Genomic DNA, 57,671 nt, shown 5'->3' on the forward strand with positions numbered 1-57,671 from the left:
ACACATGCGTTTAACTACTCGAGGCAGATATGCCGTGACCGCTTTGCTGGATTTGGCATTACAAACCAGCCAACAAGACAGCGCAGTGTCTTTATCAGACATTGCCAAGCGGCAATCCATTTCTATCTCTTATCTTGAACAGTTATTCTCAAAACTTCGTAAGCGTGGTTTGGTGACCAGTATTCGCGGCGCAGCAGGCGGTTATTATCTAGCAAAGCCGCTTGATCAGATTGATGTGATGAGCATTATCTCTGCTGTCGATGAATCGGTTAATGCAATGCAGTGCGAAGGACGCGGCGACTGCCAAGGTGGTACAATGTGTCTGACTCATGATTTGTGGTGTGCATTATCAAATCATGTAGAGCAGTACTTGAAAAATATAACATTAGCGCAATTATTAAACATGGAGCATGTGCAGTCTGTATCAGACCGTCAGCACAGCGATGCTCTAAAAGATATTTCTATAAAAGACATCAATACTATTACTTTATCGACCAGCGAGGCAAACCCAGCATGAGCCAACATAACACCCTTATATATCTAGATTATGCCGCCACCACGCCAGTTGCTAAGTCAGTCGCTGCCAAGATGAGCGAATATCTGACGGTAGATGGCATCTTTGGTAACCCAGCATCACGCTCACATGGCTACGGCTGGCAAGCGGAAGAGGCAGTAGAAACGGCTCGTCAGCAAGTTGCTGAAGTGATCAATGCTGATCCACGCGAAATCGTCTTTACCTCTGGTGCGACAGAATCTGATAACTTAGCCATCAAAGGCGCCGCTCATTTTTATCAGTCTCGCGGTAAGCATATTATTACCAGTAAAATTGAACATAAAGCCGTATTAGATACTTGCCGTGAGCTTGAGCAAGAAGGTTTTGATATTACCTATCTTGAGCCACAGCCAAGTACGGGTATGATTTTACCAGAGCAAGTGAAAGCCGCTTTACGTGAAGATACGATTTTAGTATCACTCATGATGGTGAATAATGAGCTTGGTACGATTACTGATGTCGCCGCTATTGGCGAAATCACGCGTGAAGCGGGTGTTGTTTTCCACGTTGATGGGGCACAGTCTGTTGGTAAAGTACTCATCAACCTTGCAGAGATGAAAATTGACTTGATGAGCTTCTCAGGCCATAAAGCTTACGGTCCTAAAGGTATCGGTGCTCTATTCGTTAGTCGCAAGCCACGTATTCGCCTAAAAGCCGAGCAGCATGGCGGTGGTCATGAGCGCGGCATGCGTTCAGGTACTTTACCGACCCATCAAATCGTAGGTCTTGGCGCAGCATTTGAGCTAGCCAATCAGCGCTATCAAGAAGACAATGCTCATGCGGCAAAATTACGCCAAAAACTGTGGGATGGTCTACAAGATATCGAAGAGATTTATCTAAACGGTGATTTAGAGAATAGTGTACCGAATATTGTAAATATCAGCTTTAATTTTGTTGAAGGCGAGTCACTGATGATGTCGCTAAAAGACTTAGCGGTGTCATCAGGTTCAGCCTGTACGTCAGCGACTCTAGAGCCATCATACGTACTGCGCGCTATTGGTCGCCCAGACGAGTTGGCACATAGCTCAATCCGCTTTAGTTTCGGGCGCTACACCACCGAAGAAGATATTGATACGGTTATCACCCAGATGCATCAAGCCGTTGATAAATTACGTGCATTATCGCCACTTTGGGATATGTATCAAGAAGGTGTTGATTTAGACTCAGTAGAATGGTCTGAGCACTAATACTCAATTTAAGCTTTATAATTTAAAAATAATGATCAAAGCGATATTTTTATTCATAAAAAGTACTTTTAAAAATAGAAATATCGCCATAGCCAACGAATCAGACAATTATAAATCCAGTTTTTATAAATATATGTTTGACCCCAATTATCGATGAGCCAGTAACCCATTAACGACGACAGTCATTAAATGACAGCTCATCATCTAACCAGGAGAAAACCCCATGGCCTATAGTGACCAAGTTATCGATCATTACGAAAATCCACGCAACGTTGGCAATCTTGATAAAAATGCCAAAAACGTCGGCACTGGCATGGTTGGCGCACCAGCCTGTGGTGATGTCATGCGCTTACAAATCCAAGTCGATGATAACGGTATTATCGAAGATGCACGCTTCAAAACTTACGGCTGCGGTTCAGCCATTGCCTCAAGCTCGCTCGTTACTGAGTGGCTAAAAGGCAAAAGCTTGGATCAAGCTGGTGAAATTAAGAACAGTCACATTGCTGAAGAATTGGCATTACCACCAGTAAAAGTGCATTGCTCAGTCCTTGCAGAAGATGCTATTAAAGCGGCTATTAGCGACTATAAAGGCAAGCATGTTCCTGCTTAAGCCCAGTCGTCGTTAAAATGACCAGCTATATTAAGCCGTGTGTAAGCGGTTTAATATATAGTATTTAGCAACTTGTTCTCTGTATGAAAGCGCAAGCTGCCAAAAAGCGGCTAACGCCAAGGAGGTGACAATGACGCTTATGTAATTGTCACCTTTTATTTATTTCGTTATTTATTTTGAATTTTTATCCCTATTATTGATAGTCAATGGGAGTTGGCATGATTGAAATGACAGAACGCGCCGCTCAACATGTGCGTGAGTTTTTGGACAATCGCGGTAAAGGCGAAGGTATACGCGTGGGTATTCGTACGGCAGGATGTTCAGGCTTGGCTTATGTTTTAGAGTTCGTCGATATCCCTGATGAAAACGACACCCGTTATGAAAGCCTTGGAGTCAGTATTTTTATTGACCCTAAAAGCTTGGTATATCTCGATGGTTTATTGATGGATTATGAAAAAGAAGGTCTCAATGAAGGCTTTAAATTCAGCAATCCCAATCAAAAAGGCGAATGTGGCTGCGGTGAGTCCTTTACGGTATAACCGTTTTTATTATACAAAGTAGAAGCCCTTAAAATAATAAATAAAATAGAGGCAGATGATATGACAGATAGCACGTTAGAGCCACAGTTTGATAACTTTTTTGCTCTGTTTGAGCAGCCTGTTCAGTTTGATATTGTACAAGACAGCTTAGATCAGCGTTTACGTGTTTTGCAAAAACGCTATCATCCTGACAATGTTGCAAAAGATGGAGCTAATCCTGCAAAAGCACAGCAGCAATCTGAGCAAGCATCAGCGCTTATTAATCAGGGTTACCAAACCTTGAGTGCCCCTGATAGTCGAGCCAGTTACTTGCTAGATATGGCAGGTCAAGCGCAAAATTTGGAGCATTCCATCGCAGATTTGGATTTTTTAGAAGACGCTATGGAAATGCGTATGGATTTGGACGACGCTATTGGTGCTCGAGACATAGCAACGCTAAAGCAGTTACATCCACAGATTACAGAACGTCTAGCAAAGCAGTCAGCAAGCTTTAAAAACGCTTATGAGATTCAAGACTGGCAAACCGCTATTGATGCAACCCAAAAGTTAAAGTTTTTGGTGAAGTTAAATGCTGACGTCGTGACAGCCATTGATGCAATCTCGGCGGCTACACATTTAGATGACGATGATTTATACGTTTAGTTGTTGTGCTTTAATCGCCTGTTACTACCATTAGCAACACCTTGGCAGACATTTAAAATGCATTTCAGCAATTTTAAAAAGTGACGGTTAAAGTAGCACCAATTATCTCGTATAATCTTGACTGCAAAAGCCTTTAATAGCTAATTTCTAATAGCTAATTTCCATATTTGAGCATTTATAGCAAAACTATTTTATGTTGTACTGATGGTAGTCGATCTATCATCTTTGTATCATTTCACTTATTCATTTTATCTTTGAGTTATCTTATGTCCTTAATGCAAATTGCTGAACCCAATCAAAGCACCCGACCTCACCAGCATCGTTTTGGCCTAGGCATTGACCTTGGTACGACGCGTTCATTGGTCGCCGTGGTACGCTCAGGCAAGGCACAAGTTTTGCAAGCAAGCACAGCGACAGATACCTTATTGCCTTCTGTGGTGTATTATCCAAGTGAAGGTAGCCCATTGGTTGGCTCAGAAGCCCTCGCCCATGTCATAGACGACCCAAGCAACACCATTATTTCATCTAAGCGATTTATGGGTCGCAGCCAAGCTGATATTAAATTCTCTCATCCTTATGAGTTAAGCGGTGGCAAAGATGAAATGCCTACTTTTATCACTGCGCAGGGAGCCGTATCTCCTGTTGAAGTGTCAGCGCGTATCTTAGCAGCGCTTGAACAGCGTGCTGCTCACGCATTGCCTAAGGATAGCATTCAAGGTGCGGTCATTACCGTGCCTGCCTATTTTGATGAAGCACAGCGTCAAGCGACTAAAGATGCCGCTCAAGCAGCCGGTATCAAAGTACTGCGTCTATTGAACGAGCCTACTGCAGCTGCTGTCGCTTATGGTCTTGACCAAGCGACCGATGCGGGCGTTGAGAAACATTACCTTATCTATGATTTGGGCGGTGGTACGTTTGATGTGTCTATTTTAAAGCTAAACGATGGCGTTTTTGAAGTACTGGCAACAGGTGGTAACAGTGCGCTTGGCGGCGATGATATCGATCGTTTATTAACTAAATGGCTAATCGAACAGTTGAATATCGACCCAAAAGACGTTAGCCTGCATGACAAGTCGATACTCGCCCAACAAGCCAAAGCTTATAAACAAGCACTGACGGATACTGAGCAAGTCGATATTGATATCGTCGTGAATGAGCAATCTTTTAAGGGTATCTTACGCCGTGAAGATTTATTTGCCATTGTAGAACCTGTTAGTCGCCGTACTTTGAGTGTCTGCGAGCAAGTCTTACGTGATGCTAAACTCTCAACAGCCGATTTGGATGAAGTTATTTTGGTGGGTGGCTCAACCCGTATGCCGGCGATTCAACAAGTGGTTGCCGATTTTTTTGCAAAGCAGCCGCTTTGTCGCCTCAATCCAGATGAAGTGGTCGCTTTAGGTGCGGCACAAACTGCACATCAATTGATTAATGGTGATAGTTATAATAGTTTATTGTTGTTAGATATCACTCCGCTATCGCTTGGTCTTGAAACCATGGGCGGTTTGGTTGAGGTACTTATTCCGCGTAACACACCCATTCCAGTCAAAAAGCGCCAAGTGTTTACCACTTATCAAGACGGGCAAACCGGCATGGTCATTCATGTCGTGCAGGGCGAGCGTGAAACCGTCGATAACTGCCGCTCACTGGGACGTTTTGAGTTATATGGCATTCCCCCTATGAAGGCGGGATTTGCCCGTGTTGAAGTAACTTTTAGTATTGATGCTAATGGTCAGCTGACGGTTAGTGCGCAAGAAACCACCACCAAGACCGAAAGTAAAATTGAGATTGTGCCCTCTTATGGCTTGTCTGATGAACAAAAAGAGCAGTTACTCATTGCAGGCTTTAAATATGCTGAAGAAGATAAAAATGCACGTTCATTGATTGAAACCAAGGTTGAATCAGAACGTGAGATACTGGCGCTGCAATCGGCACTGAAAGATTTTGCCGCTTTACTCTCAGAAGAAGCTAAGCAGTCTTTGGCGCAAACCATGCAAGACTTGCAAGCTGCGCTTGGTACGGATGATTTAAGTCTTATTGACGCAAAAAAACTGGCGCTTAAGCCGCATAGCGACGCCTTTGCTGCTCTTATTATGAATCAAAGTGTCAAGACCAGTATGGCAGGCACCAGTGCCCAAGACTGGTAACCAAGATGCTTTACCATATTGCTGACATGTCAAATTAAGCATATTTTTTATACTTTTAGATTTTATTTTAAACGGATTAGCACTGGATAGACTACCTTATGCCAAAAATCACTGTACTACCCCATCATGAAATTTGCCCTGAAGGCATCGAAGTTGAATTAGCAGCAGGCGAAAATTTATGTAAAGCCTTACTCGAAAAAGGCATCAAGATTGAGCATGCTTGCGAGATGTCAAAAGCTTGTACGACTTGCCATGTCGTCGTACGTAAAGGTTTTAATAGCTTGGATGAGATGGATGATATCGAAGCGGACTTACTCGATCGTGCTTGGGGACTAGAGCCTGATTCACGCTTGTCTTGTCAGGTTATGCTTGAAGATGACGATTTAGTCATTGAGATTCCAAAGTACACTTTGAACCATGCTAAAGAGAATCACTAATTATTGACGACTTTACTTATTGGTTCTGCTTAAGCGCGGCGCATTGTTAATGCTATAGTCAGGGAAAAGTAATATCGATACATCAAGTACTGCTGATATTCATTTTTCTTGCTTGCTGTGCCTACGCAGACAGAGGCTGCAAAAAATTTATATCAGCAGCACTGTAGCGTTTTTGAGATATTTTAACTATATATGTAATACTCATAAAAAAGCCAACTATGTCTTATAGCTGGCTTTTTTCTATTCTAATATCTGACACTTAAAACTGTAACTTTCAATAATCACAATCTATTCATGAGCAAAGAAAATCATTTATAAACATATAATATGGCTATAAATTATTTATGATGATGCCTTTCTTTTTTGCTGGCTGCGTCAATTTCAATAGCGGCAGACTTTTCTTCTTGCTCTATACGAGCAAGAGCAAGATTAAGACGACTTCTAATATCTTGATAATCGTTATCTTGCATGTCTCTAAAATTCAAATGCAGGTTAAAACCTGGAAGCGTATGGTCTACCCATTTCGACAATTTACCTTTATTCTCATCTGGATCCAGCACTCTCCAAGCACTTACCTTATCATCGAATCCTTTTAACGGAAAAGCACCTGCATATTCGCAATCAAAATCATGAGCGATATAATCGTGAGTGCTTTCGCTAATGTATATCTCACCCTTACCAGCGACAGCTTCAAGCCTTGAAGCCAGATTTGCCTCTTTACCAATGAGCGTATAGCTCAGACGATTATTACTACCAAAGTTGCCGACATGACAGTAGCCTGTGGTAATGCCAATCCGTATATATAGCCCCTCAAAGCCCATCAGTCGCCATTTTTGTCGTAGTGTGCGCATCTCACGGCGCATATCTATTGCCATAGCTACGCAGTCTAGTGCATCTTGACGAGGACCACGGCTGTTTGGCTCACCAAAAAAACACACCATGCCATCGCCAATGAACTTATCTAGTACTGCCCCATGTTTATTGGCAATCAAAGTCATACAATGCATATAAGTGTTTAAGATATCAGCCAAATTATCTGCACTTAGGCTATCAGACAGCTCCGTAAAACCGACGATATCTGAAAACATAATCGTCAGCTTAGCACGTTTATTAACAACAGTAACCGGACTGTCCGCTTTAACAATAGGTTCCCATACTTGCGGTGGTATAAAACGGGTCAACTTATTGATCACCGACACCATCGTACTTAAACGCCCAACCACTTGCTCAGCACGTGCTTCATAATGGACATACTCACGATATATATGGCGAAAATGACAAAGTATCACGAGCATTGTTGACAGCAGAATAATAGGGGTAATCCAACTGGTATGACAATCTATCTCTACACTATTCAAAATCACACTAACATAGTAAAAAATAATGACAGTGACGACGGCTACAGAAATCAGCTTTAGATGATTCTCAGGACTACTAATAATGATACGCAATCCAATCAACGCCGCCAAACTTAATGAGATAATAGGACAAAGCTGAATAGAACCAATGACCACAGACAATAAAATAATAACAATATTAGACGTCCAAAAGCTTTTTTGACGACGAAAGTTATAAATTAAAATCATAAGGCTAGGTAAGCAGACGACGATTAAAAGCGCCATTGAAGTTGGACTGAAGTCAAAATGGATAGCGAGCAGTATCACGCTTAGTATCAGAACAAAGACTTCAGGATAATCAAATCGACAGACATCATTACCCTGTATAGATTTTTTTGGGCTAAATGTGTCTAAAAGGGCCATGATAGCTATTCGCTTAAACCAGAAAAATCATTAAAAGTACTCATAAAAATAATATAGGTTGTGCGCCCTATCTTTATAAACGATATTTACGCTTATAAATACTATAAGAGAAAGTAAACAGTAAGCTTGTATATTATACGTTTTTATTTTATTAACAGCTATGTTATTGGCGCCTCAAAGCATACCGTTCGTCACTCATTATGTTGTCATAAGCCAATTAAATTATCGTCGTCATGTCTTCATACTAAACAAAAGCGCCAAATTCGAGCTAAAAGCAAAAAAGCCAGATGCTATATCTGACCTATTTTGACTAACATTTATCGAGCTATTTTAGGTTCTAAATAAGTATTTGATTACATTTGCCAATCAAACGGCATTTGATGATGACCTCGTAGCGCCATCATCAAAGTCTGCTGCATTTGCGCCAATACCTCTTTGGTATAAGGTATCGCAGGAACGCCCCATACTGGATTTGGCCACTGCATGTCGTTTTGATAGCGGACGATATGATGAAAATGTAGCTGCGGTACTTGATTGCCGAGCGCTGCCACATTCATTTTATCGGCTTGGAAAGTCTTGGCAAGTTGGCTTGATAACCAGCTTGATTCACGCAAAAACTGTGTTTGGTCTGCCTCAGACAACTCGTACAACTCTTTGATACCTGATACGCGTGGTAATAATATCAACCATGGAAACTGGCAGTCATTGATTAAACGACAGGTCGATAAGGGGAAGTCCCCCACTAAGAAACTATCAGCAGCAAGTTTATGATGAAGTTGGAACATAATGACGGTTCTCTTGTTATGACACTTGAATAAAAGAAATTGGAATATAGAAAAGCAAAATTTAATTCACTAAAACATTTGATTCACTAAAACACAGTAGGCTAAATATAGGGTGTCGCTATTTTATCAGTTATCCAACCGATAAAATAGCGCCATGACTTGATTGACTCGACGTTCTATCTTATCAATACCCCGTTCACCTACTTAGCTGATCTAATTGGCGGAAAGCAACTGTCGAAAATTAAGCCGACTCCGCCACCCTGTGCTCGCTAAAATAGCGTAATAGCTCTTGAATGACTGTCACACGCTGCTGCGACGTTGCCAGTTTATCGCCATCTTGATAACGAATGCCAGAGGCGCCATTCATACGGTAACGCTGCCCATTCGATTGAATTAGCTTAATAATCGCTAAAGCATCAACAGGCGTATCTGGTGCAAACTCTAACGTCATACTATTACTATTGGCATCAATTTTATTAATTTTCAGCGGTTCAGCTTGTATACGCAGCCCATGAATGGCAAATAACTGCTTGGTCTGGTCTGGCAAGATACCAAAACGATCAATCATTTCAGTTCGAATATCAGTCAGTGCCTCTTTATCATCTGCATTCCCAATACGCTTATAGAATAATAAACGCTGATGTACGTCGTGTAGATATTCTTCTGGTATCAATGCCGAGCTGTGCAGATTAATCTCACTGGTCAGCGACAATGGCGTACTTAAATCAGGCTCTTTACCGGCTTTAATCGCTTTTGTCGCCCGCTCGAGCATATCCATATATAAGCTAAAGCCTATCGCTTGCATATTACCGCTTTGCTGCTTACCGAGTATCTCACCAGCACCGCGAATCTCTAAGTCTTCACTTGCCAGCATAAAGCCTGCACCCAGCGTATTAGCACGTTCAATCGCATGCAATCGGCGCTTGGCATCACCTTTAAGCCCTTTAATAGACGGTACCAGCAGATAACAATAGGCTTGGTGATGACTACGACCAACGCGACCCCGCAGCTGATGTAGCTGTGCCAAACCGAACTTATCAGCGCGCTCAATAATAATGGTATTGGCATTGGGTACATCGATACCCGTTTCGATAATGGTCGAACATATCAGCACGTTGAATTTTTTATGATAAAACTGCTGCATCACTTGTTCAAGTTGCCGCTCTTGCATTTGCCCATGAGCGACTCCCACTCGCGCCTCAGGCACGAGCTCACGGATGGTCTCTGCCATACGCTCGATACTGGCCACATCATTATGTAATAGATAGACCTGACCACCGCGTAGTAACTCACGCAAGATAGCTTCTTTCATCAATGCTTCTGTCTTTTGCATGACAAAGGTTTTAATCGCAAGGCGACGAGCTGGAGGTGTGGCAATAATAGACATATCACGCATGCCAGATAACGCCATATTAAGCGTTCTAGGGATGGGTGTCGCTGTCATCGACATACTATCGACATCGGTCTGAATCGCCTTGATACGCTCTTTATGACGTACGCCAAAGCGATGTTCCTCATCGACAATCATTAACCCTAAATTGGAAAACTTCACATCTGGTTGCAATAGCTTATGAGTACCGATAACGATATCCACTTTACCAGCCGCAAGGTCTGTTAGAACCGTTTCTTGATGCTTTTTGCCGCCAAAGCGCGACAAGGTTTCAACACGCACCGGCCAATCAGCAAATCTATCACGGAAATTATCCTCATGCTGACCTGCTAGCAAGGTTGTCGGTACCAATACCGCCACTTGGTAGCCAGCACTAACCGCGATAAACGCAGCTCGCATGGCCACTTCGGTTTTACCAAAACCCACATCGCCGCAGATAAGTCGATCCATGGGCTGATTTTGGCGCATGTCTTCCATAACTGCGTGGATAGCATTGGCTTGGTCAGGGGTTTCTTCAAAAGCAAATTGGCTCGCAAACAGCTCATATTGCGAGATGTCTATTTTGAAATGAATACCAACTTTGGCTTCACGCCGCGCTTGTATATTCAGCAGCTCAGCAGCAACATCGTGGATTTGCTCCAGCGCTTTTTGCTTGGCTTTATCCCATTTGCCGCTACCAATTTTGTGCAATGGTGCGAGTGCTGGGTCGCCACCACTATAACGGTTAATCATTTGCAGATTGGCGACCGGCACATAAATACTGGCATCATCGGCATATTTCAGATGAATAAACTCTTGCTCACCGTCGCCCACATCTAACGTAATTAGACCATTATAACGACCTATACCATGCTCGATATGAACCACTGGACTGCCTTCGGTTATTTCGGTGACGCTTTTAACCAAGAACTCTTCTGACACACCGCTTTGACGACGACGGCGTGTTTGCAGAACTTGTCGACCAAATAATTGTGTCTCGCTAATCAGCACCAAACGCTCAGGCACATAAACGCCACGTTCAATGGGCGCAACGGTTAAACCGACCTGTGGCAACTTATTATTTTTAATATCCTTTGTCTTATCGGCTGCTAAAAATGCTTCAAAGCTATCATAGGCTTTGATGTCGATTTTACCTTTAAACAGCTCAATAAGAATCTCACGGCGACCTGCTGTTTCAGCAACCACCAATACCGGCGTCGCCGTTTGCGCTTGTAGCTCTAAAAACGCTAGCAGCTCAGTTAAAGGTTCTGATTTTTGATGATTGACAGCTAATTGCGGCGGTGCTTGCGCACTTAACGTCACCAAGCCTTGTTGTTTATTCTCAAAAAAATCTAATGGTATTTGTGCAGTTGACTGTAATTGACTCTCCAATACTGACTCTTCAATTGCAGATCCCTCATTCATTGTCGCTAACTCATTACGCGCACTCAAGATAACGCGTGGATAATGATTGAGATGCTCGTTAAGGGTATTTGACAACAAATACAGCAGCTCAGGGGCGACGATAGGCTTATCAATATCGTGACGACGCTCTTCATAGCGGCGCTGGATTTGCGACCAATAATCCGCCTGTTTTTCGTTAATTAGCTCATCGGTGATAAATAGCGTATCGCTTGGCAGATAAGCAAATAAACTACTTTCCACCGTCCAGTCTTTTAAATCAAAAAACAGGGGCTGATAATATTCAAGTCCGCTACTAGCGATACCTGCCATCACATCTTTATGCAACTCGAACTTACGGCTACTGCTATTGGGGAACATGGCAGCAAAATTTATGCGGAAGGTCTCGCGCCCTTCATCAAGTGGAAACTCTTTTGCCGGTAGTATTTGGAATTGCTGAATAGGCTTTGAGATATCTGGCAATTTATGCAGTAGCGACAACGACTCTTTGCCCATACTGCTATCGTTACCACTCATCATTGACTTTAAATCATCAACGGTCAATGTCCGCTGGGTCTGCGGGTTAAAGAAGCGAATCGTTTCAATCTCGTCATCGAATAAATCCAGACGCAGCGGGAATGGCTGACCCATGGCAAAGATATCAATGATACTGCCACGTACCGCAAATTCACCCGGCTCAAAAACGTTATCTACCGCTCGATAACCTGCTTTTGCGAGCAGAGAACGCTGAGTATTGATATCAAATTGATCGCCAACACTTAAATCAAAATGCTGTCCAATTAACCAGCTTGGCGGTGCGACGCGGTGCATTAATGCCTGCACAGATATCAATAGCACGCCTGACGTTGGCATATCGGTTAATAAATTGATACGCTCGCTGACAATATCTTGATGCGGTGACAGCTCATCATAGGTCAGCGTCTCCCAATCAGGAAATACATGAGCATCCACACCGCAAAACGCCAGTTCTGTCTCTATTTGGTTCAGCTGATTTTGGTCACGTGTCACTACGACTTTTAGACGCTCGGTAACATTCCATATAGGTGCTTGCACTAAACTTGCCAGCCATAAGCTGCTGACCGCACCATGTACAGGTGCAAGCCAGCGGCGCTGGGCATTCTGGATAGGGAATAACTGCTGATTAATCGGGGCAAAGGCGTCAGTTAAAGCAGTGATAGACATAGAGGATAGGATCAAAGTTATGGGTCAGAAAGCTATTATACGAATATTTGCGCAATTACCAAAATTTATGCCGTAACGGTTTGTCACATAGCATTATTATAGAAAATGCAAAGAGCCATATATAGTTAAAATATCTCAAAAACGCCACAGTGCTGCTGGTATAAATTTTTTGCAGCCTCTGTCTGCGTAAGCACAGCAAGCAAGAAAAATGAATATCAGCAGTACTTGATGTATCGATATGACTTTTCCCTGACTATACTTTATAAAATAAAGATTTAATGCTAAAAACAGCGCTGATAAACGCAAAAACCTCGGCTAATAAGCTGAGGTTTTTGCGTTTTTATTCATTGAACGGGTTTTAAATTAACGGTTTATCACTAGCGATAATACCGTTATTATCTGCGTAAACAAACATACCAGAATTTAGCGTTAAATCACCAAAGCTGATTTCGATATCCGTTTGACCTTCATCACGGCGATTTGATTTGCGCGGAATACAACCAAGCGCCATGACGCCAAGCGCCATCTGTGCCATATCATCGACATCACGCACGCAGCCATAAACTATAACCCCTGCCCAGCCATTATCAATCGCTGACTGTGCAATCATGTCGCCTAATAGCGCACAACGCATAGAGCCACCACCGTCAACGACCAACACCTTGCCATGACCGTTTTTGTCTTTACCATCACTGTTTAGCAGTGATTTGACCCGGCTATTATCTTCAAAACATTTAACGGTCACAATCTCACCGCAAAATCTGTCTTTGCCGCCAAAACTATAAAACGACTTACCTTCGATATTAGGCAAACACACCTGTGATTCAGGACGGGCATCCAATAAATCGCAGGTTACAAAATTTTCTGTAGTCATCATTGCTGATTCTGGCATGGTAAGACTCCTTGTCTGTTATGGTCAAATTATTTTTATTTCTTACATTCAATTATTACTCAGGCTATTTGGCGTACTTATAAATAACGTGAAATTTTATTTGATTGATAGCTTAATTTTTTACGCGAGTCATCGCAAGCATCTGTTTATTGTCGATAATCTCAGTGCTGTTAATGACTGATTCAGTGCGATATTTGCTGCGGTGGTAGATATCATGGGCGCTCATCGCCATGGCACTAGCGACACGCTTGGCTGAAATAGGATGTAAGGATAGCGACTCAGACACCAATGGCGAGATAAGCTGAAAGGCTTTTTGTCCCAAACTTTCAAGCGGGCGACCCTTATGTTTACCAAGTAGTAATGACGGACGGAAAATAACCAATTGGGCAAATCCCAATGCCATTATCGACTCTTCAGTTTCAGCCTTTACCCGATTATATAAAAAGCGACTGTTGATATCCGCATTCATTGAGGACAATAAAAAGAAGTTTTCAACCCCTTTATCTTGGCACAGTTTGGCAAAACCGACATTATAATCATGGTCAATCTTACGAAAAGCTTCATCACTACCCGCTTGTTTTTTGGTGGTACCAAGGCAACTAAAGGCATCCGTTTTTCGATCAGCGCCAATGCTTGCAAAGATTTCGGCTAAGTTGTCAAAATCATTCACCTGATAAAAACGCATGCTGGCATTAATGTAGCGAGGAGGACGCCGTGCGATCACAATCAATGTGTCATAAATCTCACTAAGCTGCTTTACAAGATGTTGCCCGACCAACCCTGTGGCACCTATTACCATTGCTTTTCGCTGCATATCCTATCCATTTATAGAGTGTTGAAATACTTATGATCGTCAAAAATGTGACTTTTAAAAGCCCTTCGGTGACGCTTACCACTGTAGTATCATACCTAAATTAATCAATCATCGAGGCTATTATGCATGATTTATTGTAAGAGATTTTATCAGCAAGCGGTTTTATTCAGCTCATACGCTCGTTTAGACTCAAATACTGACTCAATATTATGATAAATAGCTGTATAAACCTCTATTAAAGGCATAAAATCCCGCTCATCCATGTAATGCCATAACTTCTTTAAGCAATAATCATCAAACTTATTGTTCTAAGGGCGATAATTTGCTAAGATAACCGGCTTTACACGTCAACACTGTTTAATTATTCCAAACAGTTCTGGCGCTTGCGATGATTTATTACTATTAGATACTCTAATTGTAGACATCGACATCATGTTTGGCGAGACGGCTGCTCGTTACCGATGATGGTTAAACCCTTTGTTGTTATTCACATTCATATTTTCATCTGTCTTTATCAAGGAGATTCGCGTGGCTAATACTGCACAAGCTCGTAAACGCGCCCGTCAAAACACCAAACGTCGTCAGAACTCTGCGTCACAACGCTCTATGGTTCGTACTTATTTGAAACGTGTTGACGCGGCTATCGCTGCTAAAGATTATGACGCGGCTACCGAAGCTTACAAAAAAGCGGTACCGGTTCTTGATCGTATGGCTGACAAAGGTATTCTTCATAAGAATAAAGCTGCTCGTCGTAAGAGCCGCCTAAACAAAACCATCAAAGGCTTACTAGCTTAAGATTGGTTACGTTTAGACCGTATGATGCTTTGATAGCATCATAACTAAAACCTTGCCACTGGTTCTAATACTGAGGCAAGGTTTTTTTATGCCTACTCAAAAAGTTAGCAACTGAATAAATATAGTCAGGGAAAAGTAATATCGATACATCAAGTACTGCTGATATTCATTTTTCTTGCTTGCTGTGCCTATGCAGACAGAGGCTGCAAAAAACTTATACCAGCAGCACTGTAGCGTTTTTGAGATATTTTAACTATAGCGCTTACGTCCATTTTACTTCTGGTGGCAATAGCAGTTTGTTAGGATGAAAGCCAGCAGCAAGGTAACCTTCAAGCAAATTCTGAATCGGACGCACATAGACTTTACCGCGCCAGACAAAATACGCACTTGCTTGCTCGAATGGCTTGTCATCAAACCACAAAAATACCCCTTCCATCATCTTTGGCCAGTCGTTCCAATCAATCTCAACAACATCAAACATCACCGCTAAAAATGCAGATAACAAAGTATCATGGCTGACAGCGAGCATCAGATGCCCGTGCTGTGGCTGATTTTGATAAAAGAGCGATAGAATATCGAGACCACCCTGATAAGCATTTTTGGTACCTTCAAGATTGCCTTGCAAGAATCGATTGATAAAATTAAGAACACCAATCTCTTTAAAGATGGGATTTGCAATATCAGGTTCAGTAACCAAGCTACCAGGTTCAACCAGTAATGACTGATGTACGATATCACGCCGTAGTCCCGCACCTTCTTGCATCAGCTGCGCCGTATCAAGACAGCGGCCAATCGGGCTCGAGATACTATCGACATCGAGCGAATACGGCAGATGACCTGCCAACCAACGACCCCAAGATTTTGCCAATATGCGCCCTTTGGGTGTCAATGGCAGCTGATAACTGGCAAAGCCATTACCATCAGAGCGCTCACGCAGGGAATGTCTGGTAAATAAAATCAACCGCTTACCTTCAGGTAACAAGCTGACCGAAGAAATCATGCTATCAGGGAGGTGTGAGGGCGCGGGTGCACTTGGATTATGACTCGCAAGCTTCTCAGCGGCTAGGCTCGATGTGGTGTTATTAGGAAGTTTACTCATCACACAAGCCTAGCAGATTTTTTGACAGGAATGAACCAAATATAAGTCCGATTGCAATATAATCTCAAACAAATATACTGAGAGCAGACCCATTGATTTCAACATCACTAAAATACTATGACACGCTGACCTTGTAAAATAAAGACTCACATTTATTACGCGAAACTAGCCGATATCAATCACTCTATCCCATGCAAACGCTAAGGCCGTACTACTGACCTCATTTGGATAGGCACGCGGATTGACGATGACACGCGTCTTATGAATGGGGTAATCAAATGCCTCGTGCGTATGTCCATGTACCCAAAGCGTTGGTGCCCAGTCCTCATACATCCATTTGGATAAATCACTCACAAATGCAGCATTGCTCGGCAAATTGGCATATTTCTCAGACACTGATAATGGGCTGATACTATGATGACTCATAACCACGGTTTTTTTGCCCAATGCTTTTGCGTTGATTAATGCTTGCTTGAGCCATTGGCGCTGCTTAGCATGGATCTGCATTGATATCTCAGGTGAAAACAGCTCGCCACCGGCATATATCTGTTTATAGTCACGCATAAAGCGCAGCGCCGCCGCCATAGTGTCTTCGTTGGCTTGATATTGATAATCTGTCCAAAGCGTACAGCCTAAGATGCGCAATCCTCCAATATCAATATGCTGGCACTGCAAGACTCGAACGCCCTGCTTTGCTTCACCATCATAATTGTCCCAAGTCGCCAGCTTTTTATCAAAATGCAGCACGTCTTCATTGAAGTACTCGTGATTGCCAGCAATCGTGATTATAGGGACTTGTAAGCGCGCTGCTTGCTCTTGTAGCCATGGCATACCACTATCACTATTTGCCGTATCTCCCGCCACTAGAACGATGTCTGCGTCGGTTTTAGGGATATGCCCTATCGGATGGGATTGACGAACATAACTGTCAATATGTAAGTCACTCAAAATCTGTAATTTCATAGCGGTCAATATCATTAAATAAACATAAATAGTTTAGCACCTTTTCAGCTATCGACAAAAAGTAAAAAGACAGCGGATCAGGCTGTCTTTTTACTTTTTGTCGTAAGTGTCTATTTAATATCTAACTTAAAAGTTAGAGGCTTTGAAGTATCAACTGCAATTTAGCGCTAGGATCTGCTGCTTGGGTAATTGAGCGCCCAATCACCAGATAATCAGAGCCATCATTTAATGCCTGTTTTGGCGTACAAATACGCTTTTGATCATCAGCATTATCATCTAGCAGACGAATACCAGGCGTAATCAGTTTAAAGTCTTGACCACATAATGCCTTTAATGTCTTTGCTTCTTGAGCTGAGCATACCACGCCATCAAGACCGGCTTGCTTGGTTAATTGTGCTAAGCGGCTCACTTGTGCGTCTAGACCGTCGGTGATACCCGTTCGCATGAGTGCTTCATTGTCCATAGACGTTAAGACAGTCACTGCAATTAGTAGCGTGTCAAAATCCCTATCTAGTAGGCGCTGTTTTGCCAATGACATAGCCTCTAGTCCTGCACTGGCATGGACGTTGACCATCCATACCCCAAGCTCAGCCGCTGCCAATACTGCTTGCGCGGTGGTATTCGGAATATCATGAAACTTAAGGTCTAAAAAAACCTCAAATTGGCGCTGGTGTAGCGCTTTGACTATCTCAGGACCACAGCGAGTATACAGCTCTTTACCTACTTTCAATCGGCATAACGCCGGATCTAATTGGTCAGCTAACGCAAGAGAGGCATCCTTTGTCATATTGTCTAATGCAACGATGACAGGAGAATTGATTGCGTTGTTCATTGTTATGCCTCTTTATATCAGGTTCATCAAATTATCATGTACAGAATAAGCAGTAAAAACGCATCCTATTCATCATCAGTAATCGCGTTTTTGCTTGATCAAACTTGCCCCTTCATGGACATTGCCATTGGGATGCGCATTGTGCATTGTTGTGTCTTGTACATTGACCGCTGTCGAACCATAGACAGCCTCTTCTACAGTAGGTGCATTCGCTTGACGATCAATCACCACATTGGCTTGGGTTATCTGCTCTTGTAAATTGGCATTTGCCTTTTGTAGACGCGATATTTCCCACTTGTTTTGCAACACACGGAAAATCAGCAATGCTAATAAGATACCGATGACGATACCAAGTATCAGGCATAGGATCAGTAGCAAACCCAAATTCATCGTAGGCGCTTGTGAAAACAGCAGATTCACGCCAACTTCAGTATTGTTTGCTAATACCAAAGCTAGCGAATAAGCGAAGCTCAAAAATAGCAGCACTAATAATAAAATACGCATCAGACGTCCCCTTAGGTTTTTAATAAAACAGATAAATGGATAAAAACTAAGCCATGCTGATTGATAATACTACGTTGTCAAAGGTTTGGTATAAATAAGAAAAATCGGCTCATGCTTTAGTATTAGATCGGTTTAATATCTTATATTACTTCAATTGGCTTACTGCCCGCCTGCTACTTTTTCATTTACGGCTTCCCGTAATGCTTTGCCTGGCTTAAAATGCGGAATTGCTTTTGCAGGTACTGGTACGCTTTCACCAGTTTTAGGATTGCGCCCCATACGAGCACGGCGATGATGAAGACAAAAACTGCCAAACCCACGAACTTCTACTCGACCATCATTGGCGAGCGTATGGGTCATCAAATTTAATATTTCGCGTACGGCGTCATCGACAATGGTATCTGTCATCGTGTCACAATTCGCACTCAGATTACTAATAAATTCAGACTTATTAATTGTTTGCTGCATTATCACACTTGCCTTGTTAATTGATAGATAAGATGATGTAAATAACTAAAATGATCACCACAGATATTATAAAATACTAGCTAATAACCACGCTATTGTTGGTTAAATATCTGTTTATTTATAATGACTTGGGTCTAAGTTTACATCTCGTTACTCGATGTTGCAAATGATAGCGGATATTGAGCTAAATTGGAAACAAGAGTTCTCCTATCAAGGAAAAAACTTCATCAAATATCGTCAATAGCAAAATTTAACCATAAAAAAAAGCGACCGGAGTCGCTTTCTTTTATGAGATCATAACATTAGCAGTAAATAGCTTACTGCATTTGTTCTTTGATCAAGTCACCAATGGTTTTTGGTTGTGCCTCAGAACCGGCAGCAGTACTAGTCGTGGTAGTGCTACTTAATTCTTTAATCGCTTGACGCTCTTCAGCTTCGTCTTTCGCTTTGATAGACAGGCTAATGTTACGTGTCTTACGATCAACACTGATGATTTTAGCTTCAACATCATCACCAACTGTTAGATGCTTAGTCGCATCTTCAACGCGGTCACGTTGAATCTCAGAGGCACGTAGATACGCTTCAACTTCGTCAGCAAGTTCAATAGTAGCACCTTTAGCGTCTACTTCTTTTACTTTACCATTAACGATAGCACCGCGGTCATTATTGACTAGGTATTCGTTAAACGGATCTGAAGTCAATTGTTTCACGCCTAGGCTGATACGGTTGGCTTCTGAATCTACGGACAATACCATTGCTTCAACGGTGTCGCCTTTGTTGTAGTTACGGATAGCATCTTCACCAGTTTCATTCCAAGAAATATCTGACAAGTGAACCAGACCATCAATACCGCCATCTAGACCGATAAAGATACCGAAGTCAGTGATTGATTTGATCGTACCAGTGATTTTATCACCGCGCTCATGTTTCTTATCAAACTCATCCCATGGATTGGCTAGAGTTTGTTTGATACCTAAGCTGATACGGCGACGTTCTTCGTCGATATCAAGAATCATTACTTCAACTTCATCACCCACTTGAACAACTTTTGATGGATGGATGTTTTTGTTGGTATGATCCATCTCTGATACGTGTACTAGACCTTCAATACCTTCAGAGATTTCAGCGAAACAACCATAATCAGTCAAGTTGGTTACGCGAGCTTTGACAACTGCACCTACTGGATAAGTACCGCCAACGTTATCCCAAGGATCAGTACCTAATTGCTTAAGACCTAGGCTAACGCGATTGCGTTCACGGTCAAACTTCAATACTTTAACTTTTAGGTCTTGACCAACTTCAACCACCTCAGATGGGTGCTTGATGCGGCGCCATGCCATATCAGTGATGTGCAATAGACCATCAATACCACCAAGATCAACGAACGCGCCGTAATCAGTAAGGTTCTTAACGATACCTTCAATCTCGATGCCTTCTTCAAGCTTGTTCAATAGCTCTTCACGCTCAGCTGAGTTTTCAGCTTCCATAACAGCACGGCGACTAACGACCACGTTGTTACGTTTTTGATCAAGTTTGATGACTTTGAATTCTAACTCTTTACCTTCTAGATGTGTCGTATCACGGATAGGACGTACATCTACCAATGAGCCTGGCAAGAACGCGCGTACTGAACCGATATCTACGGTAAAGCCGCCTTTTACTTTGCTAGAAATAATACCTTTTACAATCTCATCGTTGTCAGAGATTTTTTCAAGGAAATTCCAAGTTTCAACGCGTTTGGCTTTTTCACGTGACAGTAAGGTTTGACCCATACCGTTATCAACCGCTTCAACCACTACGTCTACTGTATCGCCAACTTCAACTTCAAGTTCGCCTTCTTCGCTTAAAAACTCTTCACGAGCGACAATACCTTCAGATTTTAGACCCGTATCAACAGTGATCCAGTCGTTATCGATGGCGACAACAGTACCGGTGATAACCGAGCCACGCTCGATATCCAGACCTGTTTCTTCAATGCTCGCTTCAAATAGTTCAGCAAATGATTCCATTATGTCTACCTTTGTATAGCCGTATCCTGTCCAGCACAGTACGGATCAAATTTATAACTGTATAAAACGAGAATACTGGTTTTATATCCTATGCAGTCATATATAAAAACGTTTGTTGCTAATAAGCGAATGCCTCAGCAAACTCACTAGCAACAACTGTCTTATATTAAAATACGTTATGCTTATTAATTTGTATCCTTTAGAGAGAATCTTATTCTCTAAAAATCATCGGCGTCTACTACTGTAATTTTATACTAAAATCAAGCCTATAGGAAACCTTTTCATACTTACTACCTTATTTTTATTAGCTAGTAAAGCAAATACCTTTATCCTGACAATATTGTTTTACTTGCTTATAAACCGCATCAGCGTCTAAGTTAGAACTATCTAATAGTAGCGCATCCGCTGCAGGCTTTGATGGTGCCGTCGACCGATTCTCATCACGATCATCACGTTCTTTGATTGTCACTAGAATCGCTTCAAAATCCGCTGTTTGACCCGCATTTAGTAACTGCGTTACACGGCGCTCAGCACGCGCTTCAGCACTGGCAGTCAAAAACACCTTGACGTCAGCGTCTGGGAATACCACTGTACCCATATCACGACCATCCGCAACCAATCCTGAACGGCTTGCCATATCTTGTTGCAGCTTTAATAGTGCTTGACGAACTTTTGGAAATACTGCTATCTGCGATGCATAACCACCAACTGCCTCATTACGAACTTGCTCGCCTATTGCCTCACTATTCACAATAATATCAACACGTCCTGACGCATTGTTAGGGACAAAGGCAATCTTTAAGCTTTGCGTCAACGCTAATACAGCCATCTCATCAATGACTTGGCTTGCATCGGCAGTAATCAATCCCGCTTCAAACGCCTTAAGTCCCACGATACGATATAGTGCACCTGAATCAAGCAGCTGATAGCCTAAAGCCTGTGCTAAGCGCCATGTAACTGTACCTTTACCTGCACCACTTGGGCCATCTATACAAATAACAGGGAAACGCAAAGAGGTTGTTTCACTGTTATTAGCGGTATTAAGGTTGATAACAGTCATAACACTCACTTTATAGTCGGCATTTTTTATAACAAAATAAATAATGATAGAAGCGTAAATAAGGTTTCTTTTACTTGTTTATCAAAGACATGCAAGTAAAAAACTTCATTAACAACTAAATAGGGCGATATTATAGCAAACAAAGCGACCTATCACTAGCAGCAAAAATCATATCTTGTTAATCGCTCATCTTACGATTGGCTTTTGCCGCTTTTCTGCGCTGACGAAAAAAGTCCTTTAGCATCTGACTACTGTGCTCACGACATAAACCTGCATCAACTTGCATATGATGATTATAAAAAGGCTGCTCAGCCAAGTTCATTTGACTACCAACCATCCCTGCTCTTGGCTCATGCGCTGCATATACCAATCTATCGACGCGCGCATGAATCATCGCACCCACACACATGGTACAGGGTTCTAAAGTCACGTATAAGGTAGTCTTTAGGGGCAAGCGATAATTCTTTAAGCGTGTACAAGCCGCTCTTAAAGCTACAATTTCAGCATGAGCCGTCGCATCACAGCGTCCAATTGGTTCATTAAAACCTTGACCAATGATTTGCTGATTATATACCAAGACAGCGCCTACCGGCACCTCTTCTCGCTCAGCGCCTTGCTTGGCAAGTTTTAACGCCTCTTTCATCCACTTGATATCCTCAACTGACCAAAATAGAGCTGTCTGAATCTGCTCTATTATTGCAACAGTATCCACTGATGAACTATTTAGTGGAGGATAAATCGACAAATTTGTAGGTAAAAAATATCTCATTTACTGTGGTAGCTGCCAGTCGATAGGCGTTTGACCATACTGTACCAAATAATCATTTGTCTTTGAAAATGGCTTAGAACCAAAGAAACCGCCACGGTTAGCCGCAAGTGGCGATGGATGTACCGCTGTCAAAATCAGATGTTTATCGGTATTGATATACTTGCCTTTTTTCTGCGCTTTACTACCCCACAAAATAAATACCGTATGCTCTGTTTGCTCATTAATCACATCAATGACCACATCAGTGAACTGCTCCCAGCCTTTATTTTGATGGCTGTTTGGTTCGCCTTCTCTTACGGTCAAGGAGCTATTCAATAATAATACACCTTGCTGTGCCCAGTAAGTCAGATCACCATGTTTTGAAGGCGTGATACCAATATCACTTGCCATCTCTTTAAGCACATTATTGAGTGAGGGCGGCTTTGGAATGGCTTTAGGTACTGAAAAAGATAGCCCCATTGCTTGCCCAGGTCCATGATAAGGATCTTGACCTAAAATAACGACTTTCACCTGCGATAAAGGGGTTAGATTTAAGGCGTTAAACATCAGCGGTGCCGGTGGATAGATACTGTTATCCAACTGATAGGCTTCTTTTAAAAAAGCACGCAAGCTATCCATATTGTCAGAGGTTAACTCTTCTGCTAACGCCTGCTTCCAATCTTCTGGTAAACGGACATTGTCTAAAATCGCTTGCTTTTGCGCCGCTGTCTTTGTGGGTTGTACGTCAAATAATTCCATCATCAATCCTTTTTTATTTGTTATCAGGATACGCTCGTTGATACTAGCAAAATACTGGGCTGACTGTCGTATAAATTATAACAATAAAAAAACGGCTACCGCGATAACAAGGTAACCGTTCTTATAATATTACTACTAGACAACTTAGCTTGCTAACGACTCAGAATCCGGATGCGGCTCATGAGTCTCAACGACGGTTAGGATAATACGACTGTCTGCTGAGCCTTTGTCTGAAGACTTCTCAAGCTTCACAGCTTCGCCATTTGAGGCTTCTGGCTCCAAGGTCAGATGTACCACTCCGCCGTTCACCAATTCACCAAATAAAATCATACCTGCCAATGGCTTTTTAATCTCATCTTGAATCAGACGCTGCATTGGACGCGCCCCCATCAGACGGTCATAACCTTTGTCAGCCAAGTAATCACGTACTTCATCATCAATCTCTAAAGTCACTTGCTTATCATCAAGCTGTACTTGTAGCTCAACCAAGAACTTATCAACTACTGATACAACGACTGACGTATCCAGCGGGTTGAATTGAATGATGGCATCGAGACGGTTACGGAATTCAGGGGTAAAGACGCGTTTGAGCGATTCAGTATTGTCACGGCTATGGTCTTGCTGGGTAAAGCCCATAGAAGAGCGGCTAATACTATCAGCACCGACGTTCGTGGTCATGATAATAATGACTTGCTTAAAGATAGCAACCCGACCGTTATTATCCGTCAATGTACCGTGATCCATCACTTGTAGCAACAAGTTAAAGACATCTGGATGCGCTTTTTCTATCTCATCAAACAACAATACGCAATGCGGATGCTGGTTGATCTTTTCAGTCAATAGTCCACCCTGATCAAAACCTACGTAGCCGGGAGGCGCACCGATCAGACGTGAGGCGGTATGAGCTTCCATATACTCTGACATGTCAAAGCGTACCAGCTCAACGCCCAGCAATTTTGCCAGCTGACGTGATACTTCTGTTTTACCAACCCCTGTCGGTCCAGCAAACATGAATGAACCGATTGGCTTATCTGGTGCTTTTAGACCGGCTCGTGATAGTTTAATCGCATCAGCAAGGGTCGCAATGGCTTCATCTTGCCCAAATACTAAGTGCTTAAGATCACGATCTAAATGCTGAAGAATACTCTTATCGTCACTTGATACTGACTTGGGCGGAATGCGCGCAAGCTTGGCAACAATGGCTTCAATATCTGCCACACCGATTTTTATCGGTGCACGCTTCGCTTTTGCTTTCTTATCAACAGACGATTTTGCACGATCATTGGCTTTTGCAGTGTCTGCTTCATCCTGCATTTCGTTGTCACTATAGGTGTCGCCATCGAGACCTTCAATATCAGCATCAATCTGCGTATCAAAATCTTGTTCTATATCAGCAATGAAGCTCTCTTCTGCTTCTATATCAGCTGCATCAGCTACAATTCCTAAACGCTTGTAGGCACCCGCTTCATCAATAACATCGATTGCTTTATCCGGTAAAAAACGCTCATGGATATGCTTGGCTGATAATTGGACGGCAGTAACCAACGCTTCATCGGTATACACAACATTATGAAATTCTTCGTAACGTGGCTTAAGACCACGCAAAATATCAATCGTATCATCGACACTTGGTTCTTTCACGTCAATTTTTTGAAAACGACGCGATAAGGCATGGTCTTTCTCAAATACCTGACGATACTCGGTAAAGGTAGTTGAACCGATACAACGCAGCTCGCCATTGGCAAGTGCCGGCTTAATCAAGTTTGACACATCCATATTACTGCTCATTGACGACCCTGCGCCAATAATCATATGAATCTCATCAATAAACAAAATAGCATTTGGCTTTTTCTTCAGCGCATCAAGGAGCGACTTCATACGTTTTTCAAAATCGCCGCGATACTTAGTACCCGCGATTAATGAGCCAATATCAAGACTATAAATCACGCAACCATTCAATGGTTTCGGTGCTTTATCATTGATAATGAGCCACGCCAACCCTTCAGCGATAGAGGTTTTACCGACACCCGGCTCGCCGACCAACAATGGATTGTTTTTGCGGCGGCGACACAATACTTGCGCGGCACGCTCAATCTCAGGACCACGCCCAATGAGTGGATCCGTTTTACCTTCAGCAGCGCGCTGATTTAAATTAGACGCAAACTCAACCAATGGATCTTTACTGGTTTTTTCTGAGGCACCACCACGGCGCTCTCCAGTCGTAGAAGCACGCGGCTCAGAGGGCTCATCTTTATCTTGACCATGTGATAAGTACTGGGTCAGCTCAAGACGACTAATGCCCTGTTTTTTAAGCAAGTAAACGGCATAAGTATCATGTTCTGAAAACATTGAGACCAAGATATCTGACCCTTCAACCAAACGACCACCACCGATAGACTGCACATGAAAAATAGCACGTTGCAGGATACGATCAAAGCTTTGAGTCGGCTGTGGGGATTGCTCGGTATCAGGATCAACCGTTGGGGTATGCTTATTAATATAAGCCTCAAGCTCGGTACGTAGTGCTGAGACATTTGCATTACAGGCCGTCAATGTATTGGCAGCGTGAGTGTTTTCTAAGAGTGCCAGTAAGAGATGCTCAACAGTGAGATACTCATGCGATTTTTGGCGCGCAAGTGTCATTGCTAAACGCAAAGAAACTTCAAGATGACGACTTAACATAACGACTTCCTACGGTTATACCTATCTTTATAATTGATAGCTTTATGAATGAATTAGTAAGTAAATCAGGGCGATAGATGGATTGTTCAAGGGCAATATGAGTATTATTAAGGGATATGATTAAATACTGATTTCCATGGCTTGGATATGATCCTCGCTTCTCTTTATCTCAACATGATACTCAAGTATAGTCAATCTATTAACGCATACTAAAATGTATCGAAGTATGGTGTGAGCATTTTTTGAAAAGACACTATTAAGAAAGGATATGGTGAATCTGACAGCGATAAAAACCAATGAACGATTTAGAGAGCCCAAAGGCAGAGTGAAAATTGGCATCATACTAAAAAACGAAGCAATAAAAAAAGAGTCTCAAACAGCAGTTGTTGGTGCAGCATTTTTAATAAAGGACTCTAAAAATCAAATGTAAATAGCGAAGCAAACAAAGCTGCCATTTGATTTAATAATGAGAAGTGTACTTAGATATATAGGGCATTACGAGATGAAAATCAAGTGTCAAACGAGAAAGTAAGCGCAGATTTAGAAAAAAATATTAGACTATAGTCAAAATATCCTAAAAACGCTACGGTATTGCGGGTATAAATTTTTTGTAGCCTCTGTCTGCGTAGGCACAGCAAGCAAGAAAAATTAATACCCGCAGTACGTAATGTATCGATATTACTTTTCACTGACTATAATAACAAACAATTGACAGCATTTGGGAAAAGACAGGTTTTTTAAAGCAAGGTCAATAGTTGATTGAAATTGCTCTAAAAAAAGCACTACAAGAGTAAAATTTATTTATAAAAGATGGGGAAAACAGAGGAGGAAAAAGTCTTATATTCAGGTGTAAAGCAACTACTCACCTTGATGCGGCTCGATTTGTGTCAATAATGGATAGCCTTCACGATGGGCAAGACTGTTGACTTTTTTGGCTTTGGTCTCAGCAATATCTTTAGGATAAATACCAGCAATACCTTTGCTGCTATTATGAATCGTCAACATAATCTCAACGGCCGAATCCACACTGTGACGGAATTCAGACTGTAAAATATAGACGACAAATTCCATCGGTGTGTAATTATCATTATACATCACCACAGCATACATAGGCGGTTTGGCCACTTCTGGCTCTGCCACTAATACATCAGCCTGCGGGGTCGTTTCACCGTCGGGCTCACCCACTTGCGCAAGACGCATAGGCATATTAGGAAAATGCCAATCTGATGTGATTGGCGTTACGGGTAATATTGTTTGTTTTATCATAATTAGCATACAAATGAATAAGTAGGTTTAATGAATAAGTATAGTTACAATAGAATATAAAAGGTTAAAAGAGATGAGTAGAATCACGCTAGGCATAGGGTTATCAGGTCTGATACCTTACTAATATTCAATAGGACTTTTATCAACCTCTGGCAAATCTAACAGTGATAATGGCATATTATCAACTTTAGCACCAAGCTTCCAATCATACAGCTGCTCGACTTCTTGACCACCGGCTTTTAGATTGAGCTTAATTTGCGAAGGCTTAAAACCCGCGGGCATTGTAAAACGACCACGAATATGAGCAACGCCTTCAATGGGATAACTTGCTGGGTCTAATGGCACTTCTACAAAATCATCGTCGTTAAGCAATGTCAACGTTGGCTTTAAACGTTTGGCTTTACCATCGCTTGCGAGCATACCAATATCAAAGCCATATTCAAAGGCATTTTCAGGTAATGGCTCAATCTTTGCACCCAATATCTGTAAAGGCATGCCGCCCTTCTCACTTACAATCTCAGCATAGAGCTCATTAAGCTGAGCGACTTGTCTATTTTCAACCATGATGGCTTGCTGATTCTCACGCAACTCTTTTAAATTTGCCAAACTTATTTCTAGCTCTTGCTTAGAAGTAGCAACCTCATTGGTCGCTATTTTATGACTGACCCGCAAATCTTTTAGCTCTTGGAGCGACTCTTTGCTGGTAATGACCGCTTGCTTGGTTTCGGTTTGCATCGAATAATAGCCACGTTGATAACCAAGTTTATGACCAAATACTAGTGCGACCATTGCCGTCACCAATATCGCAATCACAAATAACGCTAACACCAATGTAGAAGCGCCTTGTTGTGAGCGAGTAATGCTGCCATGCTTAGTGGCACTGCGCTGATTGTCAGAATACAGCGATGAACAATGTAAGCTACGCTCCAATTCATAGGAAACAGAGTTTTGGCACGATGGGCGTGCTGGCAGTGAGCAAAAGCGTAGTACACTCTTAAAACGCATTTAGGCAGTATCTCTTAACAGGAAAGGCAAGTTATTATAGCGGAATTTATAATCAATACCTAGTATCATAAATAGTAATGATTTGGTTACAAGTAAACATCTGTTAAGGAACGATGGGCGCAAAATTTAAGCCAAGAGACTCATCAAGTCCAAACATGACATTCATATTTTGCACTGCTTGCCCCGCCGCCCCTTTAACTAAATTGTCTTGTACGACAATCACCGTCAATTCGGCACGCTCATTGTCTTGATAAACAGCAATACGTAAGCGATTACTGGCACGTACACTACGGGTATCGGGATACAGCCCTTTTGGCATGACATCAATAAATGGCTCTGACTGATAGCTTTGTTCAAATACGTGTTGCCAATCTATCAAAGCACCCGTATCGGTAAGCTCCATATGAATGGAGCTCAGCATGCCACGTATCATCGGTACAAGATGCGGCAAAAAACGAATGCGATGGTTAAATTGACTGTCTAATAGCTGGGCAACACCTTGCTCAATCTCTGGCAAGTGGCGATGACCTTCAACGCTATATGCCTTAAAATTGTCTGTGCTTTCAGCATAATTAAGTGCAAGACTTGCTTGGCGACCGGCACCAGAAACGCCAGATTTTGCATCAATAACAATACGCGACTCAATCAGTGCCACTGCCTGTTGGTTTTGCAAATCTATAATGGGTTTTAAACCCAAAATAGCCGTGGTTGGATAGCAACCAGGGTTACCAACGAGCAAAGCATTAGCGATTTTGTCACGATTAATTTCAGGTAAACCATAAACGGCTGTTTTTAGTAGCTCAGGACAAGCATGTGGCTGTTGATACCAGTGCTCAAACTCAGCCAATGATTGCAGACGAAAATCAGCGGCCAGATCAATGACTCTGACGCCAGCTTGAGTAAGCGCTTCTGCCTGCTTCATTGCCACGCCATGGGGTGTGGCAAAAAATACCACATTGCACTGTTGCAATGTCGCTAGCGTCTCGTCCCCCAAGTCGCTAAACACAATATCTGAGATACCGCGTAAACTTGGAAATATCTCATCAGCGCGAGTGCCTGCTTCGCTACGCGAGGTTAGCAAATCAATAGACACCTCAGGGTGAGCAGACAATAAACGTATCAGCTCAATACCCGTATAACCTGTGCCACCAACAATCGCTGCTGAAATCATAAGACATCCTTTTTTGCTACTTTGCTATTACTTAATCAATACAAGATATAGAGTCAGTCAAATAACTGAAATTATATCTCGAATCGTCCTGCTTAGATTTTATAATCATGTACCGCATCAATGAATACTTTGGCATTATCAGGATTGACCCACTGGGTAATACCATGACCTAAATTTGCCACATAGCCGGTCTTTTCGCCGTTAACATAAGCACTATCGAGCATTGCATTGACTTCAGCACGGATAGTCGCCGGAGAACCGTACAAAGTTGCAGGGTCTAAATTACCCTGAATGGCTTTGCTACTTTGTAGTTTTTTATGGTGCTTGGTTAACTGACGCTGACTTTCGGTCAATACTTGACGGGCACGATCAATCGGCATCGTCCAGTCTAAACCTAGAGCATCCGCTTCGCTGTCGGCTTGAACGTCCAGCCACAGCCCGCCACCTTTAGTAAACAATACTACTGGTACTTCAGGATGGCGTACCTTTAACTCAGCAACAATGCGTTTATTATAAGTATGTGAGAAATCAATAAACTGACGATGACCAAGCGCGCCGCCCCAACTATCAAATATCTGCAATATCTGTGCGCCAGCCACGACTTGGGCATCGAGATAATCAATCACAGAGGTCGCTAATTTATCTAATAACTGATGTAAGAATTCAGGGTTGCTATACAAAAACCCTTTAGTATAGCGATAGTCTTTTGAGCTACCACCTTCAATCATATAAGTCGCTAGCGTCCACGGACTACCAGAAAAACCAAATAATGGTACTTGTCCATTGAGCGCGGTACGAATACTGGTCACTGCACGCATGACATAATCGAGAGAGTCATTGACATCGAGTACCGGCAATCTATCCAAATCTGCCTGCTGACGAATAGGATGTTTAAATTTAGGACCTTCACCCGCTTCAAAATAAAGACCCAATCCCATCGCGTCAGGAATAGTCAGGATATCACTGAATAAAATAGCCGCGTCTAAATCATAACGACGTAATGGCTGTAAGGTGACTTCTGTCGCACGCGCGGTATCTTTACACAGGCTCATAAAATCACCTGCTTCAGCACGGGTCGCTTTATATTCTGGTAAATAACGACCAGCTTGACGCATCATCCAGACAGGCGTGGTATCGATCGGTTCAAAACGAAGTGCTCGTAGCAATCTATCATTTTTCAAAGGCGCAAATTTTTGCTCAAGCGAATTATTATTATCTACAGCACTCATGTACAAATCTCCAAAACAGCAATATATGTAGTAAACATAGCGCTGAATAAATGACGTTAAAGAAAAGAATAGTCAAACGCGTATTATAAAAACACTTCTTAAGCAATAAATCCTGCAAGTGTTACATCGTTAATGCTAAGTTATCACGGTGTACCATGACGACGCGTTCTTCATTGTTACCGAGGATGCGATCGAACTGTTCAGTACGCTCGCGAGCAACACGGCGCGCATCTCGAGAGGAGAAGTTGACTTGACCAACGGCGATACGCTCGCCGGTATCCTGATGGACGATTTCAACCACATCGCCTTCATCGAAATCACCACGCACTTCAGACACGCCAACTGGTAATAAGCTTTTTTGATGCTTGACCACGGCTTTTGCAGCACCTGCATCAACAATTAAAGAGCCTGACATACGCAAATGCGCCGCAAGCCATTGTTTGCGGGCAATAATTTTATCTTGATCATTGGTGGTCAATAAGGTACCGACTGCTTCGCCTGCTACCACTCTAGTAATCACATCATCGATAGCGCCACTCACGATTACCGTCGGACAACCACCCATTGCAGCAAGACGACCAGCACGAATCTTAGTCAACATACCACCGCGACCCAGCTTGCCGCCATCACCTGCAATATCAAATAAATAATCAGCCATCGCACGCTCTTGACGGATCATTCTGGCATTAGGATTGTGGCGTGGATTGTCAGTAAAGACACCTTCTTGATCGGTTAAGATAATGTACAAATCGGCATTGACCATCGCCGCTGCCATCGCCCCTAAGGTATCGTTGTCACCAAACTTAATCTCATCAATGGTGATGGTATCGTTTTCATTAATGACCGGTAGCACTCGCCATTCCAATAGCTGCGTTAGCGCGCCAGTGGTATTAAGATAACGACTACGGTTAGACAAATCATCATGCGTCAGCAATAGCTGTGAGCTTTGAATACCGTGTTGAATCAATGCTGACCACCAGGTTTCAATCAAACCCATCTGTCCGACAGATGCACAGGCTTGTAATGCCGCCAGTTTTTTGGGACGTTCCTCAAGATTCATACGCACCACCCCTTCAGCAACAGCACCTGAAGATACGAGCAGCACCTCTACGCCTTGCTTATGAAGTTTAGCGATCTGCTTTGCCCATTCGTAAATGGCAGTTCGATCAAGCCCTCGACCATTATTGGTTAATAACGATGAGCCAATCTTGACAATAACGCGCTGAATATCAAAGTTACGAGCTTGCTCAACAAACCTTGCTTCTTCTATCGTGTTCTCTATGCCAACTGCCATATAAACTCCTGTTGTTATGGTAAATTAATCATGGGGATACATCTAAAAAATACGTGCAAAGACCAATCAGATTAAAGGGCGTAAATCACTTCGACGCCATCATCATCGTCATCGTTGCCATCAAAATCGTCATCCGATAAATCCATACCTTCACGTGCCGCTTTACGAGCCGCACGATACGCTTCACGCTGAGCTTCAGTATTCAGACGAACTTCTGCCTCTAAGCGCTCAAATCGTGCTTTTTGTGCATCAGCAAAGATTGGATCTTCGATTTCACGCTCACGTTCACGCTCGATCTCATTCATCAAGTGGTACTTAATGGCATCAACGCCTTCACCTGTTAGAGTGGCAGTACGAAAAACAATGCCTGTCCAGCCAAGCTCTGCCACAATATGAGTACAGAGCTCATTTAACTCTTCTTCAGCTACCTGATCGATTTTGTTTAATACCAAAATCTGCGGCAAATTCGCCAATTCAGGTGAAAAACGTTCCAGCTCATTTAAGATAATTCGAGCATTTTGTACAGGGTCGCTGCCATCAATAGGCTTGATATCAACCAAGTGTAACAGACGACGCGTACGAGCGACATGCTTTAAAAAGCGAATACCAAGTCCAGCACCTTCTGAGGCGCCTTCAATCAAACCCGGAATATCAGCCATGACAAATGAGCGATGACGACCAATATCGACCACACCCAGATTAGGTACTAACGTGGTAAAAGGATAGTCAGCAACTTTTGGTCTAGCAGCAGAGACTTGGCGGATAAAAGTAGATTTACCAGCATTAGGTAAACCAATTAAGCCCACATCAGCCACTACTTTTAGCTCAAATTTAAGAACTTTTAACTCACCTTCAAAACCTGACGTGGCTTTGCGCGGTGCTTGGTTGGTAGAGCTTTTGAAATGGGTATTACCCAAACCACCGTCACCGCCTTTGGCAATCAGTAAAGTCTGACCAATTTCAATCAAATCACCCAACACTTCATCTGTTTCGGTATCAACGACCGTCGTACCAATAGGCACTGGTAAAAAAAGATCATCAGAGCCCTTACCTGAACAGTTTCTACTATGACCATTCTCAGCGCGCATGGCGTCATGACGACGGGTATAACGATAATCAACTAGGGTATTGGTATTATCCTCTGCAATGACATAAACATCGCCGCCCTTGCCACCATCACCACCATCAGGACCACCGCGCGGGACATACTTTTCTCGGCGAAAACTGGCGATTCCGTTACCACCGTCACCTGCTTTTACCGTTACGACGGCTTCATCAATAAATCGCATCTTACCTTCCTTTATTTACAATCTGGTTTATAAGCTCAATCAAGGTTGTTTTACCTCGAGCTTATACTTGTCTTTAAAATATCTTGCAGGTTTTTACTTATCTGTCATTGCTTTATTTATGACAATAACACCCGATGACCAATCGGACTATCGGGTGCTGTATATATTACCGCTAAAATCATATTCACTTGTTTATCTAACCAATGACCTGCTTTGTAATAAAAGCATTATAACCGAGCCATTGTTATTAAACGCAAATATTAAGCTGGAATCTGCGCATAACTGATACCTGCCATTTGCGTTGCCAAACGTAATACTTGCGTACTATAGCCTACTTCGTTGTCATACCAAATATAAACAATGGCATGATTGTCCGTCAAAATAGTCGCTTGAGCATCAACGATACCCACATGCGTATCACCGACAAAATCCGTCGATACTGCTTCTGTGGAGTCCGTATAAGCAATTTGTGTCTGCCACTGGCTACTATTTGAGATTTTACGCATGAATTCATTTAATGCATCAGCACTCGCTGGCGCGGTTTTAAGGTTTAAGTTCAAAACTGCTAAGCTAACGTTTGGCGTTGGGACACGAATAGAATTACCAGTCAGCTTACCGTTTAGTTCAGGAAGCGCTTTACCAACTGCTTTAGCTGCACCAGTACTAGTAATAACCATATTCAATACCGCACTACGACCACGGCGATCCGCTTTATGATAGTTATCAATCAAGTTTTGATCATTGGTGAACGAATGAATCGTTTCAACATGACCGTTTTCGATACCGTACTCGTCATTTAACACTTTTAACGTTGGGGTAATCGCATTGGTTGTACAGCTTGCCGCACTGACGATAGTGTCATCGCCAACCGTATTGTTATTAACGCCATATACGACGTTTTTAATCTCACCGCCAGCAGGTGCCGTTAATAGCACTTTTTTTGCGCCTGTCGATTGTAGATGCTTGCCAAGACCGGCTTCATCTTTCCAAATACCCGTATTATCAATGATTAATGCATCGTTAATACCATAAGCCGTATAATCGATCTCGCTTGGGTCTTTTGCATAGATGACTTGGACAAAGCGACCATTGATAATCAAACCATTGTTTTCATCATCAACAATCACGCCGCCTGCAAAGCTACCATGAATTGAGTCACGCTCTAGCAATGAAGCACGCTTCGCCAAGTCACCAGCTGCTGCAGGACGTACGACAATGGCTTTTAACTGCATACCTTTGGTACTTGACGCTTGTGATAATAGCAGACGCGTTAAGATACGACCGATACGACCAAAACCGTATAGCACCACATCTGCCGCGCCATTGATAGCAGCATTAGTGTTATCAATAGACTGCAATGCCGCTTGGATACCGCTGTCATTAGCAATTAGCTGACCAACGTCAACACGAGTAGCTTGAATGTCTTTGTTATCCGCTAAAACTTTCACCATCGCTAAGGTATCAGCGATATCAATAGCATGAGCACCTTGGTCACGCAAGGCAACTTTTTGATGCAACGCCAATATTTGACCTACTGAATGGGTGTCTAGCGTATCACCAAATAAAGTCACTTGTACATCTTGCTCGTTATAGAGCTTATTCAATAGCCCCATCAGCTCAATCGCTTGTTGCTCTTGATTATTATAGTTGCTCAAATGGTCTTGATGTAATTGGCGTAAGGTATCAGCGTTACTCACGAGAAACATCCTTATGGTCAGTATTGGGGAATCAGTAAAATAGGAAGAAATATCATTGAATAGGGTATATACAGTCTATGCACTCACTCAGATATGCTAACAGACGACTGCTGTCATCGGTTATTATCATAGAAGTCTGTAGATAAGCTAGATTTTAGCTTAAAACGCCTTATTTTGCTAGTGATAACAAATTTGTATGAGTCAGAAGCTATTTGATGACTACCGATTTAGCATAATAAAACGGGTTATTACGATAAAGGCAGCCTATTATGCTGCCTTATTATAAATCCATTTAAACAATGATAAATACAAGAGCCGTGATAAATAAAGGCAATATAAACCATTATTAGACTTTTATGGAATCAAATTCACCGTCTGCTTACTCTGCGACGTTAATTTAAATTCTTTTAAGTCGTAACCCTGTTGCTGGGCAATTTGACGGTATTTGGCATAAGTTTCTTGGCTTACGTTTGGCGAACGAGCCAGCAGCCATAAATACTTTTTATCAGGGGTACCAACCAGAGCGGTTTTGTAGTCTGGATCACGTGCCAATATCCAATAGTCAGCTCGCCCTACTGGCAACCAACGAATCCACGATGGCAAAAAGGTCACTTTCAGTTTACTACCTGTCGCATCAGCAGGTTTTGCTAAGCCTTCAGCGTTAATACTTGAACCATCTTCAGCTTTGCACTGGTTGATAACTTTAATGCCCGAACCATCGCTTTTTTCAATATAGGTCGCGGTCACATCGCTGGCGCAGTTGCGCTGAAAATACATCGGCAATCGACCTATCTCATACCAAGTACCAGCATATTTATTGAGATCAACGCTATCTACCGTAGTCGGTGTACTAGCAGATTTATGAATAATATTACTGGCTTTAACATCGACTAACGCTGTCGTGGCCTTAATGGTGTTTGCGGCAGCAGCTTGGGTCACAGGCGGTGTCGCTGCATAAGCAGAAAATGCCGCTAGTGGGATGATAATAGCTAGGGCAATGCCAGTATGCTTGATAAGACCATTCATAAATATACGCTCCGGTATTTCTGCAATAGTTGCTGGGTCTTTAGTAAAGATATTATTTCCTGCCTCAACTGTCGATTGCTCAAATTCTTCAAAAATATTGGTCTTACTAGAGTTGATATCAACAGCACTGGCTGTAAAGATATTATTATCCATTACGCTAGAATTTTTTGTGCTTACTTCAGTTTTTTTGACACTTTTATAGCCAAAAAAGCTGGCTTGGCTAGACATATCTTGCGCCAGACTATCCAAATACTCGTCATTACAAATTTTGTACCTATAGCTAGCATCGTTACTAGCATGGTCAATATTACCTGCTTGTATTGCCTCATATTTATGTAACTGATGCTTAGATGCCTGGTCAGTCTGCTGCGATTGAGAACCAGCTGCCTTAAAATCAGACCATACTGATCTCGGTAAGTTGTTGGTTTTCATAGGGATACCATTTATTCATAGTGATTATTAAAAGCGCTTTTTTATCAGACAGATACAAAATAATTTCCATTAATCACTTCGACAATAGATAAATGAACATTAAATTTGTTATAAGAATTAAGAGTTGCTGTAATAACCCATTGGGCTATTCTGCGCCCTTCGATAAGTAATGACTTATAGTAATGGTAAAGCCCCAATCAAAACAGTGTAGCAATGTAGGAAAACGCAACGGTTTGTAAGTAATTCTGTATATAGACCACGGAAGATTACAATTTTATTAACTATTAAAAAATATTGAAAGCAGTGACTTACCTTATCTAATTGCCAGCGTCATATTTAGCTTAGAATTAAAGCAAGCCTCTGCTCTATCTACGCTACTGGTATCAATCTCAATAGTTAATTATGTGCTTAGCATTTCAAGTTATTATAAAGATAATAATAGCAATGGCGCTAATACCTATTTTAAAAACTGCCGAATGCCAGCGACGGCGACCGCGCCATGTAACATCGCTTGTTGATACATCATAGGGGACAAACCACCCAAACCGATAACTGGCATGTCTGCTAATGCTGCTAATTTTGACCACGCCTGCCAACCTAACGGCGGCGTATCAGGATGGGTTTGGGTGTACTCAACAGGTGCCAAAAAAATACCGATAACGGGTGGTAGCTGCTGCTGCAAGCGAGCATACGCCAGTTGATTGGCAGCATTAATACTATCTGCATTATGACAGCTGACTATCAATGGCAAGCTTGTAGATACGGCAGAGTACGACATAGACTCTTTTGCATCGCTGCTTGACCGTTGCATAAGCTGAGTCTGTGTTAAATGTTTTGCTATAATTTGACGACTTATTACAGCATTATCTGCTTTGTCAGTATCCAAATTGTCAGGGGTAATTGCTTGAATATCAGGACGTAGTTGTAATAGCTGCTTGATACTGTTTTCTGCCCCTGCTGCTTTTGTTCGCATATAAACCCAAGCATCAGCCGCTATATGCTCATGATGATACTGTGACCATGCGGTCATAGGATTGGAAGAGTCGCTAAAGTGCGCTAGGGGATAAGTAACCGTTATATGCGCTGGTAGTTGCAACCACGTAAGAATTGTCTTATTGGCAGCTGGTAAATCATAATGCCCTGCTAGCAGCTTTGCTTTTTCTACCCATGTCAGCTTTTGACCTTCTAAGCCATAGCTTAGATTTTTATATTGCGCATATTGTTGCGCAGTTACTTCAATGCGGTAGACCTGTAAGCAGACCTGCTTATCCCCATAATCATGATGCAATCGACCCAGTTTAACCGCCGTATTATTGTCGATGTTTATGCCTGTCTCTTCAGCAACTTCTCGTATCAGCGCTTGTTTTGCTGTTTCGTGAGCGTCTATCTTTCCGCCTACAAACTCATAACGGTTACCTTGGTGCTGAGAAGTCCCTCTAAATCCCAGTAAATATTGATTTTGATAATGAATAACGGCAACGGCTACATTGACTGTCGTTATTGAATTATTTTTTATAGAGGTACTTTGCTCGACTGACATCCTATTTTCCTTTATGGCTGCTGAGATTGATGGCTACGATTGCTGAAATAAAAAACCGTTAGATAAGTTTACACAATCGCCTTCATTTACTTTATTAATTAGCTTGCAAAAACATTCAATCTAAATGATAATTATTATCGTTAATAAATTATGTTCTATTAGTATTTATTGCTTTGCATATTTGCCATTTTGCTATCAAAAGGAATTTACCATGAGTCTTGTTGTCTCTCGTCATTTGAGCTTCCGTGAAAACCGTCTGCCTACTTTACAATCACAGCACCTGTTTGCTTTGACTAAAGAGGTACGTATTGAACATGAGGGCGAAGAATATCGCCTACGCTTAACGCGTAACAATCGATTGATCTTAACCAAATAAAATGTCTTAATACTCATAAAAAAACGCCTTTATAAAGGCGTTTTTTTATTTGATCAAATGATCATATAGTTAAAATATTTCAAAAACGCTACAGTGCTGCTGGTATAAATTTTTTGCAGCCTCTGTCTGCGTAGGCACAGCAAGCAAGAAAAATTAATATCAGCAGTACTTGATGTATCGATATTACTTTTCCCTGACTATAGTGGATTAACTGACTACCTTCAATCCGCCAAAACCATAACAAGTATGACTTTTTAGCTACAATCGTTAGAACTGCCAACTATAAACCACATCCACGGCATTTTCTGCTGCTGACGTTGCCTCTACATAGATACGGCGGGTCAACTGGTAACGTATCGATAGGCTATTTTGCGCATTAAAGACGCCCACACCATAGCGGATATATAAGTCAGGGGTCACATAACCGGTGACATTGACATTGGTATCTTCACTGCTGCCTGAAGCATCAACCGTCAAGCTTTGGAAGCCAAATGCTTGACCGATTTGATTGGTCAAATTACGCGTACCGCTCAGCCCAAAGCTCAGTCCAGCAGCCGCTAAGTTATTGGTAACTTGAGATTTAAAGCCTTGCTCACTGATTTGAGTGGCGCTTTGATTATTAATACGACCCGTTATCAAAGCATTCATCGCCTGCTGCTGCGTAAGCCCAGCATTGTTGAAAACGATAATATTAGGGCTTTCGGTATTACCTTTGACGCGGACACCAACTGTTTTACCGCTAATATTCTTAACCGCTTCGATACTCAGACTCGGTTTCATCACATCGCCGTTAAAGCGCACTTGACCATAGTTAAGCTCTAGATTTTGACCAAAGGCGTTGATATTGGTACGACGTGATACTTGCACGACACCTTTTGCGCGCATGATGCCCGTACCATTTTGCGTGATATTAATCGCCCCTGCTAAAGGAATCACCGCACCAAAACCGCGGAAGTTAATATCATTGCCCAAATCGATACCGATATCAGCATTGATTGACCAAGGTTTTGAGATGGCCAAGACCTCATCAATATTACCAATGAGGCGACGGTCAAGCACAACGACGTCTTCGCTTTGAGTAACGATGTCTTCACTAGCTTCTGGTGGACGAATGGTCGCTGACGGCACACTGACTGCCCCTGTAATATTGACATAACGATCGCCTGGACGCACGATAATATCGATATCAGGATTGACTTCAGCCACTAATAATGGCGGCTGGGTTAATACCAAACGCTTGCCAATAATACTCAGTTTTGCCTGTAGTTTTTGTTGCCAGTCAACGGTGCCGGTGAGCGTTCCAGTACCTGTGCCACTATTAAACTTGCCATCAATGACCGCTTGCGTACCACGAATTTTGGCGTTGGCATTCACTTTATTTAAATTAATGGGCAAACCAAGGACCGCCATACGACCATTAGCCAACTTCACATCACCATAGAACTGCGGCTTATCTAGCGTACCTCCTAAGCCACCTGCCATGGTGATATTGCCTTCAAGCACTCGCATCCCAGGAAAGAAAGGCTTGAAAATGGCCAAGTTAAGCTCATTGAGCACAAGTGCACCTGAGATTGGTTTTGGCGTTTTATAAGGGTCGATGATGACTTCTGCATAACCACGAGCACCGCGACCTGTATTGATATCTGAGCGTATTTTTAGACCATTTGGTACAGACACAGCAATGAGTGAAATACGCTTGTAAGGTAGGGTGACAGGCAAGCTATCGCCGTCTTGAATCAAGCCAATTTTACCGTTGTCAGAGTACAGTGTGGTGTTAATGGTCGGTGGACGACCACGTTGCCAGCCGATAATCGCCTTACCATTAATCTTGCCGTGCCAATCAATATCTTTCGGTAAAAACGCCGAAAATAGCGAGGTATCTATTTTCTGTATCGCCAAATCAACTTGACCACTGGCAGCTGAAGCGATGAGGTTTTCACGTAAACACAGCTTGCCGGTTTGGTCAGTCGCCTGCCAACAATGTGCCGCCAGCTGTACTTTTAAGTCCGAGCTATTTTTACCTTGTTTCTTAGGCAAATTAACAATCAGTTGCGCCGGCTGCAACTGATTTAATGTGGCATATTTGGATTTAACTTGACCCTTGCCGATGACGCCTGACCAGCTAAGCTTATCTCGATTAAAGCCACCTTTGAGCCTTGCTGAGATATTGAGCTTCTCATTAAGCAGATCAAAATCAACTACGTGCGCTTGTTCAGTACCATTAAAGGTTGCCTTAAGACTTTTGAAACTTTGCCCCGCCACTGTTAATCCTTCGGCAGTGACAATGAACTGGCTTGGACTGTTTGCTAAGTTAACCAGTTTGCCGCGAATACGACCTTGACGTAGTATAAAGCCTGGCAGCGAGATACGCTCACCTACCAAATCAACATAGATCGTCGGCAATGCTTGTCCTGCTGGCTGTGACAAAGTGGCACCGCCAGAGACTTTACCACCAAGCTTATCTGAGAGCTGATCAAGGCTTGTGATATTAATTTTAGCTTGTAGCTGTTTGGCATTACCGTTAGCGGTGAGGTAATTATCACCCCAACGCAGTACCAAATTATTGGCATTTAAGCTTTCAATTAACGCGTTCACTTGCTTATATTGTGCCTGCGCATCTTGTTTTTGCAAACGTTGGAAATAGCTTGCCAAGTCTTTTGGTAGATGTAGTTTGGCTGTCAAGCTGCCTTTGGCGCTAAGTGGTTGACCTTTTAACATCCCACTCAAATTTACTTGTTTGATATTAATCGTCTGCTGGGTATCGCCCCAACGTCCACTGCTATCAATGGTGCCGGTAATCGTACTCGGTATGTCCTTGAAGAAATAACCTAAATTAAAGCGATCCATGACTGCATCAATATCCCAAGCAAGACCTTGGCGCATATCAACGGTGCCTTTAGCATCAATACTGCCTGCTGCGCCCACATGTCGGAAACGCTTGATACGAATGAGCTGTGCATTACCACTGGCATCAATGGTCAGTTTACCTGCTGGCAATTGCTCAGCGTCTAAGACCCCATCAAAGTTTACGACGAAATTTTTCAGTACGCCTTTTGCCTTAGCATTATTCTTTGGCGGACTTTGCCATACGCCACTGGTTTTTAAATCGCCGGTAATAATGGCAGCATTATTAGGCAAGAAATAACCCAGATTAAACTTATCAAAGCGACCATCTAGCGTCCAGCCGATGTTATTTCTTAGGTCAATAACACCTTTGGCTTTGACCGCACCTGCTTCGCCATTATAATTTAACTTACGAACACTAATCAGATTTGGCGTACCAGCGGCATCGATTGATAAGCGACCTTTTGGCACATCAGCGGTATCAATTTGACCATCAAAACGCGCGTCAAAGACCGATAGCTTACCGCCGATAATATCGACACTGGCATCACCGCTGCCAGTGATACCGATATCACGACCTTTCTGCGTGGCATCCAGCTGCGCTTGCAAATCCGTATTATTAAAACTGATAATATGCCGCTGACCTTTAACGCGGTTTTTAGTGATATTCAGCAGTCGCCCGCGGGCACTGATACGACCAGTTAGGCGCTCAAGTGGTATGTCACTGCGGTATTTTTTGGGCAATAAGCCATTGGTACGTGCATCAATCTGCCAAGTAAGCGGACGTTTTTTACTTGCCAATTGAATCTGACCTGTCCCTGATAAATCGCCCACCACCCCTTTATAGTTTAGGCGGTTGATATCAATGACATTGCCAGCCTTACGCAGCTTGACATCGTAATTGCCTTTGGGCGCAGCATTCAGCTCATTAATAATGGCTTTACCATCGACCGAAAGATTTGCGCCGCGGACAATCACCTTTGCTTGTCCACTAGGGCTATCAATGTTGCCGATATTAGGGATATTTTTACGTACAAGGTTCTGCCATTTCGCATCAATATACAAAGGCGCGACTTGCTTAGATTTGGCTGAGGTTTTGCCACGGACGATATTGGCATTGACTCGCTCACCATCACGCTGACGTAATGCCGCATCCAGTTCCATATTACCTGCATTATTTTTTTGCTGATAATGAACGGACAATCGACCGTTTAACTTTTGCGGGGCATATACTTTAAAGGCTGCATATTTTTTAGGAATGACGCGCCGCACATCAAAGTTACTGCCGCTTGCTCTTACCTTGGCATCAAAACTGCCGTTCCAATCCAAGATACCTTGCAATATCAAATTGCCAGCGGCAACATCGGCATCTAAGCGATCGACACGTAACTGACGATTGGCAAGAATGGCGCGTCCTTGGTACTGTCCTGAGGGAATGTCTTTGGCGGTCAATTCGGTATTGATACGCAGGCGTATCTCTGAGATCACACCTGATGCGGTCGCGATACCACTCTTTAAGTGGATGTTTTGACTGTCCGCATAAGGCACCAGAATATCGTCCCATTCAAGCTTTGCCTGAAACGGCGCATCAGGATCCAAACCTTGCACCACAAAGTCGCCACTAACCGCACCATCATTGTAACGGCTACTGATCTTGCCAACGGTACGCTTTAACGTGCCTGTTACGGTGATGTTCAGCGGGTCAATATAGGCTTTTTCTAAAGCGCTGACCTCTACAATGGCACTCAAATCTAAAGGATAGTCGCCTTGTAAATCGGCATGACCCTCTAAAGCACTGACCTTAACCATATCACCATATCGCAAACTACCGCGACCAACCGTCACCATACTGCCAACCCAAGTCAAATCACGGGCTTCAACATCATGCACAACAATGGGGTCACGGGTTACTTGCTTATAAATAACGGTTTTTACTTTTGCATGATCGAAACGTAGATTGACCGGTAAGCTTAAGGTTCTATAATCGAAAGCTTTGCCTGTTGGCGGTTTTTTATTGATAATCTCAATGGTTTGTATGTCTGCATCACGCAAGTGCACTTCTTTGGCAAAGACGGCGCGCCAGCCTATTTTGACATAGGCTTTATCTACCAATATCTCAAGATCTTCATTGGCAACAATATCGATATCAGTGAGCCATAGACCCTCGCGCAGATTACCGCTACCGTATTTGAATTCAATACCGGTTTCTGCACTGATTTTTCCTAAGATAAACTTAGTACCTGACTCAGTACCCGCCGCATATAAGAAGATGGCAAACATAATCGCTAGCACGATAAGAATCAGCACCAGCAATTTGAGCACAAAAGATACTGGATACCAACGTCTTACGGCGCGGGCATCTCGTTGTGCTGGATCTTCATCTAATGGCTCATTAGGCAGGGTATTTTTGGTCGACATGACACTCAACTACGTTAAAGAATGAATTACCAGCAATCGCTAGAATAATAAAGACAACGGTTTTGCTTATATACTTTTACAAAGGAGAGCCAATAAACAGATGCAATCTGACTGGAATACTCTCTTCTGTCACGCCAGCGGCAACATCGACGCGCACCACGCCAACGGGCGATGCCCAGCGGATACCGACGCCGACGCCAACTTTGGTGTCTGTATCAAAATCTTTGTCATAAGCGTTACCGATGTCGGTGAAAACCGCCCCGCGAAAGCCGGGTTTAAACTCATAGTTATATTCTGCACTACCAACCGCGAGGATTTGTCCTCCGGTCAGATAACCTTTATCCAGTGGCGATAAGCTTTCGTAGTCATAACCACGGATACTTTGGTCACCACCAGCAAAGAAGCGCAGCTTATAAGGCACCTCATTAAAGTCATCGGCCCAAATATAACCGGTATTGATACTGCCAAGCACTTGATGCTTATCATCGGCACCAAAGCTATAAATACCGCTGACGCCAGCGCGAGCAATTGCTAGATTAGTATCGCTAAGCGCTTTATCAGCACCCGCTTCAATCGAATAGTACTGGCGGATACCGCTAGTAGGATTGGTCGCACTGTCCACATCTGTCTTACTGATGCCATAACCAAGTAATAATGCTTGCTGTCTGGGCTTTGAGGACGTAAAGCGAATAGGAAGGTCGTTTAACCTCGCTTCATCATCAATACCCGTCTCTAACTCATCTAAACGGTAGCGCAGAGAGTAGCTCCGATTCCAACCCGTTTCACGGCGGATATTACGCGCCAGCGACCCTTTTAGCGTCTTAGTAGACAAATCGAAATTGCCTCCGCCTTGATTAATCGACTCTTCTTCATAAGTCAAACTTGCTTCAAGCTTATCATTCAAAGGATGTTTCCAAGGCCTGCTAGCATAGACACCGACATTTTTAGTAATTCTCGAAACTTCTGTCTCAAGCCCTGCCTGATAGCCTTTACGATTGAGCAGGTTATAATCTATTTTTGCGGTTGCACGGACACCTGTATCTGTACCATAACCAATACCCACCTGAGCATCGCGCGGTTTATTCGCCGCCACGAACACGTATAATGGTACTTTCTTACTCTCTAACACTTCTTGCGGTGTTTTACGCCCTGCCAATGTTGGTGGCACAAAGTTCTCATCCGCCAATATACTTTTCTCATCAGGGAATATCTTTTGGGCAATGTCAGTGATACTATCACTGATTTTGCCTAAAATACTGCTTGAATCTTGGTCTTTTTCATCTAGCAACCGATCATTTGGCAGACGACTTAAGCGTTCTGCTTTTTGCTTAATCGCTTGCAACTTCTCAAGCGTCTCTTCATCGGCTTCAAATTCGATAGCAGCAATGTCGGCCGCATTTACTTTTTCTCCGCTATTGGTATAAAGCTCGCCGTCATTGCTCACACCTTCTATTTGGCGAGCATTAGCATTAGAAGTATCATCAATCTCGTCATCTATCGTTTCAATAGTGTTTTCAGCATTTGGTGAGTTATCAAAGGCTAAGGTAGCACTTTGTGTGCGCTCATCTGGTGGCAAAATCGATTCAACGTTGATGGTATTAAAATAACGGGTCGCCGATAAATCATTGCTAAATTTGGTCACCGCGGGACGATAAAACGGGTCGCCCTCTTTAAAGTCGAATAACTGCCTTAACAATGACAATTCAACGGGGAGTTTTTCGGGGTCACGTGTCAGTGTCCCAGACTCTTTATCATAAGTAAAAAATACCACTTCATCAAACTTGTAGCGATCGCCAGTATTGTAAACCAGCGAAACATCTGCTGTGTTATCAGGCAAGATAATATCGACGGACTTATTTAACCAATATTGATCAAAATAACCGTAGGTATTACTGAGTGATTCAAGGGCAGATTTGCTGTCTTTATAGACGCGGTGGTTAAAGATATCGCCTTCTTTTGGTGGCAAATCTTTTTCTAACGCCGCAAATTCTTTTTGCTCACTGCCTGCACCGCGAATATCAACAATTCGACTATCGACGCGTACTGGTTCACCAAGCTTTTCAATGATGACATCTATTGTGTCTGTATAAGGCTGGCGTAAACGCAAGCTCACATCATAGTAACCGACCGCTTTTGCTGCATCTAAGGCGGTTTGGCGTAAACGCGGTAGAGCTGCTGTAAAGTCAACGACAGATTGCACAGTGGTGTCGTCAAGCGCCGCCTTGATGTTCTTGATGGGCTGCACATCGTCATCCGCTTTGACTAGTATCGGCTTGGTATTGACAGCATTGCTATTGTTAGCTGCGGCTTGTTGCAAATAAATCGTAGTGTCTACATGTGGTAGCGCCAGTGAGCTGGCATTAAACAACCGATTATAGAGGCGCTTGACGATATTGCCTTTATTACGCGCCATCGGGCTTGGCGTCTTAGCTTGCTCGATACTTTCGCTAATTGCCCCAGTATCATTTTCATAATCTGGCAAATAATCATCAGGATCGATCGAGTTTTCTGTATTATTTGATTGATTGACGTTGGCTAAAATGTCGTTATCTGTCATCTCACTGCCATTACCGCTACTGACAGCATCGCTAACAGTAATAGGACGCGCCATAATCTCTGCGGTCTCAGCTCGCTCGGCAGCCGTTTCAGTAATGCCTAACGTGTCTAAATTACTGGGTATCGGCAAATTGGTCGCATCCAGCTCCACATCCAGCCCAATCGGTGGCGTGCGATCATCTAAAGTGGCAATTGGTGCATCAAAACCACTATTATTACTAGTGCCAATATTACTAGTACCAATCCTATCGATATCTTGCGCGTTCTGCCTGTCCATCGCCGCAAGCTCACGATCAATCTCGTCAGGCGTCATCATCTGATAGCCCTGCTGCTGTATCGCTGCGGCTTGCTGCTCTAGATCTTGATTGGCATCAAAAGTTTGCGCATCATCAAAATCATTATTCAAGCTATTTGCATTTTCTTGAGTAACAGTGTTATTAGTCTTGCCAGCTGAATTTTTCGCGTCCGACTTCTCAATACCTAGCGTTTGCTCACTATAATCATCCAATACGGATTGCTCAATAATGCCTTGCTCAACCGCTTTTTTTAGGCGCAGCGCATCTAACGCCATATCTAATTGACTGTCATCATCAGAAATAACCGCTTTGGCGGTTTTTGGTGACGCTGCTGTAGCAGTCTTTGCCGTTATTTGGCTGTTTGTAGCGCTGTTATTTAAATCAGTAGTAGCGGCAAAAGCAGCAGGAGCAAGACTACAACCAAAGCCGACCAAGCTTGTGGTCAATGCACTAAACAACGCTGTGCGGGTAAAATAAAGACGCGGCGTATCATTAGCATTAATAGCAGCGCTAGATTTTATTGAGCCATTTGAGCAACCTAAGAGGTCAGGCAACTTAACGGGTAAGTTGTGCGCTGGCGTTGAAGGCTGGTGTTTCATATTCATTCCTATTCCCTCACGCAGTGCAAGGTTGCTGACGCTGACGACTACTAAGTCTTAGCGGTAAATACAGTGCTGACAATGATTGTAATGATTGTAATAAACTAAAGCATTTTTTTAACTTGCGATTTTACTTCTTATCTGACGGTTTAGCCTATGATTGAAGCATTATCACATCATTAGCATATAAAAAATTACTCGAATCAGACCATTTAAGCGCTGGCAAACCTTCGCTATAGTCAATCCACTTTTAAAAGGGTGCAGAACTACTGGGGTTAATGATTCGCAGCCTCTGTCGGCTAGCTATAGCAAGCAAGAAAAATTAATCCCAGTAGTACCTTATAACATTTGTATTTCTTTTATTTAGGACCGACTATATTGGTCACTTTATTAGAATTTAATCGGCTAAAATTTACAAATCATAACTTAGTTAATTATGAAATCATAGCATTGGACGTATGTATTTTTATCAAAGCCTTGCTATTATACGGCTTAACATTGATAAAACCTATGCCATATTTAGTTAAGTTTTTGATAGCGTTGATAATTATCACAATATTGATGGTTATCTTCTCCGTTTTGCTTCTCTTTTACTTGTCTTGACTCATTTGTAGGAATTTTCATGGCCAATCAGTTTCAGTTATTTAAGCGTCGCCGTTTTAGCGCCATGTTTTTTACCCAGTTCTTGGGAGCGTTTAATGACAATATTTTTAAGCAAGCTCTGATATTAGTCTTGACCTACACGGCGGCGAGCCAGCTTGGCGTTGAGGTCAGTATTTTGAATAACTTGGCGGCCATGTTATTTATTTTGCCGTATTTTCTATTTTCGGCACTGGCAGGACAAATCGCTGACAAGTTTGAAAAGTCCAAATTGACCCGCTTAACCAAGCTGCTTGAGCTGTCAATTATGGTGATTGCGGCAGTGGGCTTTGTGTTTGAGTGGTACGCACTCTTATTTGTTGCGTTGTTTTTGATGGGCACACAATCTACCTTTTTTGGACCCATCAAATATGCCTATTTACCACAAGCAATGCAAGAAGATGAGCTGGTCGGTGCCAATGGTCTGTTTCAAATGGGCACATCATTAGCGATATTACTCGGTATGATTATTGCGGGCGTCTTAACCCAAGTACCGCAGCCGCTATACTGGATTAGTCTGACGGTATTAGTCGTTGCGATATTAGGTTATTTTGCCGCCCGATCTATACCTACTATGCCAGCGATGCAGCCTGATTTGAAGATTAATTGGAATATCTTTACCACCAGTGTCTCAACGGTACGTTATTTATATTCGTTACGGTTTTTATTCTTTGTTATCTTGGGCAATAGCTGGTTTTGGTTTTATGGCGCGACTTTTTTGACCCAAACGCCTGAATTCAGCAAAGTTATCTTACATGGCGATGAGTCAGTGGTAATTTTCTTACTGACTTTATTTTCAGTTGGGGTATCCATTGGCTCATTATTATGCAAAAGGCTCACTAAAAATCAGGTCAGCTTACGGCTGCTACCCTTTGGTATCGCTGGTTTAAGTATCTTTGCTATCGACTTATATTTTTCTCTATCAGGATTGTCGATTGATGTGAGTAGCGAGACCTTAATCGGAGTGAGCGGATTATTTGCTATCTCTGGCAGCTGGCGCGTCTTTGTCGATTTATTCTTTTTGGGCTTTAGTGGCGGCTTATATATCGTCCCTTTATATGCGTCTATGCAGGCGTATGCACCCAAGAGCCACCGCGCGCGCATTGTTGGTGCCAATAATATTTTCAATGCCATATTTATGGTTGGCTCCGCTATCTTCTCAATCGTTGTCTTAAATAGCTTGGGTATGTCACTACCGCAGTTGTTCTTAGTCACGGGCTTGCTCAATATTGCCTTTGGGATATTTTTATATGCCAAGCTGAACCAACATATCAAACATGCCAGCATCCAAACTCATGATGATGGGTTGAACAGACATGATTAAAGGGTTTAAGGATTGGCACCAACAGCATTAATGACAACTGTTATTATAAGTCGATTGCTGAGCGCCTCATTATTATGATGCCGACCATTGATATTGTTTGCTATAGTAAGCTATAAGATTAAATAGTGGCCGTTGCAGCGCTCTACAAGGCTCATAGCAACCCGTCATTTATAATAAATAATGCCATCAGGAGTGAATCATGGCTTTGCGTCCCTTATCCAAAATCGACCACTTACTGCTTGGGGTAGACAAGGCATTGCGAGCGGTCGTACCGCATTCCAATCCGAGTACCCGCCCTTTACCTGTGAGTAGTGATGATATCCCTGAGCTGAGTATCACAGAATCGCGGCACGTTGCAGGGCTGATGCGTATCAATCATACCGGAGAAGTATGCGCGCAAGGGCTGTACCATGGGCAAGCCTTTACGGCAAAAGACGATAATGTCAAACAAGCCATGCAGCAATCTGCTGAAGAAGAAGTCGACCATCTGGTCTGGTGTGAGACGCGACTAAGCGAGCTTGGTAGTCATCCGAGTGTGTTTACACCCTTATGGTATGGCATGTCATTTGGTCTTGGCGCAGTAGCGGGTGCCATCTCTAACGAGTTTAGCTTGGGGTTCGTCGCTGAAACAGAGGCACAAGTTAGCGAACATCTACAAGATCATATTGGACAATTGCCGCCGCAAGATCAGCGCTCAAAAGAGATATTGGCACAAATGGATAGCGAGGAATTACATCATCGTGAGTTGGCACTTGCCAATGGTGGGGCTGCATTGTCTCCACCTATACGCCATACCATGCGCTGGATGGCAAACCGTATGAAAGCCACGGCTTATCATTTTTAATTGATTTACTTTGACAAACATCATGCTGTAAAAACTGCCTCAGTAATGACTTTTAACAATCCTACTACTGTTTGTATTGAGATTAATTTGCTAGGGTATAAAAATTGTACAATTTTGCCTTAACCACATGAATACGACATCGGCATCGTTATCAAGCAGCTATCAAGCAGCTATCAAGCAGCTATCAAGCAGCTATCAAGCAGCTATAGTTAAAATATCTCAAAAACGCTACAGTGCTGCTGGTATAAATTTTTTGCAGCCTCTGTCTGCGTAGGCACAGCAAGCAAGAAAAATTGATACCAGCAGTACTTGATGTATCGATATTGATTTTCTCTGACTATATCAAGCAATGAATTTATCAATACCGACCAAATAGACAAAATAACGATTAAATAAGGTAACTATCTTTATGAACACCATCAGTCAACCGACCCACTCTCAAAAATCGCCTAAGGTTGCGACTTTAACCGCATTGGCTGCAGCTTGTGCCATGATGTTGTCTGCGCCTGTGAATGCCGCTGAAGTTGATGCTTCAGCGACTGCAAGTATTTCTGTGCCAAGCGCGATTGACTCAAGCAAACGAGTGATTCGTCTTGCTAGACCTAATGCGGCTGTCAGTGCTACTCAGGTGGCAACCACTAGTCAACCAGAAGTGGCAACAAGTACTGCTGCACAAGTGAGTGCTCAAGCAAATATTAATGCCAATCAACAAAGCAATGCTCAAGTTACTAGTTCTCAAGTTACCAATGCTCAAATCACTAATACACAGCCCACTCGTGCACCTCAAAATCCTAGCCAAAATCAAGCAATCCAAGCCAACCAAAATGCTGAGCTTACAGGGACGACGCGAGTTTATGAGCGTGGACCAATGGTTGCAACGGGTATCGATTTACGTGGTGGTCAACTGCCAAATATCCCAACGCCGCAAGTGCAACTCTCAGACATCAGCTTTGTACCTACCATCTTGATAGCGCAGCAAACCGGTCTTGGTACCGACAAGTTGGATGTCAGCTTACTTGATGATTTTATTAAAGACACCTCACCCTATGCACGCCATTATCCACCAAATTTCCCTAACCGCACCCAGCGTCATTATGCTCGTGAAAAAATCAAAGTATTAACCGATTGGATTGAGCCTTATGCCAAATTATCCAATGCCTCTTACGATGTGTTATTGCGTGCTGCTAAGCTAAATGGTATGGGTCGTAACTTAGACTTAGGGTCAGAATATACGGTACGTGGTGGGCAGTATATTGACCGTGCCATCAAAATCAAACCCGATAGCGGCGAAGCCAACTTTATCTACGGCATGATGCTCTCAGAAGGCGGCGGTTTTAAAGAAGGTCAAAAGTATCTTGATCAAGCCGTCAGCTTAGGTTATACCGAAGCTGAGCAAAGCTTGGCACAATCGGATGTCTTGAGTGATCGCCGTGAAAAAGCGCTAGAGCGTTTGCGTCGTTTGGAACAAAAAGTCCCAGACAATACCGTTATCCGTCAGCAAATCAAGCTGCTCGAAGACGGTAAGTTTTACATTTGGGATTTGCCTGCATCAAATATCAAACCAAATATGTAAATGAAATCCATTTTCACAAGATAACGTGTACAAAATACGTCATCACAAATAGTAAAAAAAACACTGAAAAAGCATCAATCTTGCGTCTTATTTTATATTGCGAACTTAACAATATAGAACAAAGGCGCTTTTTTGTGTCAATTGTCAATGCTCATTAAGAATGTCACATAAACTGTAGTCGTTCTCTTCGATTGATTTTTATGCAATACCCTATCCTTATCATCCAGTCTTGTCAGCTGTGCATTTTTCTCGAGCGTTATATCAATTAAATTTAACATTATTTCAGTATAAGGCAATAAATACGATAGTCGAAGTAATAAACTTCCGCTACACTCCTTCTAATATACGCTCTATTCAATAATACATTCCTGTCCATCATTCACTGGAATTACCTATGATTTTCGCTGACCCTGTCCATAATGCGCCGACACCTACTCATAAAGATAAGACGCCTTTAGCTATGTTGGCACTAATATCAGCCATGGCCATATTGATATTGCCTGCTTGTAGTACTGTCTCTGTCAATAAACAGGCATCTGCCAAGACCATTTCGGCGCAGCGAGGTAATATCGTCACTGATAACAAACTCAGTAGTAATACCGCGTCATTGTTGTTGTCAGCAGGACTCAATGAGCAAGCCTGTATGCAGCAATTTGAGCTGTGCTTAACGCAGCTTGCTGACAGCATGCTCAATAGACACTACCGCCCAGCACTGGCCGCATTTTCAGAGCTGCACTATGCAAAAGCGCGCCAACTCGCTACCTCAGAAAGCTGTAGCAATGCGCTCGTCCGCCCGCCACTTGATCCTTATTATGCCAATGCACCGTTAGACGACGAGACTGCTAAGACGCAGCAGAGCAAAACCGAGATATGTTTAATCGACTATCAAGAGCGGCTCTTTGACGCCATCAAATCCAGCTATACCTATTTATTCTATGACAGCCTAGCGCATGATTTTGAAGGAGCCGATGAAAAAGTAAGTGGCGGGCGGGCAAAAAACCGCATACCAAGCGATATCGATATTCAGACTCAAGATATTTACAATGCCGCCAGCAATGATGTTATTACTCAGCTTTATCAATCAACAGGCGACATGAAACAATTGATGCGCAATGTAAAAGTAGAGCATCTTGCCACGAGCGCTAATACCAGCGCGCGTGATAGTAATGAGCTTGCCGTCAGTCCAGCCATTGCCAATAGTGTACCCGTTAAAGGACAGCCGACCGATCAAGTCAAAGTAATGAATGTGCAAGTAGACAACTATCATCTGAACGTCTATTTGCCAAATGAAAACAACTATCTTAAAAATGCCAATGAGAAAAACTCTGCGCTGGCAGACTTAGTGTCTACTTATGAGCTGCGCTTGTCGGGGCTAAACTCCATCAGCAAGCGACCGGGTTTAGGTATCAGCTTGGTGGCATCATTGGACGATCGCTACACTACCACTATTCGTCAATTACTGCTCTCTTCGCTCTCAGGTCAACTCGGTCAAGAAGCGGCTAATGGCAAACTTGGCAAACTTGGCAACAATAGCGCAAGCAACGCCGCAAAAAATGCGCAAGAAGAAGATGCTAGCTTGCGCATTTATCCTACTGGTCATCTGCTCATGACGGGGCTGATTAAACCTACGGGCACTAGTGTACTCGACACCCTAAGTAGTAAGCAGCTCGATATCCATTTATATAATCCATATCGCAGCGAAAGCGCCTCTATCTTAGGCGATGACTATCCACTGGCCGCCAACTTCTCTGCCGGTTATGGGCTATGGTTGGCAGAAAATCAGCTCGATGGTGTCGGCTACCTAAATCTTATTACCCGCCAAAAAGAAGCCAGCCTGCCAAAACTTTTTATGCTTGAGCCTTATGATCCTAGCAAACGCGTGATTATCATGCTGCATGGTCTGGCATCAAGTCCGGCAACGTGGGTCAATTTGACCAACGATATTTTTAATGATGATAAATTGCGTAATAACTATCAGGTATGGCAAATCTTTTATCCGACCAATCTGCCTATTTTAGAAAATCGCTATCAAATCCAAAAACTCATCACTGCTACTTATCAGCAAACAGATCCTACAGGGACAAATCTTGCCAGCAAGAACAGCGTCATTATTAGCCATAGCATGGGCGGCATCATTGCTCGCATGATGTTGTCTGATGATAATTTGGCGAATAATTTAGATGCGTTAGACGATAATAGCTTATTAGCAAACAGCAGCCAGCGTCAGGTTGACGCCATGCTCAAGCAAGCCCTTACCAATAAAGAGCTACGCAACCGATTTGAATTGAACGCGCTACCGCAGGTCGATACAGCAGTATTTTTGTCGTCACCTTTTCAAGGTACGGACTATGCCGATCGCTGGTTTACCCGTGCGTTACGCCGCATTATTTATCTGCCGGTGGGCTTAGTAAAAACCGTTACGGACAATTTGGCGACCATTGCTATCAAAGGCGACTTGGCGAATAATCCTTTAGGGGCGCTGTACCTGCAAAATGGTGCCAGTCAATTGAGTGACAAATCCTCCTTTATTCAATTAACCAAAGACATTAGCATCAACAAACGTATTACTTATCATTCAATCATTGCCAATAACGATGCCGATATCACAAGAGGTCTGGCAGCAATGCAACCGGAAGGCGTCAAGCTTGATTTATCGCAAGCAGTCATAGAGGATGACGATAGTGTGATTGAGACTGCCGATACCGGTAGTACCAGCAATGTAGAAAACTCAGATAATTTAGACGTTTCAGCTGCCGTAGTTGATGTAGAGACTGCAAAAGATGCGCCTGCTAAGACAGATACCTTGCCGGCTGAGGCACTGGTTGCTTCTGTTATCGTCAATGAAGAGATTAGCCAAGCATTAACCGAGCGTCTGTCAGATGGTATCGTGCCCTACACCAGCGCGCATCTTGATGGTGCGGCGTCTGAGACGGTTATCAATGGCGGTCATAGTATCCAAGAAAATCCGCAAACCATTCTGACCTTACGGCGTATTTTGCATAAACAATTACAGCAATAGCTTTAACTGAATAACAGTCTGGTCAATTTCACAGTGAATTTTTGACAATAGATAGCAAAAATACATTATTAAAAAATGTTGTTTTATATTACGGTTATGTATCTATTGACAACCTTATTTAAACAATGACTATGATATGAATAGCACTCAATTACATTGTAAATCATTTATGACCAACAGGTATCTGCTATGACTTCATAGCAACTTGCGCGCAAGCAGACTCAGGCGCATAATGCTGAAATAGAAAATATTTCAAGAATGCCATAAAGACATATTTTATAGTTTATAAGGACATAAATTATTTACTTTAACTAAATAGTAGTGCTTAAATTATCATAGATAATGTGTTGTCTCAATGACAATGATAGCCAGTTTACATTGACTATTGTTCGTAACACTTATTATCCTACTGACATCCGTATCGACGGACAGCTACGAACAATGATTTCAGCGTAACATGGAAGCAAGCGCTATTCAGCTAAAATATAAGGGTAACTGCTTATGTTCGCTACATTTATGATTGACCAGCTTGATGCGCTGATGCTTGCGCGTATCCAGTTCGCTTTTGTTATTTCATGGCACATTGTTTTTCCGGCTTTTTCTATCGGACTTGCCAGCTTTTTGACGGTTTTAGAGTTTCGCTGGTTAAAAACCGGTGAACCTATTTATGCCGAAGTGTACAAGCACTGGGTAAAAATATTTGCCGTGGTATTCGGTATGGGTGTGGTATCGGGCGTGGTGATGTCCTACCAATTCGGCACCAATTGGGCAGTATTCTCTGATAAAGCGGGTAACGTGCTTGGCCCATTACTTGCCTATGAGGTATTGACCGCCTTTTTCTTAGAAGCATCATTCTTAGGGATTATGCTCTTTGGTTGGGGCCGCGTCAGTAAACGTATGCATCTTGCTTCGACGGCAATTGTCGCTATCGGTACGCTGATATCAGGTTTTTGGATTTTGGCTGCCAACAGCTTTATGCAGACGCCACAAGGCTTTATGGTTGGTGCGGATGGCCTACTTTATCCCACCAATTGGTTAGAAATCATTTTTAATCCCTCATTTCCCTATCGCTATGCGCATATGATGACGGCAGCTTTCTTGACGACTGCTTTTGTTATTGGTGGCATCGGTGCATATTATTTGCAATCCAAAAAACATGTCGAACATCGCAAACATGGTCGTGTCATGCTCGGTATGGCGATGGTGATGGCGATTTTTGTTGCCCCAGCACAAGTACTTATCGGCGACATGCATGGGCTTAATACCTTAGAGCATCAGCCTGTAAAAGTCGCAGCGATGGAAGGGCTTTGGGAAAATGAGCGCGGTGCGCCGCTGGTATTATTTGGCATTCCAGACCAAAAAGCAGAAAAGAACCACTATGAGGTGAAAATACCTTATGTGTCCGGTTTAATTTTAACCCACTCATTTGATAAAGAAGTGAAGGGGCTCAAAAACTGGGCACCAGAAGATCGACCATTCGTTGCCATTGTCTTTTGGGCGTTTCGTATCATGGTTTCTATTGGTATGCTGATGGTATTGGTCGGCTTGTTTAGCCTGTATAAATACTTTAAAAAACAACAGTTTAATTCTGACAGCATCTGGTTTCACCGCTTATGGATGATGATGACCCCGATGGGTTTTATCGCCCTGCTTGCTGGGTGGTTCGTCACTGAAACCGGACGTCAGCCGTGGACAGTTTACGGCGTTATTCGCACGGCAGAGAGTATGTCTCCGGTTGCGGCACAACAAGTGGCTACGACACTGATTGGCTTTATTGTGCTGTATGTATTTGTATTTGGTGCGGGCAGTTTTTATATCTTACGCCTGATTGCTAAAGGTCCACAGCCTTATGAGAATCCTGCTGATGATAACTTCTACGAGCACTCTATCACTGAAGGTCAAGGTCGTACCTTAAGTGGTGATAGCAATGCCAGTGAACATATGGAATCGAACTCAACTGAAAGCAATTCAGTAAAAGATCTTGATAAACCTGCCGATGACGTCGAAGATGGAGGGTTACGCTAATGTTTAACTTTGGTGACGTATTAGATTTACCTCTCATTTGGGGCGGCTTGATCGCCCTGTCCGTCTTCGTTTATGTGCTACTTGATGGTTTTGATTTGGGCTGCGGTATTTTATTTCCGTTTGCAGGCTCCGATAAAAACCGTAGCCGCATGATGAACTCTATTGCCCCTTTTTGGGATGGTAATGAGACATGGCTAGTATTGGGCGGTGGTGGCTTGTTTGCCGCCTTCCCAGTCGCCTATGGCATTATTATGACAGGGCTTTATCTGCCGGTAACCTTTATGCTGTTCGGTTTGATTATGCGCGGCGTGGCATTTGAGTTCCGTTTTAAAGCAACCTCACACCGCTATGTATGGGATACCTTTTTCTTTATCGGCTCTGTGGTTGCTACCTTCTTCCAAGGGATTATGCTTGGCGCTTTGGTACAAGGACTTGAAGCAAGTAATCGTTTGTATACCGGTGGTCCTTTTGATTGGCTCACGCCATTCTCCATAGTTTGCGGTATCGCCCTGATTATCGGTTATGCGCTGCTTGGCTCGACGTGGTTGATTATTAAGACTGAGCACAAGCTACAAGTGTGGGCACGCAAAGTCTCTGGTTGGATGCTGTCAGCGCTGGTGGTTGCGATGATTGTCGTGACTGCCTTTATGTATTTCTCAGACATTGAGGCACTTGAAGGTTGGTTTAGTTTACCAGGGTTATTATATCTTGCACCGATGCCGATTATCGTCTTGGCGTTATTTTTCTTTATGCGTAAAGATTTGATCTCAGAGCGTGAATATCGTCCGTTCTTATTGACCGTCGCGCTGTTTTTGATGGGTTATATCGGCGTGTGTTTTGCGATTTTCCCTTATATTGTGCCGTATCAGATGACCATTTATGAGGCAGCAGCAGCGGATACTTCATTATCATTTATGCTTATTGGTGCTGGTATTATGCTACCCATTATTTTGA

At 42.8% G+C, this 57,671-nt stretch carries 42 protein-coding genes (1 of these 42 only partly in view); 16 read left to right on the plus strand and 26 right to left on the minus strand.

The window, feature by feature from the left end; translation table 11 throughout:
- The first annotated feature begins 4 nt into the window (after positions 1-4).
- From JMW90_RS01630 to fdx, 7 genes are all read left to right on the plus strand, one after another.
- Positions 5-517, plus strand: coding sequence for an Rrf2 family transcriptional regulator (locus tag JMW90_RS01630; RefSeq protein ID WP_201561381.1), 513 nt, complete (start codon positions 5-7; stop codon positions 515-517).
- Positions 514-1,740: an IscS subfamily cysteine desulfurase gene (locus JMW90_RS01635; RefSeq protein WP_201561382.1), complete on the plus strand. Its 1,227-nt coding sequence runs from the start codon at positions 514-516 to the stop codon at positions 1,738-1,740. Before JMW90_RS01630 ends, JMW90_RS01635 begins: the two co-directional genes overlap by 4 nt.
- A 223-nt stretch (positions 1,741-1,963) precedes the next feature.
- Positions 1,964-2,350 carry a Fe-S cluster assembly scaffold IscU gene (iscU, locus tag JMW90_RS01640; RefSeq protein ID WP_011513983.1) on the plus strand — a complete coding sequence of 129 codons (387 nt, stop codon included), beginning with the start codon at positions 1,964-1,966 and terminating at the stop codon, positions 2,348-2,350.
- A gap of 218 nt (positions 2,351-2,568) precedes the next feature.
- Positions 2,569-2,889 (plus strand): iron-sulfur cluster assembly protein IscA, encoded by a 321-nt coding sequence (gene iscA / locus JMW90_RS01645; RefSeq protein WP_011280745.1) that lies wholly within the window; start codon positions 2,569-2,571, stop codon positions 2,887-2,889.
- A 60-nt stretch (positions 2,890-2,949) separates the two neighbouring features.
- The gene (gene hscB / locus JMW90_RS01650; RefSeq protein WP_201561383.1) at positions 2,950-3,531 is read left to right on the plus strand and encodes a Fe-S protein assembly co-chaperone HscB; all 582 of its coding nucleotides are present in this window, start codon (positions 2,950-2,952) and stop codon (positions 3,529-3,531) included.
- 266 nt (positions 3,532-3,797) lie between these two features.
- A complete protein-coding gene (hscA, locus tag JMW90_RS01655) occupies positions 3,798-5,675 on the plus strand; it encodes a Fe-S protein assembly chaperone HscA (protein WP_201561384.1) in 1,878 nt (625 codons plus the stop codon).
- A gap of 98 nt (positions 5,676-5,773) precedes the next feature.
- A complete protein-coding gene (fdx, locus tag JMW90_RS01660; RefSeq protein WP_011280748.1) occupies positions 5,774-6,112 on the plus strand; it encodes an ISC system 2Fe-2S type ferredoxin in 339 nt (112 codons plus the stop codon).
- Between the two features lie 338 nt (positions 6,113-6,450).
- Here fdx and JMW90_RS01665 read toward each other — a convergent pair whose 3' ends face one another.
- The 5 genes from JMW90_RS01665 to JMW90_RS01685 all read right to left on the minus strand — a co-directional run bounded on the left by JMW90_RS01665 (position 6,451) and on the right by JMW90_RS01685 (position 14,336).
- Positions 6,451-7,872, minus strand: a complete 1,422-nt coding sequence (locus JMW90_RS01665) for an adenylate/guanylate cyclase domain-containing protein (RefSeq protein WP_201561385.1) — start codon at positions 7,870-7,872, stop codon at positions 6,451-6,453.
- A 353-nt stretch (positions 7,873-8,225) separates the two neighbouring features.
- Positions 8,226-8,657 (minus strand): HIT domain-containing protein, encoded by a 432-nt coding sequence (locus JMW90_RS01670; RefSeq protein WP_201561386.1) that lies wholly within the window; start codon positions 8,655-8,657, stop codon positions 8,226-8,228.
- A gap of 241 nt (positions 8,658-8,898) precedes the next feature.
- Positions 8,899-12,630, minus strand: a complete 3,732-nt coding sequence (mfd, locus tag JMW90_RS01675; RefSeq protein WP_201561387.1) for a transcription-repair coupling factor — start codon at positions 12,628-12,630, stop codon at positions 8,899-8,901.
- 358 nt (positions 12,631-12,988) lie between these two features.
- Complete coding sequence (gene rraA / locus JMW90_RS01680; RefSeq protein ID WP_227691832.1) at positions 12,989-13,504, minus strand: ribonuclease E activity regulator RraA; 516 nt, start codon at positions 13,502-13,504, stop codon at positions 12,989-12,991.
- A gap of 130 nt (positions 13,505-13,634) precedes the next feature.
- A complete protein-coding gene (locus tag JMW90_RS01685) occupies positions 13,635-14,336 on the minus strand; it encodes an NAD-dependent epimerase/dehydratase family protein (protein WP_201561389.1) in 702 nt (233 codons plus the stop codon).
- Positions 14,337-14,864: 528 nt separating this feature from the next.
- Here JMW90_RS01685 and rpsT point away from each other — a divergent pair.
- A complete protein-coding gene (rpsT, locus tag JMW90_RS01690; protein ID WP_011513993.1) occupies positions 14,865-15,131 on the plus strand; it encodes a 30S ribosomal protein S20 in 267 nt (88 codons plus the stop codon).
- Between the two features lie 262 nt (positions 15,132-15,393).
- Here the strand turns inward: rpsT and JMW90_RS01695 are convergent, their stop codons facing one another.
- The 10 genes from JMW90_RS01695 to clpA all read right to left on the minus strand — a co-directional run bounded on the left by JMW90_RS01695 (position 15,394) and on the right by clpA (position 26,255).
- Entirely contained in the window at positions 15,394-16,230 is an 837-nt protein-coding gene (locus JMW90_RS01695) for a histidine phosphatase family protein (RefSeq protein ID WP_201561390.1), read from the minus strand.
- A gap of 165 nt (positions 16,231-16,395) precedes the next feature.
- The gene (locus tag JMW90_RS01700) at positions 16,396-17,193 is read right to left on the minus strand and encodes a metallophosphoesterase (protein WP_227691825.1); all 798 of its coding nucleotides are present in this window, start codon (positions 17,191-17,193) and stop codon (positions 16,396-16,398) included.
- A gap of 133 nt (positions 17,194-17,326) precedes the next feature.
- A complete protein-coding gene (gene pyrF / locus JMW90_RS01705) occupies positions 17,327-18,025 on the minus strand; it encodes an orotidine-5'-phosphate decarboxylase (protein WP_201561392.1) in 699 nt (232 codons plus the stop codon).
- A gap of 75 nt (positions 18,026-18,100) precedes the next feature.
- Positions 18,101-18,529 carry a lipopolysaccharide assembly protein LapA domain-containing protein gene (locus tag JMW90_RS01710; RefSeq protein ID WP_201561393.1) on the minus strand — a complete coding sequence of 143 codons (429 nt, stop codon included), beginning with the start codon at positions 18,527-18,529 and terminating at the stop codon, positions 18,101-18,103.
- Between the two features lie 159 nt (positions 18,530-18,688).
- Positions 18,689-18,997: an integration host factor subunit beta gene (locus tag JMW90_RS01715; RefSeq protein ID WP_201561394.1), complete on the minus strand. Its 309-nt coding sequence runs from the start codon at positions 18,995-18,997 to the stop codon at positions 18,689-18,691.
- 317 nt (positions 18,998-19,314) lie between these two features.
- Positions 19,315-21,006 carry a 30S ribosomal protein S1 gene (rpsA, locus tag JMW90_RS01720; RefSeq protein WP_201561395.1) on the minus strand — a complete coding sequence of 564 codons (1,692 nt, stop codon included), beginning with the start codon at positions 21,004-21,006 and terminating at the stop codon, positions 19,315-19,317.
- Positions 21,007-21,310: 304 nt separating this feature from the next.
- Positions 21,311-22,066, minus strand: a complete 756-nt coding sequence (cmk, locus tag JMW90_RS01725) for a (d)CMP kinase (RefSeq protein WP_201561396.1) — start codon at positions 22,064-22,066, stop codon at positions 21,311-21,313.
- A gap of 178 nt (positions 22,067-22,244) precedes the next feature.
- On the minus strand, positions 22,245-22,835 hold the full coding sequence (gene tadA / locus JMW90_RS01730) for a tRNA adenosine(34) deaminase TadA (RefSeq protein WP_201561397.1): 591 nt from the start codon (positions 22,833-22,835) through the stop codon (positions 22,245-22,247).
- Positions 22,836-23,573 carry a uracil-DNA glycosylase gene (locus JMW90_RS01735; RefSeq protein WP_201561398.1) on the minus strand — a complete coding sequence of 246 codons (738 nt, stop codon included), beginning with the start codon at positions 23,571-23,573 and terminating at the stop codon, positions 22,836-22,838.
- A 144-nt stretch (positions 23,574-23,717) separates the two neighbouring features.
- Positions 23,718-26,255 carry an ATP-dependent Clp protease ATP-binding subunit ClpA gene (clpA, locus tag JMW90_RS01740; RefSeq protein ID WP_201561399.1) on the minus strand — a complete coding sequence of 846 codons (2,538 nt, stop codon included), beginning with the start codon at positions 26,253-26,255 and terminating at the stop codon, positions 23,718-23,720.
- 268 nt (positions 26,256-26,523) lie between these two features.
- On the opposite strand from clpA, the gene JMW90_RS01745 reads away from it, so the two are divergent.
- Positions 26,524-26,685 carry a hypothetical protein gene (locus tag JMW90_RS01745; protein ID WP_201561400.1) on the plus strand — a complete coding sequence of 54 codons (162 nt, stop codon included), beginning with the start codon at positions 26,524-26,526 and terminating at the stop codon, positions 26,683-26,685.
- Positions 26,686-27,113: 428 nt separating this feature from the next.
- On the opposite strand, the gene JMW90_RS01750 is transcribed toward JMW90_RS01745, so the two are convergent.
- The 9 genes from JMW90_RS01750 to JMW90_RS01790 all read right to left on the minus strand — a co-directional run bounded on the left by JMW90_RS01750 (position 27,114) and on the right by JMW90_RS01790 (position 38,204).
- Positions 27,114-27,521, minus strand: coding sequence for an ATP-dependent Clp protease adaptor ClpS (locus JMW90_RS01750; RefSeq protein WP_201561401.1), 408 nt, complete (start codon positions 27,519-27,521; stop codon positions 27,114-27,116).
- 120 nt (positions 27,522-27,641) lie between these two features.
- Positions 27,642-28,526: a hypothetical protein gene (locus JMW90_RS01755; protein WP_201561402.1), complete on the minus strand. Its 885-nt coding sequence runs from the start codon at positions 28,524-28,526 to the stop codon at positions 27,642-27,644.
- A gap of 103 nt (positions 28,527-28,629) precedes the next feature.
- On the minus strand, positions 28,630-29,697 hold the full coding sequence (argC, locus tag JMW90_RS01760; protein WP_201561403.1) for an N-acetyl-gamma-glutamyl-phosphate reductase: 1,068 nt from the start codon (positions 29,695-29,697) through the stop codon (positions 28,630-28,632).
- Between the two features lie 92 nt (positions 29,698-29,789).
- Complete coding sequence (hemE, locus tag JMW90_RS01765) at positions 29,790-30,926, minus strand: uroporphyrinogen decarboxylase (RefSeq protein WP_201561404.1); 1,137 nt, start codon at positions 30,924-30,926, stop codon at positions 29,790-29,792.
- Positions 30,927-31,047: 121 nt separating this feature from the next.
- Positions 31,048-32,220, minus strand: coding sequence for a glutamate 5-kinase (gene proB, locus JMW90_RS01770; RefSeq protein WP_201561405.1), 1,173 nt, complete (start codon positions 32,218-32,220; stop codon positions 31,048-31,050).
- A gap of 71 nt (positions 32,221-32,291) precedes the next feature.
- On the minus strand, positions 32,292-33,509 hold the full coding sequence (gene cgtA, locus JMW90_RS01775; protein ID WP_201561406.1) for an Obg family GTPase CgtA: 1,218 nt from the start codon (positions 33,507-33,509) through the stop codon (positions 32,292-32,294).
- A 260-nt stretch (positions 33,510-33,769) separates the two neighbouring features.
- Positions 33,770-35,215, minus strand: a complete 1,446-nt coding sequence (locus JMW90_RS01780; protein ID WP_201561407.1) for a glyceraldehyde-3-phosphate dehydrogenase — start codon at positions 35,213-35,215, stop codon at positions 33,770-33,772.
- A 345-nt stretch (positions 35,216-35,560) separates the two neighbouring features.
- Positions 35,561-36,664: a lipocalin family protein gene (locus JMW90_RS01785; RefSeq protein ID WP_201561408.1), complete on the minus strand. Its 1,104-nt coding sequence runs from the start codon at positions 36,662-36,664 to the stop codon at positions 35,561-35,563.
- Between the two features lie 457 nt (positions 36,665-37,121).
- A complete protein-coding gene (locus JMW90_RS01790; RefSeq protein WP_201561409.1) occupies positions 37,122-38,204 on the minus strand; it encodes an NUDIX domain-containing protein in 1,083 nt (360 codons plus the stop codon).
- A 211-nt stretch (positions 38,205-38,415) separates the two neighbouring features.
- Here JMW90_RS01790 and hemP point away from each other — a divergent pair, with 211 nt between their 5' ends.
- Positions 38,416-38,580 (plus strand): hemin uptake protein HemP, encoded by a 165-nt coding sequence (hemP, locus tag JMW90_RS01795; RefSeq protein ID WP_201561410.1) that lies wholly within the window; start codon positions 38,416-38,418, stop codon positions 38,578-38,580.
- 267 nt (positions 38,581-38,847) lie between these two features.
- Here hemP and JMW90_RS01800 read toward each other — a convergent pair whose 3' ends face one another.
- Together JMW90_RS01800 and JMW90_RS01805 are read right to left on the minus strand one after the other, a co-directional pair.
- Positions 38,848-43,842, minus strand: a complete 4,995-nt coding sequence (locus JMW90_RS01800) for a translocation/assembly module TamB domain-containing protein (protein WP_201561411.1) — start codon at positions 43,840-43,842, stop codon at positions 38,848-38,850.
- A gap of 76 nt (positions 43,843-43,918) precedes the next feature.
- On the minus strand, positions 43,919-47,293 hold the full coding sequence (locus JMW90_RS01805) for an autotransporter assembly complex protein TamA (protein WP_201561412.1): 3,375 nt from the start codon (positions 47,291-47,293) through the stop codon (positions 43,919-43,921).
- A gap of 622 nt (positions 47,294-47,915) precedes the next feature.
- Between JMW90_RS01805 and JMW90_RS01810 the strand changes: the two genes are divergently transcribed.
- From JMW90_RS01810 to cydB, 6 genes are all read left to right on the plus strand, one after another.
- Positions 47,916-49,256, plus strand: coding sequence for an MFS transporter (locus JMW90_RS01810; protein ID WP_201561413.1), 1,341 nt, complete (start codon positions 47,916-47,918; stop codon positions 49,254-49,256).
- A 205-nt stretch (positions 49,257-49,461) separates the two neighbouring features.
- Positions 49,462-50,100, plus strand: coding sequence for a 2-polyprenyl-3-methyl-6-methoxy-1,4-benzoquinone monooxygenase (coq7, locus tag JMW90_RS01815; protein ID WP_201561484.1), 639 nt, complete (start codon positions 49,462-49,464; stop codon positions 50,098-50,100).
- Positions 50,101-50,509: 409 nt separating this feature from the next.
- On the plus strand, positions 50,510-51,673 hold the full coding sequence (locus JMW90_RS01820) for a tetratricopeptide repeat protein (protein ID WP_201561414.1): 1,164 nt from the start codon (positions 50,510-50,512) through the stop codon (positions 51,671-51,673).
- A 394-nt stretch (positions 51,674-52,067) separates the two neighbouring features.
- Positions 52,068-54,692 (plus strand): esterase/lipase family protein, encoded by a 2,625-nt coding sequence (locus tag JMW90_RS01825; RefSeq protein ID WP_201561415.1) that lies wholly within the window; start codon positions 52,068-52,070, stop codon positions 54,690-54,692.
- Positions 54,693-55,193: 501 nt separating this feature from the next.
- A complete protein-coding gene (locus JMW90_RS01830) occupies positions 55,194-56,717 on the plus strand; it encodes a cytochrome ubiquinol oxidase subunit I (RefSeq protein ID WP_201561416.1) in 1,524 nt (507 codons plus the stop codon).
- A protein-coding gene (gene cydB, locus JMW90_RS01835) for a cytochrome d ubiquinol oxidase subunit II (RefSeq protein WP_201561417.1) crosses the window boundary here: on the plus strand, positions 56,717-57,671 show its 5' portion. It continues 62 nt past the right edge of the window; only the first 955 of its 1,017 coding nucleotides appear in the window; it begins with the start codon at positions 56,717-56,719; its stop codon lies beyond the right edge, outside the window. Before JMW90_RS01830 ends, cydB begins: the two co-directional genes overlap by 1 nt.

Source organism: Psychrobacter glacincola, assembly GCF_904846215.1.
Classification (GTDB): Bacteria; Pseudomonadota; Gammaproteobacteria; order Pseudomonadales; family Moraxellaceae; genus Psychrobacter; species Psychrobacter glacincola.

Bases quoted from the DNA above. Each gene is read 5' to 3' on its own strand.
- JMW90_RS01695 (WP_201561390.1), bottom strand. From the start codon at position 16,230: ATGAGTAAACTTCCTAATAACACCACATCGAGCCTAGCCGCTGAGAAG.
- hemE (WP_201561404.1), bottom strand. From the start codon at position 30,926: ATGAGTGCTGTAGATAATAATAATTCGCTTGAGCAAAAATTTGCGCCT.
- pyrF (WP_201561392.1), bottom strand. From the start codon at position 18,025: ATGAACAACGCAATCAATTCTCCTGTCATCGTTGCATTAGACAATATG.
- JMW90_RS01810 (WP_201561413.1), top strand. From the start codon at position 47,916: ATGGCCAATCAGTTTCAGTTATTTAAGCGTCGCCGTTTTAGCGCCATG.
- JMW90_RS01710 (WP_201561393.1), bottom strand. From the start codon at position 18,529: ATGCGTATTTTATTATTAGTGCTGCTATTTTTGAGCTTCGCTTATTCG.
- JMW90_RS01825 (WP_201561415.1), top strand. From the start codon at position 52,068: ATGATTTTCGCTGACCCTGTCCATAATGCGCCGACACCTACTCATAAA.
- rraA (WP_227691832.1), bottom strand. From the start codon at position 13,504: ATGACTACAGAAAATTTTGTAACCTGCGATTTATTGGATGCCCGTCCT.
- JMW90_RS01790 (WP_201561409.1), bottom strand. From the start codon at position 38,204: ATGTCAGTCGAGCAAAGTACCTCTATAAAAAATAATTCAATAACGACA.
- JMW90_RS01715 (WP_201561394.1), bottom strand. From the start codon at position 18,997: ATGCAGCAAACAATTAATAAGTCTGAATTTATTAGTAATCTGAGTGCG.
- JMW90_RS01665 (WP_201561385.1), bottom strand. From the start codon at position 7,872: ATGGCCCTTTTAGACACATTTAGCCCAAAAAAATCTATACAGGGTAAT.
- argC (WP_201561403.1), bottom strand. From the start codon at position 29,697: ATGATTTCAGCAGCGATTGTTGGTGGCACAGGTTATACGGGTATTGAG.
- hscA (WP_201561384.1), top strand. From the start codon at position 3,798: ATGTCCTTAATGCAAATTGCTGAACCCAATCAAAGCACCCGACCTCAC.
- fdx (WP_011280748.1), top strand. From the start codon at position 5,774: ATGCCAAAAATCACTGTACTACCCCATCATGAAATTTGCCCTGAAGGC.
- JMW90_RS01780 (WP_201561407.1), bottom strand. From the start codon at position 35,215: ATGTTTCTCGTGAGTAACGCTGATACCTTACGCCAATTACATCAAGAC.
- JMW90_RS01700 (WP_227691825.1), bottom strand. From the start codon at position 17,193: ATGAAATTACAGATTTTGAGTGACTTACATATTGACAGTTATGTTCGT.
- tadA (WP_201561397.1), bottom strand. From the start codon at position 22,835: ATGAGATATTTTTTACCTACAAATTTGTCGATTTATCCTCCACTAAAT.
- iscA (WP_011280745.1), top strand. From the start codon at position 2,569: ATGATTGAAATGACAGAACGCGCCGCTCAACATGTGCGTGAGTTTTTG.
- iscU (WP_011513983.1), top strand. From the start codon at position 1,964: ATGGCCTATAGTGACCAAGTTATCGATCATTACGAAAATCCACGCAAC.
- JMW90_RS01630 (WP_201561381.1), top strand. From the start codon at position 5: ATGCGTTTAACTACTCGAGGCAGATATGCCGTGACCGCTTTGCTGGAT.
- JMW90_RS01670 (WP_201561386.1), bottom strand. From the start codon at position 8,657: ATGTTCCAACTTCATCATAAACTTGCTGCTGATAGTTTCTTAGTGGGG.
- JMW90_RS01750 (WP_201561401.1), bottom strand. From the start codon at position 27,521: ATGATAAAACAAACAATATTACCCGTAACGCCAATCACATCAGATTGG.
- mfd (WP_201561387.1), bottom strand. From the start codon at position 12,630: ATGTCTATCACTGCTTTAACTGACGCCTTTGCCCCGATTAATCAGCAG.
- rpsA (WP_201561395.1), bottom strand. From the start codon at position 21,006: ATGGAATCATTTGCTGAACTATTTGAAGCGAGCATTGAAGAAACAGGT.
- JMW90_RS01685 (WP_201561389.1), bottom strand. From the start codon at position 14,336: ATGCAGCGAAAAGCAATGGTAATAGGTGCCACAGGGTTGGTCGGGCAA.
- JMW90_RS01830 (WP_201561416.1), top strand. From the start codon at position 55,194: ATGTTCGCTACATTTATGATTGACCAGCTTGATGCGCTGATGCTTGCG.
- JMW90_RS01635 (WP_201561382.1), top strand. From the start codon at position 514: ATGAGCCAACATAACACCCTTATATATCTAGATTATGCCGCCACCACG.
- clpA (WP_201561399.1), bottom strand. From the start codon at position 26,255: ATGTTAAGTCGTCATCTTGAAGTTTCTTTGCGTTTAGCAATGACACTT.
- hscB (WP_201561383.1), top strand. From the start codon at position 2,950: ATGACAGATAGCACGTTAGAGCCACAGTTTGATAACTTTTTTGCTCTG.
- JMW90_RS01755 (WP_201561402.1), bottom strand. From the start codon at position 28,526: ATGCGTTTTAAGAGTGTACTACGCTTTTGCTCACTGCCAGCACGCCCA.
- JMW90_RS01800 (WP_201561411.1), bottom strand. From the start codon at position 43,842: ATGTCGACCAAAAATACCCTGCCTAATGAGCCATTAGATGAAGATCCA.
- JMW90_RS01805 (WP_201561412.1), bottom strand. From the start codon at position 47,293: ATGAAACACCAGCCTTCAACGCCAGCGCACAACTTACCCGTTAAGTTG.
- JMW90_RS01820 (WP_201561414.1), top strand. From the start codon at position 50,510: ATGAACACCATCAGTCAACCGACCCACTCTCAAAAATCGCCTAAGGTT.
- hemP (WP_201561410.1), top strand. From the start codon at position 38,416: ATGAGTCTTGTTGTCTCTCGTCATTTGAGCTTCCGTGAAAACCGTCTG.
- JMW90_RS01785 (WP_201561408.1), bottom strand. From the start codon at position 36,664: ATGAAAACCAACAACTTACCGAGATCAGTATGGTCTGATTTTAAGGCA.
- cgtA (WP_201561406.1), bottom strand. From the start codon at position 33,509: ATGCGATTTATTGATGAAGCCGTCGTAACGGTAAAAGCAGGTGACGGT.
- proB (WP_201561405.1), bottom strand. From the start codon at position 32,220: ATGGCAGTTGGCATAGAGAACACGATAGAAGAAGCAAGGTTTGTTGAG.
- JMW90_RS01745 (WP_201561400.1), top strand. From the start codon at position 26,524: ATGGTGAATCTGACAGCGATAAAAACCAATGAACGATTTAGAGAGCCC.
- cmk (WP_201561396.1), bottom strand. From the start codon at position 22,066: ATGACTGTTATCAACCTTAATACCGCTAATAACAGTGAAACAACCTCT.
- JMW90_RS01735 (WP_201561398.1), bottom strand. From the start codon at position 23,573: ATGGAATTATTTGACGTACAACCCACAAAGACAGCGGCGCAAAAGCAA.